Below are 44,243 nucleotides of genomic sequence, written 5' to 3' on the forward strand. Positions count from 1 at the left end.
ATGATCTAATTTCCTACCGTCTAATTCTCTCATCTTTTATCTTAACATTTTGCTTAATTTTATGTCTACTTACTTATACACTTATTAATAGCTCATGAATTAGAGCTGCCAGCTGCACTGCTTCGCCCAACTGATAGATTTAGTGAAGAATTAAAGCCTGATCCTTTCAATAATTTTGATGACGGCCTTGCTGTGCTGGCAATGGAACTGGATATTGTCATGCGTGGAAAAGGCTTGAAAAACCAGCTATTCGATATAAAAAACATAGATGATTATATTCGATGTATAATAGCCCTTGACCAGTTGGAATCTAAGTGCAAAAGTGCTGCAAATGTTAATAATACAATCGTTAAAACTAAAATCATTCTTCTTGCTGCCGTGCTTATCGATTGTTTAATTTTTTCGAAGTATATAGGTGAAAGAAACTTCGTTGCAGCATTATTTTTATTTATAATACTATTAGTATTGCTTGTAATGTTTTATCGCGTGGCTGGGAAATAATGATGCGTCGATTTAATCGATTAGTAGTTTTTGCATTGACGCTGTTGAGCCGGTAATTTTAGATATACTCCACTAATGCAATGAACTACTTCCTATAAGGCTGGATGATATTGAGAAAAGATATGGCATGATATGTTATAATTAGAGTTAAGATGATGTGGAAAAAAATAATAAATATCATAGATATGTCTATAACTGTATTGTTTTTGTCATTTTTCATATTATTCTTGTGTACTGCACTTTATATTATAGTTATATTAGACAGTTCGGAAAGAGAAGCATTTTATCCTATATTAAAGCAATCGATATATCTAAGAGTGATACCGAATGATCTTCCACCTGATGTTACTGATATATATGTAAAATGTGATATGAAGAGAATCTATCCGTATCTGTTACGTTTTAACTTTTCATATATTTCACCGGAATGTAGAGAAGTTAATGAAAAATATGTTTTGTATCCTTATTCCATATTTTCACCTAACTGGTGGCCTAAAGAGTTAACAAGTACTACATCCTCGAAAAATATGACAATATTTAAATTATCACAATATTATATATTTTTATCTGCTTTTTTATCTGAAGAATTAACAAGCAAAGTATTCCCGAAAAATCGTACAAAATATAAATTTTATCAGTGCGATAGCATATTGTATAAAGATGGGATAACTGTGTATTATGCCATTGATTATAATGCTAAGACAGGATATTTTTGGCAGTTATAATTGCAACCGATCAAGCACCTTGTATAACTCTTATAATGCCATAATAGTTATACAGTTATAGGAGTATTTACTTGACAACTAAGGTTATGGATGTCCTGAGATATTCAATACGGATCAGGGTTCGCAATATACTGGTCGACTTTTCCGAATGTTCTCAAAAGCAATGGAATTCGTATCAGCATGGACGGCAAAGGACGGGCAATGGATAATATAATGATAGAGCGTCTGTGGCGAACTGTAGAGTATGAAGAGGTTTATATAAAAGACTACGAAACAGTCAGGAATTGACTGCCGCCCTTCGGAGCTACTTTGATTATTATAACAACGAACGCCCACATGCTACGTTCGACGACAAAACTCCTGCCGAGGTGTGACGGCAATTATGAAGGCTGCTTAATGAATGGTTACAAAACCCTCATAGAGGGCTATATCTTAAATCCACTAAACAGTGGTATTGACATTTGGGGCCACCTTATGAAAACAGCTCTAAGGACTGTGGCATGAAGAATTTGGTGTCCACTATTGACATCACAGCTCAGAATATTATCATATCTGAGATACACGCATTGTTTACATAATTTCCACAACATGCGGCCAGCGGTTATGCGTTATATGTGATAAGATATACCCTGTGCAGGCCGCTGATGCCTTTTAGCTCGAACAGCCCTACGAGCCTGGAGTGAATCCCTTCCATTTTTGATGCCTCTTCGATAACGTGTTCCGTTACTAATACACGGTCAACCAACGGCAGTTCCTCTTTTGTTTTCATAGCGCCTTCCATTGGAATTAAATCTGCCCACTTAACACCCTCCACGCGAAACGTCATATTGGTTGCAACGCCAAGCCTGTCTCCTTTGGCGTCTATTCTCGTCTCACCCTGATTTATGGCAAAGCGCAGTTGAATCCTTGCGGCTTCGTCCTCTACGGTCTTGTTGTGCGCGGCTATTTCCTTCAAAACGGTAAAGGCAAAACGAACTGCATTAGGAACCTTTGGAAATGTTATTAAAAAACCATCGCCCGTACTTTTCATAAACCGGCTGCCCTCTTTTTTTACGATAGGCCGTACCTTGTCTGTCAGTGTCTTTGTAAGGTCAAGCGCAAACTGGTCGCCATACTTATTGGCTATGCCTGTGGAGTTGCATAAATCCAGGACAAGTATCGCCTCAGTTTGAATAGACCCCTCGGGAAGCGCAAATCCCACCATTGTCCTCATCGTCTGCTGCTGTTGCTGCTGCGGTTTCCCCTCACCTGCCTTGAAAACCCTGCCTGTGAGCGCTTTAAGGGCGTTGACTGCCTCCAGGCGGACCTCCTCTTCGTCGTCATCAAGCATCTCCTTTAGTTTAGGGATTGTGTCGGGGTCTTTCAACTTGACAAGCGCCTTTAAGGCGCCTACCCTGACGCGTTTCTCACTATCGTCAAGCAGGATATACAACGGTTCAATAACCTCATGTCCGCCAATTGAGGCAAGCGCAGACGGGATGACCCATTTTATCTCGCTGTCGTTAAGTACGGCGGAGAGGGCGGCGATTGCGCGTTTGTCCTTTAGCGTACCAAGCGCTGTTACTGCCTTTTCCCGTACCCACCAGTCGGCGTCGTTTAAGGTTGCAATCAGAGGCTCAAGGGCCGCAGGGTCGGCAGCTTTATTGAAGAACTCCACAGCACACCGTCTCATGTTTACATCATCGGAGTCCTTTAACATTTTAATGAAAAATTTGACGATATGCTCACCCTTTACCTCTGCAAGCGCATCTGTTGCAATTTGCCTTACCCACCAGTCTGAGTCTTTCATCGCCGCCACAAGGGACTCTGCCGTGCTTGGGTCTCTGATATTATTCAATACATCTACGGCACACCGTCTGACGTTTACGTCCTTGTCTCTCATAAGTTTGATGACATCAGGCACTATGCTTGCATCCGCAAGCTGGATGACGCATTCGGTGGACTTTTGTCTTATGACAAGGTCTACATCCTTCAACAAGTAAAGCACTGCAGAGGCCGCCCTCTTGTCGCCAATTGCTGCCAGGGCGTCAAGTACGGTACGCTTCAATAGTGTGTCTTCCACCTGAAGTAATTGTGTCAGAGGGATAACGCTCTCCGGGTCTTTTAACTGTGCCAGCGCCCGTACTGCCTGAATACGCAGAGACAGAGATGTGTCTGAAAGGGCGCCGATTAATAGTTTGGCTATGCCGGGGGCGTCTGTCTCCCCTAATATTCTTATTATTCCCTTTTTCTGCTCAGTGTCACTCTCCGCGTACATTGCCATAAGTCTGAGCACACAGGCCTGACTCTTTAACGTACACAATATATCGACAGCGGCCATTCTGTAACTGCTGTCAGGGCTTCTTAGATAGTCAACCAACGGCTGGGCTGCCGCTTCTGCATATTTCTTTAAGATGAGTTCCTTTGCCGTCCTGCGTATTTCTTCCTGAGGGTCACCTATGAGCTGCAATATGTCAGGCATATAGTGGGTGTCGCATAGCCTGAAAAGTACCGCCTTTGCCCTTGTCTGATGAAGGCGTCTGTTACGGAAGGCATCTATTATACGTGTGTAGGCCTTTCTGCCATAAACTACAAGGGCTTCTACTGCCTTTGACTGGTCAGTTTCTGTCTTGGCTTCATTAAGCTCCGCTATTAGCTTCTTTATCTTTGAGCCTTCAAACACGATTTAGCCCGATGCCGTTACGGTGCAGTTTATTACAGTGTAACAGCCGGCAGTGCCTGTGATATACAGACAATATTATACTAATAGCGCCGCCCGCCTTTGCTTTAGCAAGTTGTCCAACTCCCTCACCCCTTTCCAACACCCCTTTCCTATATCGCCGGCAGGCGTTTCATCTTATTAAATGGGCCGGCAAATGGGCCGGCAAATGGGCCGACAAATGGGCACAACATTTTACGACTGTTTCTTCAGCGCGTGATTCTCAGCAATCAGCTTCACTACCAGTGAGGATGTCGTTCGCAGCCGTTCTGCCAGGGTATAGAGTATATGGCGAAATTCCTCCGATGTCTTGTTTATTTCCTCTTCGAGAAAATCCTTGTCTATTAACCCAAGCTCTACATCCCCTACGGCAGTTGCCGAGGCAGAGCGCGGCTGCCTGTCCAGAAAGCTCATCTCACCAAAAAAATCACCTTTTTCCAATACTGCTATGTGGAGATTCTCCTTGTCCATCTTCTTAGTGATACGAACCTTGCCGGAGATTACCAAATATGTGCCCTCGCCGTAGCCGCCCTCTTTAATTATCACCTGTCCATCTTTATATGTTTCTTTTACGGCTATCCTTCTCATTTCTTTTGTTGACCCCTTATATTTATTAGCAATTTACATTAAAAGAGTATATCATATAGTAGTGGAAAATTAAAATACTAATTGATATAATACCACATATGAGAAACACAAACCCCAATACTGAAGAATAAGGCGTGAGACCCCGCGTTGTGATAGCCGGAGGAGGCTTTGGCGGGCTTTGGGCAGCCAGAACTCTTGCCAATCAGCCCGTTGATGTTATCCTTGTTGATAGGAATAACTATCACACTTTTTTACCACTGCTCTATCAGGTAGCAGCGGCTGAACTTGAGCCTGAAGATATTGCATACCCAATAAGAAGTATTTTGCGAAAATTCCCTAACGTCAGATTCGTCCTCGCCGACATCAAACGAATTGATTTAGGCAAGCGTGTCCTCTACAGCTCTGATTATGCCATAACCTATGATTATCTGATTCTTGCTACCGGAAGCACCACTCAGTTTTTCGGCATACCGGGTGCTGCTGAGTACTCATTTCAACTGAAGACCCTTGAGCAGGGCATAGCCCTGAGAAATCACATCCTGCGCTGTTTCGAGTATGCCTCAAGAAAAATAGACGACGCAAAAAGACAGCAGCTTCTCACATTTACCATTGTAGGAGGCGGCCCTACGGGGGTGGAATTTGCCGGTGCACTTGCTGAACTCATACACGGCCCGCTCAAAAAAGACTATCCATCGATTGACTTCGATTATGTAAAAGTCGTTGTCATCGAGGCTGCCAACAGTGTTCTGATCACATTCCCTAAGACGCTGCGCGACTATGCCCTCGATAGATTATACCGCATGAAGGTCAATGTCATGCTTGAGACATTGGTGGAGAAGGTCATGCCTCAGACCGTTCATCTCAAAGACAAGAATATTTTGCCCACAGAGACCGTTATCTGGACTGCCGGTATTTGTGCAGACCCGATTACTGAGGGCTGGGGGTTTTCAACAGCCCGAGGCGGCCTCCTCATGGTGCTGCCCACGCTTGAAATCGAAGGACACGAAGAGATATATGTCGTCGGAGACCTCTCTTCAATAGAAGACACCAGACGCCAGCTCCCTATGACCGCCCCTGCAGCGGTTCAACAAGGCATACATGCCGCTAATAACATACTAAATAAACTGACAGGCAGACCACAAAGCCCCTTTATATATAAGGACAAGGGGGCAATGGTTACAATCGGGCGCAACACTGCCGTAGCACAAATAGGCAAAAGGTCTTTTACCGGATTTTTCGCATGGATTCTATGGCTTATTGTCCAGTTGATTAACTTAATAGGGTTTCGCAACCGCCTGATGGTGTTAATCAACTGGTCAATCGATTATCTGTTATTTGAGCGGGCAATCCGGCTGATTCTGCCGTTAAGAAAGCAGCCTCAACCGCCGCGAAATCAGACTTGACAGTCCAAACACGACATAGTTTAATTGCTATTTACGCCATTGTCATTGTATTTGCTGCAGCCACGCTTTTTTCCAATCTTGGCAACAGGCTCCTCTGGGGAGATGAGGCAACCACCGCTCTATTAGCCGAAAGCATAACAAAACATGGACTGCCAAAGGTCTCTGACGGTAAAAACCTGATAACCTATATCGGGACAGAGCTGGACTCTAATAAAGCCCAGGTCTGGACTTGGGCTCCATGGACTGGAGAGTATCTTGCGGCTGCATCTTTTTTCCTGTTTGGCAAGTCAACTGCCACGGCACGACTGCCGTTTACTTTTGTTGGTCTTTTCTGTGTCATTATATTCGCCCGCTTAGTGTATAAAATATATGAAAGTCATGAGACGGCAATTATGGCAGCTCTGTGCCTTGTTACATCGGAGTTGTTTATCCTCCATGTGCGCCAATGCAGGTACTATTCAGTCGTGATATTTGCCGAGATTTGGCTCATCCTGGGGCTTTACCATCTTTTCACAGGGCGCGCCAGGCGCGGTACCATTCATATGTCAATGGCACTTGCCTTGATGTTTTACTGCAACTACATTATTATCATAGGAAATATCATTGCCATCGTATTTACCACAATCCTCGTACACGAACGCCGCAAATACCTATGGCGTTATATACTCTCAGGATTTGCGGCGTTTACGTTAATGGCAGCGCCTTGGATACTTTACGCAAAGCCGTGGACCCAAGCCGGACAGGTCAATAGCAGGCTCTATATTCCAAAACTCCATTACTACGCAGTTGAGATTAATTTTCACATGTTTCCATTTGTGTTGTTATTAATCCCTGTCGGGTACTTTATTTTCAAGGGCCGCTCCCTCCACATCTCATCAGGGAAAACGCCTGCTCAAAGAGACCTGGAACTTTTCTTGTGGATTTTAATACCATGTCAGCTTGTGATCATTTCGGTGGCGCCGGGGCTGTTTGTACGTTATTTTACACATCTTATCCCTGTGTTTTGTATCCTTCAGGCCATGTTGCTTACAAGATATATCAGGCCCATGCTCCCTCGTTATGCCCTTGTCGGGCTTCTCTGCTTTACCAATCTTTTATCTATGCTTGGATTGTATTTTTTTCAATATGGCCACAAACCAGCCTTCCCTGTAATTAATCTGATGCGTTCTATTGCCACACCATACACAAGCAGGCTGGATGATGTTGTTGCGTTTCTTAAAAAGGAGGCCGCCCCGGGCGAATCCATTTTGGTATATGACTCTGAGTTCCCCCTGATATTCTACACTGATATGCAGGTAATCGACGGCAGATTTACCTATGGTAAGACTGTGAGGCCGGACTGGTTTTTCCCGATTGGCCCGTCATGCGTATTTGATATGAAACCAGACAGCATCCCCGAGGATTTATCAAATGACTTCACCCCGGTTGAGATTGAAGTCCATAAAACTAAAAGGTCTGGCAGCATCGGCGACCCCGACAAATATGAATACTTCACCGCCACTGACAAAGAAAAATTCGTCATATATAAAAGAAAACCGGAGACCCGGAGACCCCGGAGACAAAGTGAAATCCTCAATAAACACTAGGCATATTGTCGTTTGCCTGGCTCTATTTGTATTTACTGCATACTTGCTCTTTTACAACATTGGCGGCAGACCGTTGTGGGGGGATGAGGCAGAGAGCGCCCTGCTTGCCGTTAATATCACAAAATATGGCCTGCCGGTAAACACTGACGGTAAAAACACGATTACCCTGTACGGCCAGAATGTCGATTCCAATGAAAACCACATATGGACATGGAGGCCGTGGCTTGGCGAGTACCTGATGGCGGCGTCCTTCTCTATTTTTGGCAAGTCAACCGCAGCCGCACGGCTTCCTTTTGCCATAGTTGGGTTTATCTCCGTTTTTGCCCTTATGTTTTTGGTCTTTCGCATCTCCGGTGATTTCAACAAGGCCGTGCTTTCAACTCTTCTTTTTGCCGCATCAGAACTCTTTATCCTTCACGCCAGACAGGGGCGCTACTATGCGCTGATTATTTTTGGTCAGATATGGCTTATCTACGGGATTTACCTTGTGTTAAAACAGCCCGGTAAATGGTCCGGCATATTGTACGGCGCCGCCGCACTGTCAGTTCAGTTCTACTGTAACTATCTCGTAGTGCCCGGCAATGTCATTGCCATAGGGATTTGGGCAGTCCTTATGCGCCGCCGCTACAGCGGGATTTTGCACCGGCTTGGACTAGTCTTTCTCCTGTTTGTATTGACCAGCCTGCCGTGGCTTTTATACGCGAGACCGTGGCGTCAGGGGTCTTACGCGGGGGGGGTGAATTTCTTACAGGGGGCGCTGGTTTATTCAAAGGAGATACACTTTCATGTCTTTCCGGTTACTTTACTGTTACTGCCAGCTTGTTTTTACATTTATCATCGGGTCAGAGGTGTTACTGCCGCTTCTGAAGAAACGCCCATTGAGGCCGACCCCATTGAGATAGATATAGTGAAGCTACTTTGGCTTATCGTACCGTTACAGGTGCTTATTCTGTCGTTTGGGCCGGGGCAGAATCTGCGTTATATAACCCCGTTATTACCAGTGTTTGCAATTATAGAAGCCGGTCTGTTAATGAGATACATAAAACCTGCCATATTACGCGCCGCTTTAACAATAGTGCTGCTGGCTTCCAACTTCGCGGCCTACCCGTTTGACCACATACACGAGGCGCGGCTGACCGTCGTAAATCTGATTCGCAGCATAGCAACTCCCTATACCAACCGGCTTGCAGACGTTGTGGCGTTCCTTAAAAATGATGGCTTACCCGGTCAGTCGGTCTTTGTCTTCGACCCTGAGTTTCCGCTTATTTTTTATACTGATATGAATATCATCGACGGGCGTATATCTAATAGTTTTTCTGCTGATAAGCTGCCTGACTGGGTATTTCCAGTAAGTGCATCGGGTATCTTAGGGGAGAGCGCCATTGCCACTTCTGAGGTCATACACAAATACTACGACGCCGTTACAATTTCTGTCCACAATTCAAGCAGGATGGGGAATGCACCCGAGCCGGACATTTACGAATACTTCACCAACCATGATATTGTCCCAATGACCGTATATAAACGCAAGGCTGTGGCGGGATAATATATGCCCCAGATTGATTATAAGGCTGTGGCGGGGTATGTGTTGGTTTTATGCCTGGCCTTTTTTTTGATGTTCTATCACATAGGAGAGCGTCCGATGTGGGGAGACGAACTGACCACTGCCCTGCTTGCTGTTAACATTGGCAAGTTCGGCCTGCCCAAGGTCTCTGACGGCACAAACACCATCACCTATATGGGTGAGGGAATTGACGCAGACAAGTACGGCAACTGGACATGGTCGCCGTGGCTTGCTGAGTATCTGGCCGCTGGGTCTATTAAAATATTCGGCAAGTCAACCGCCGCTGCGCGCCTGCCTTTTGCCATAACGGGATTTTTGTCTGTGGCGCTGTTAGGGTTTATTGTCTACCGGATATACGGCAGCCATGAGATATCGCTTATGTCTATGCTTTTCATGTCAACATCAGAGGTCTTTATTTTGCATGTGAGACAGTGCCGTTACTACCCGCTGATAGTATTTGCTGAGATTATGTTTATTGGCGGCGTTTACTTGTTGTTAAAGGGCCGGAGGACGGCGGCAGTCACCCTTATGGCAGCAGCCCTTACGATTCAGTTTTATAGTAATTACATAGTTGTTGCCGGAACTCTGATTGCGTTTGCATTTTTTACAGCATATATTTACAAGAGGTACGACAAGGTTATCAGCACCGGGGCAGCGGCAGTTATATTATTCGCTGTGGCGGCTGCGCCCTGGATAGTATATGCAAGGCCCTGGCGGCAGGCCGGATATGCCGGTAAAGAAAATATCATAGAAAAAATCGCCTATTATCTCTGGGAAATGAATTTTCATATCACTGCCCTGATAGTTTTCATAGTGCCGCTTATATATCTTGCCATTAAATCCATGAACGACAACCGTGAGAGGCAAGTGGCAGATGATATGGAGGCATTTTTCTGGATACTGATTCCATATGTTATTGCCACGGTTTCTTTGGCGCCCGGGGTGTTTCTGCGCTATCTCCTGCCGCTGCTTCCGGCTGTGTTTGTCTTACAGTCGGCCATATTGAAGCGGTACATTGGCAGCCAAGCTGTACGCCTTGCATGCGCAGCTCTCTTATGTCTTACAAACTATGCAGCCTACTATCCCCTGTATCCAATAAAATTACTCGACCCTATAAACATACCCTTTCAAATACATCAGCCACGCCTGCCCCTAACGACGCTTATCAGCGCTGCATACACCCCATATGCCGACAGGACAGGGGACATAATAAACTTTCTGAAGAAAGAGGGTGCAGACGGTCAATCGCTCTTCATTGCAGACTCAGGTATGTCCCTGATATTTTATAACGGGATGAGGATTATCAATACAAAAACAGATATTGCGGGAAATATTAAAGAACTCCCTGACTGGATATTTACAGAAACTGCTGCCGTCCTGCCCAAAAAGCCCCCTCCCATGTATCCATCTAAAGAAATTGCTGATTTATATACGCCGATAACCCTGAAGGTTCACGCATCGCGCAAGAGCGGAAGCATCCCTGAGCCAGATATGCACGAATTCTTTGCACCAGAAGAGATGGAGGATATTCTTGTCTTTAGGAGAAAGCCGGGTTAACGTCACCCTCTAATTTACTTACAGCCAACTCTATCATAAACTCAGCCCCGCCTTCCACATTTTTTACCGAAAGTCTGCCGCCCATGTTTGTCTCTATTATTGTTTTGGACATGTAAAGTCCAATCCCCGTGCCTTCCATCCCCTTTGTTGTGAAATAAGGCTCAAAAATATTTTCTATAACATTTTCTGGAATGCCGCCGCCGGTGTCTCTTATCAAAATTATTATTTTACCGCCATCATCGCTGTTACTGATTGTTATTTCTATCTGTCCCCATTTTGGGGTTACGCCGGGATATTTTATTGAAGTGATGGCATCTCGGGAGTTATTCAATATGTTAAGTATCACCTGGTTAAATTCATTGGGATATCCATCAGTAAACAGTTTTACATCGCATTCAGCTCTTAAAGTAATATCAATGGCGCTTTTTTTATACAATTGTGCGAACATCGAGATTAATTTATCTATCGTAGATTTAACATCAAAGCGTACTTTCAGCTTTGAGGGTTTTAGAAAATCCCTAAAATCGTCAATTGTTTTTGACATAAAGTTTACTTGACACATTGTCATATCAACCGCTTTTGCTACATACTTCCCATCAAATTCACCATAGTCATAAGCGTCTTTTATATCCTGAATAATTAACCCGATGGCATTTATTGGCTGCCTCCATTGGTGTGCTATTAAACCTATCATTTCCCCCATTGCAGCCATTTTTGATTGATAAATCATTAATTGTTCTTGCCTGCGATGTCTCTCTTCTGAGAGTTTTCGCTCTGTTATGTCACGAAATATACCCTGCGCAAGTATTTTACCATTAATTTTTATAATGTTGGCGGAAATTTCAACTGAAACCCTGGTGCCGTCTTTTCTTAATATGTGCGTTTCTAAGAAATGGTGGCAGCCCTCTGCAATTGCGCGTTGAAAAACATTAATAACCCTCCCACGGTCATCCTGTGGATGAATGTCTGTGTATTTCATGTGAAGAAGTTCTGATTTACTATATCCAAGTAACACAACAGCCTTTATATTAGCATCCAGCAGATTTCCCTCAGTATCGGCTATCAATATGGCGTCACTAGCGTTTTCCATCAGGGCATGTGATATTTTTTCCGACTCAAGAAGCGCATGTTCTATTCGTTTTTTCTCAGTTATATCCTTAATAATACCACCAGAGCCTAAGCAAAAATCTAGCTTACGGCTTATAACACCTAATGTGCCATCATGATCAGCGATATGTTTATCAGCGTTGAACTTATATATGCCATAGCTGGATACCTCTGAAATAATTGGCTTATTCGATAATTCTTCATCCTTTGTTTTTAGACGAACCTCAAGTCCGAAAGTCTTTCTGTCAACACTTCTTCTTTCATCAAACAGCTTGGGCGGTTTCAAATTACCAGATTTTTTACCAAGAAAATATGGTAGGACTTCCTCTCTGCTTATATTTTTTACGTCATCCTGATAGAATATTTTACTAAAATGCTCTCCTATTAGTTCCTCTGGTTCATATCCATAGTGGCGTATAGCGTCATTTATAAAAGTGAATTTGCCATCAGTATCAATTTTATAGACTACGTCCGGTAAAGTTTGAACAAAAAACTTAAACATCTCCTCAGATTCTTTAATCACGTGTGCCTGTTCAATAAGTTCGTTGTTAAGTCTTTGGAGAGTATCTTTGGACTCTAAGATTTCCTGATACTGATGAATGACATTTTCATAAGTAGAAAAAAGAAGATTAAATATTTTCCTGTAATTCGAGTAAATAACGTGTGTTGTCCCTTGGTAGGTTACTTCAAATTCACCACTGACTGTTGCATCAACTATTGGTATTGTATTATTAATATATGATTCAATTTTAGAAATAAGATATTTCTCATTATACGGCTTTGTTATATAGTCATCAGATTGTGATTTCAGACCTTCTATTATATCTGTAACTGATTTTAACTCGGTAAGCAATATTACCGGTATTTTATTAATATCCTTATTATTCTTAATCTCACGACAAAGTTCATATCCATTCATCTCAGGCATATTAATATCACTTATCACTATATCAGGCTTGGTAAATAAAGCTATATTCAGACCAAGTCTGCCATTTGATGCAGTAATAACGTCATATCCATTTTTTTGAAGAATGCGCCTCAGTATTTCTAACTGTATCTTTGAATCCTCAACGATTAAAATTGTCTTAGCCAATTAACACACCTATACATAAACGTATGATTAACACTCTGTGTCACACATTATAGCGAGATATTGCATTTGTTTCACACCAATCATGACTATAGCGGCACCATGTGATATACTAACACATTTGCGATTGGTTGTGTCAACAACAAGTCCATGTATCAGAACTTATTTCGTGTAGATTTTTACGTGATGCAACACGCTATTTCCCAGATTTCTTTCTTCGCCAACTGACAGTCTCTTTTCTCTCTGAGGAACTTAAACCCTCGGTGATTGCATCAACCCACTCAGGCTGTGAGAGAATCTCAAGTGTCTCCTTGTGCCGATCAATATAATCATCGATAAGTTCTGAAAGTATTTCATTGATATCGCGCTTTTCTATTGTCGCTATGACATTGAGCGTGTCCCGCTTGTCCTCTGGAATCATTACTGTTGATGACATATGCAGCCTCCTGCAAATAGTCTACTTGTTAGGCATTCTATAAGTCAACACTTCTTTCATGCCCAAGTTCCGATGTCCCTATTGACAAAAACTCTGTAATCCCGATAAGATATAAGTGTAAATACAATAGAATCTGCAACTATTCTTAAAAGGATTTATATGAAATTACAGTTACATATAGAGCAAGACGAGGCAGGCTATTTCGTGGTTGCAGTACCGGCGCTTCCTGGCTGCCTTTCCCAGGGCAAGACAAAGGAAGAAGCTATAAAAAACGTACACGAAGCAATAGAGGGCTGGCTTGAGGTTATGAGCTCTAAAAGCGAGTATTCCAGGGGAGAACTTATTGAGGTTACTGTTTGAGTGTACCGGTTAAGGCTTTGTTCAGGCATGGAGGCTGTCAATAAATTTAAAAGAGCAGGTTGGGGTATAGCAAGACAAAAAGGATCTCACGTAATGATGATAAAAGAAGGTTATGAATACACGTTGTCCATACCACTGCATCCTGAACTAGGCCCTGGTATTTTGAAAAAGCTGATACGACAAGCAAATATTTCCGTGGAGGAGTTTAATAACTTATAGGCTTCTACTAATAATCATGATAGCATTTTTTCAATGTCAATAAATCTCTCCCCATTACTGTAGACGGTTCAGTTACGTCTCCACAAATGGCTTTAGTGTTTCGTCAGCATTGCCCCTGCTATGGGGTCGATAGCAATCGTGAGTGTTTTTTTTCTGGTGGACAGACTTATCTCACCGCCTGTTGAACCGCCGACGGCATAAAACACTACCTGCCAGCGGCCTCTTCTGAACTCCTTGTCTTCAGCGTCTTTGATTACGATTTTTGTGTTTTCGGGGAAACTCCTCGTCTTGCCATTAAATGTATATGCCAGTGCGTTGAGGTCAACGGTGACTTTTACGTCCTTACCCTTAGAGGAGGCAAGGACTGAGGCATATCTCAAATCTGCAAGCAGCGTCCTTGCCGCCGACTTCAACAGCGTCTCAGGCATTCTCGATGTCAACTTTACCGCCACTACCGACAACGCGATGGCAAGGATAAGCATAGTCACCATCAGCTCTATGAGCGTAAAGCCCCCGCTGCTGTGATGCCGATTACGACAATGACGATGGCGATTACATGGGGATATCATTTAAACTAAATATGGCCATAAGCATCGAGATTACAATAAAGGCCACTACGACGGCCATTACAAGTATCATCGCAGGCTCAAGAATGCTTATCAGCCTTCGTACCATTGTCCTCAGTGTTTTTTCATATGTTGAGGCAGCCTTTAAGAGCATCTCGTCAAGCGCTCCGGTCTCCTCGCCTACTTTCATCATGGAAATCGCAAGCGGTGGGAATATATTAGCGGCTGCAAGCGGCCCGGCAAGCCCCTTTCCCTCCTTTGCCCCCTTTATGATTTCTTCGATGGTCTGTCTAATGATTAGATTATTTATAACGTCTTTTACGTTTCTGAGGGCGTCAAGGAGTGGTACGCCGCTCTTTAACAGTGTCCCCAGTGTCCTAGAAAACCTTGCCGTCTCTACCGTTACGACAATTCCCTTAAATAGCCTGAGCCTTAAGGCATCAAGGTTTTGCCTGCCAAGTTCTGTGAGCGCGTATCTTTTGTATGCAAAAAAGGCAATGCCAATCAGCCCCACAACCGCCCACCAGTAATCGCTGAAAAAGCCGCTTATCATCATCAATATCTGTGTGGGCAGGGGCAGGGTCTCACCCATCTCTTCAAATATTTTTGCAAATTGAGGTATCACATAGGTCAGCAATATTACTATTGAGACAAGGCCGGTTATACCCAGAAGCACCGGATATATCATTGCCGAGTATATGTGCTCTTTCAGCTCGCTTGATGTCTCCAGATAATCGGCAAGTTTCTCCATAACGGCCTCGATAACACCGCCGGACTCGGCTGCCTTTATCATGTTAATATAGAGGCGTGTGAATATCTTCGGGTGCTTGGACAGAGACTCTGAGAACGAGTTGCCCTCGCGTATGGTCTTTAAGAGAGACTGAATGATTGCGCGCATCGAGTCGTTGTCTGAGACCTCAACTAAGATGCTGAGGCTTCTGTCAAGGGGCAGCCCTGCGCCCAACAGTGCCGCCAACTCTGTTGTAAAGGTGAGGACTTCCTTTGAGCCGGATTTATTGAATATCTCAATCCTGCCCTTCGGTTCAGAGCGCGTAATGGAGAGCGGGATGAGGCGTGAATCCTTAAGAGTGCTTATGACGGTTTCCTCGTCAGCAGCGTTTATGACACCGCTGCGGTGTTCTCCCTCCCATGAGGCCGCCTTGTAGTAAAATAGGGGTATGTTATACCTCCTGTGTAACCCTCAGTACCTCGGCAATTGTAGTCTGCCCGGCCCTGACCTTCTCCGCCCCGCTTTCGATAAGTGTTTTCATTCCATGTCTCTTAGCAATGTGCCGGAGTTCGGTCGAGTCGGTACTTTTTAAGATGGCCTTTTTTAGAGAGTCATTGACAACAAGGAACTCAAATATCCCCTTTCTGCTATAAAACCCCGTCCCCGCGCACTGCTCACAGCCCGTGCCCTTATATAGTACAACATCGGGGCTGAGGCCGATTAGTGCAAGTTCGTCGGGTGAGGCCGCCTCATCATCAATGGCCTTGCAGTTATTGCACACTATGCGCACAAGGCGCTGCGCAAGTACCCCGCGAAGGGTTGACGTAAGCAGAAACGCCTCCACCCCCATGTCAATAAGACGGGTCACTGCAGAGGGGGCGTCATTCGTGTGCAGCGTGGAAAACACAAGATGACCGGTCAGGGCAGACTGTATGGCTATCTCTGCCGTCTCTACGTCTCTTATCTCCCCTATCATTATTATGTCGGGGTCTTGTCTGACTATGTGCCTTAGGGTGTTGGCAAAGTTAAGGCCGATTTGCTGCTTCACCTGTATCTGGTTTATGCCGTTGAGGTGATATTCTATCGGGTCTTCGACTGTAATTATCTTTTTCTCCGGCGTATTAATCTTATCAAGCGCCCCGTAGAGCGTGGTGGTCTTGCCGCTTCCGGTAGGGCCTGTGACAAGGACGATGCCATGGGGCTTGGTTATCAGGTTGTTAAACCCGCTTAGAATATCATCGGGGAAGCCTAGCTGCGTAAGGTCTATGACTATGGATTCCTTGTCGAGAATCCTCATCACGATGCTCTCGCCGTAGAGGGTTGGCACGGTGGAGACGCGCATATCTATTTCTTTTAAGGCAATCTTGAGTTTTATCCTGCCGTCTTGCGGGAGGCGTCGTTCGGCTATGTTTAACTTGGCCATTATCTTGATTCTTGATATAATGGCGGGCTGGAGCTTTTTTGGCGTGGATTCGACCTCTTTCAGCACACCGTCGATGCGGTATCTGACCTTTAGTTCATTCTCGAAGGGTTCAATGTGAATGTCGCTTGCCCTGGCCTGAACTGCCCTTGAGATCAGGAGGTTGACGAGTTTTATAATAGGGGCCTCAGAGGCAAGCCCCTTAAGGTGGTCAACATCTTCGTCGTAGTCGCTTATGGTGTCGAAACTTACATCGCCGATGTCCTCGATTATCTTGTTAATATTTGATTCCCTGCTGTAAAACTTATCAATGTAGTCTCTGACTTCTGCCTCGTCAGCCCCAAATGCCTCTATTTCATAACCGGTTGCCACTGTGAGGGCGTCAATAGTGCTTATGTCCCACGGCCTTGCCATGATGACCTTCAGACGGTTATCTTCTAAATAACTTGGAATAATCAGATTATTGCCAATAAAGCGCGAGGATATGCCGTCAAGGACGATGGGGACACGGGGGAAGTCCTCCGGCCCGGCCATCGCAATCTCTCTGTCTGGTGTCTCTTTGTCCACGCTCTCTTTATCAACTCTATTGGGCGAATTCTATGAGCTTCTCTGCAATTTGCACCGCGTTGAGGGCAGCGCCCTTTCTCAGATTGTCTGAGACAATCCACATGTTGAGCCCAGAGGGTATGGATTCGTCTTCACGTATGCGCCCTACGTATACCGCGTCCTTGCCCGCACAGTCAAGGGGCAGGGGATAGATGCCTTTTTCTGGGGCGTCAAATACTATAACGCCCGGGGCCTCAGACAAAATAGCCCGCACCTCGTTTGCCGTCAGTTTCTTTTCAATCTCGATGTTGACGCACTCAGAGTGCCCTCTGAATACAGGGACGCGCACTGTGGTTGCCGTTACCTGTATGGAGTTGTCACCCATTATCTTTCTGGTTTCGTTGAGCATTTTCATCTCTTCTTTTGTGTAGCCATTGTCTAAGAACACATCTATCTGGGGGAGGCAGTTAAAGGCAATCTGATGTGGATAGACATTGCATTTAACCTCCTGAAAGCTGAGCAGCGACTTTGTCTGCTCAAGGAGTTCGTCCATAGCCTTTGCGCCGGTGCCGGAGACTGCCTGATATGTGGACACCACGATTCTCTTTATCTTTGCCCTGTCATGGATGGGCTTTAGGGCTACGACCATCTGGATAGTCGAGCAATTTGGATTAGCGATGATTCCCGTGTGTTTTTTGAGGTCACCGGGGTTTACCTCAGGGACAACGAGGGGGATTGCCGGGTCCATCCTCCACGCGCTTGAGTTGTCTATGACGACACAGCCGTCTTTGGCTGCAAACGGGGCAAAGTCCTTGCTCCTCTGCGCTCCGGCAGAAAACAGGGCTATATCAATCCCCTTAAATACGTCTTCACGCAGGACTTCGACCTTTATTTCATCGTCTCTGAACTCTAGTTTCTTACCTTCCGACCTTTCAGAGGCGAAGAGCCTGAGCTTATCAATGGGGAAATTCCTTTCCTGCAAGATAGATATCATCTCACCGCCAACAGCACCGGTTGCCCCAACCACTGCCGTCACATACTTATCTTTTTTCTTTAACATTTATTAACCGCTCCTTCTTTGCTCCTTACGGGATTATACTGCATGGCACTATTATAACTTTATTATCCCTGATAATAAAAGCCTTTTCAGAGGGCTACACCTCTTGCGGATGCTTGCAAAGTATATCACTTAGTGATATAATTAAATATATGAGAGTTTTCAAAAACAAATGGTTCAACCATTGGGCACATCGGGAAGGTATCTCTGATGCTGTTTTATGCCAAGCGGCGGAGGAAATCTCCACAGGTAAGGTTGAGGCCAACCTTGGTGGTTATTTGTTCAAAAAACGATTGACAAGGGCAGGAGCGGGAAAAAGCGGAGGGTATCGTGTAATTGTAGGTTATAGAAGACCAAATACTGAGCGGATTGTTTTTCTGTACGCTTTCGCCAAGAGCGATAGAGCCAATATTTCCGATAGGGAAAGAACTGCTTTGAGCTTTGTCGCAGAAGCTTTTGTTTCATCAGTTGATGAACATATTCAGGAACTCTTAGCGATTAACTCGATATGGGAGGTAAAATGTCATGACTGAAATTCTGGATATTGCCCATGACATGGCGAAAGACCTTTTCAAGGTAGGAGCCATGGACGAAATTACCATGCGGACAGTGGAGGCGCTTTGCTTACCACCTAAGCGTCCTTTCAGACCCGAAGATATCCGGCGTATCCGCACGGCCAATCATGTAAGCCAAGCTGTTTTTGCGGCAATACTTGGTATTGGCAAGACTACAGTACAGCAGTGGGAACGCGGGCAAAAGAAACCAAGTGGTGCAGCACAACGCCTTCTTGACCTGATAGACCGTAAGGGACTTGCTGCACTTAGCTAAAGCATGAATGAACAAAAACATCTAACCGTATCTTGGTTCAGCATGAATTGGATAAATCCGATTCACAAATTTGCGCTCCGAATATCTACACCCTGAGACTGTTGCACCTCTTGCGAATTTGACCACATTCAGGTATCATTAGAACATGGCAAAATCAAACGCTGATACCTTGATGAGTAATATAGCACGTTACTCAATCAGCCATTTTATAACTAAGATACTGGGGGCGGTTTATGGATTCATAAAACCCAGAATGCTCTCTCCTGAGCTTTACGGGCTATGGAATCTCCTGAACCTTATCCCAACTTATACGACGTATATTCACCTCGGTTCGCGCTCCGCAATGCAGTACATCATTCCATACAACAACGGCAGGGACGAGGCATTTAAAAACGATGAGATAAAGAGCACTGTCATGCTCAGTACATTTGTGCTTAACATGGCTGTTGCCCTGATAATCGTTATAACAGCACTCACAGGGAAATTTGACATCACTGTTACAGCAGGACTTCTGGTTATGGTTGCAGCGCTGATGATGAAATGGTATCAGGAGTTCATTCTCAGCCTTCTTAAGGCATATCAGAATTTCAGGTTATTGACCTCGCTGAACTATCTGATGACATTATTGACAGTGTCGTTTGGCATAGCTTTACTTTTTATCTGGGGCATATATGGCTTATACATGAGCCTGCTCCTGACATGTGTTATTGTGGTTTTATATATCAGAAAGACCTATCCAACAAATATTTCATGGCAATATAAGTCATCAGTCTTTGTTGACCTTGTCAGGAAGGGTTTTCCAATAATGATATTTAATTTCAGCAGCATTTTACTTAATACATTTGACAGGATATTGATTTCACATTTTCTTGATATGAAACAAGTCGGCTATTACAGTTTCTCTGTTACGGTGTTCACATTTATGATTCAGATCCCGGGGGCTGCGCGCGAGGTCATGGAGCCGGAGTTGATGCACGAGGTCAGCAGCCAGTCAAAAGAACAGATACTTGATGATTTCCTGTTCAAGCCCCTTGTGACAACTGCATGGTATCTTCCATTTATGATTGGTACACTGCTTATTATGATTCCAGTTGCAACACCGTTTCTTTTCCCAAAATATATAAATGGCATAGTACCTGCTCAGATTGTTATACTGGGCAGCTATTTCTTTTCTCTGTCTGTATTTACGCGTGGTATAATTATTTCAAACAACTGGCAGGTTCAGGCTGTAATACTAATGGTGGCTGTGTTAGTTGTTAGTATAATATTAAACATCGTCGGAATAAAGGCCGGATATGGCATAAGCGGAGTTGCCTGTGTAAGCAGTGTTTCTTGTTTTTTACTTTTTAGCGCCCTGTCCACTTTGATAGCAATAAAATATGATATTCCCTGTCGAATATGGCTAAAAAGAATGCTGCCGCTGTTGATTCCTTTTAGCGTCATGTGCGCAGCGGTTTTTTCGCTAAGATATGTATTCACCCGCGCAGTAACGAATCCTTATATTGGCGTGGCATTGAGCTTGTTTGTTTATCTGGCGCTGATGACGGTATTGATAGCAGCCGCTGAGAAAAAATACCCGCACTTAAAGGCATTAAGCATAATGCGAGTATTGCATAAGGTATTGCCTAAATGACATTTTCACTTAATATACACTCTCTGGTTACAGTGCAGTTATGCGAGCTTAATAGTCATATAACAGAGCGGCTCAAAGATTATTTCAGCTTATTCGCAGCCGACCCCGCTGAAATCTCTGGAAATTACGATATAACAGTTATGCCATTTAAGACAGATAAAAAATCTCTTGAACTCTTTTCAAGGGATATTCTGCCGTTTTGGATAAAGGAACTCAGCGATGATTCATACGTGGTGGTTGGACACAGAGGTAAACCGGATATGGCATTTAATGTGTCTGGTCCAATTACTATTGAATATTGTGAAGAGACCCAGGAGTTTGGCAGACTACTGTTTAATCTTACCTATTGTATCCAGTTTAGCCTGATAAGAAAAGGCGGGTTGTTATTTCACGGTGCTGTCTTATCGCGGGACAATAACTGTGTTATTATAGTAGGTCCGTCCGGTATAGGGAAAACCGCCCTGACACTTACTATGCTTAATGATGGCTGGGATTATGTAGGCGATGATAAATTTATTCTTTACAAAGGAAAGGCCCACATCTTCAGGCCCTATATACCGATGGAGCGCTTCCACTTTGAGTTCCTGACAAGGAACAACCGTATGGTTACAGGGCACAAACGTTTTAAATATCCGGTTGTGATTAGCAAGCTCGCTAAGGTTTTTGTGGAAAAGTATTCCCCTGATTTTATAATACCCATGTTCAGCCGGTTACGCTCTCCTGTGGTGTTTGTAAACGTGAAGGATATGTTTCCTCAGTGCAGGGAACATACTACGGCAATCCCGTCAAAATGTGTTGTTATAACGCACGGCAGCTCATTCAGAGCTAAGGAATGCAGCCATGACAAAATCATCAGGGATATAATCAACCTCCAATGGCTCCATTTCCCGGATTTTGAGAAGATGACACGCATTCTTAGCCTGTCAGATTATTCATATTACAGGGATTTCGAGGCGGTAATAGCAGAAAATCTTTCAAACATGCAGTTTTTAAAACTAAACTTTCCTTATGAATGGAATCAGCAGAAGCGGTATGAGTCTCTTCTTAGCGGGATAAATTCATAATATTTGTGGCTTTAAAACAGAATCTCGGCTTCCATATCGGAACTACTTGTCAAGATGGTGGCAAGGCGTGTACAATATCACATATTAAAGTCAGGCCTATAACAGACCATAAGAGGAGACAATATGGAGCAGGCTAAAGGGCACAGGCGGCCAACGATTCTTATCGTAGATGACGAAAAAACCAATATTGACGTACTTGTTAACCTTTTAAACGGGGAATTCCGGGCCATAATAGCAAAAAACGCGGAGCAGGCCCTAAAGCGGCTGGAATCAAAAGACGAGAAGATCGATTTAATCCTTCTGGATATATTAATGCCTGAGATGGACGGCTACGAACTTTCCAGGAGGGTGAAAAACAATATATTAACCAGGAATATTCCTATTATGTTCATCACTGCGTTAAGCATGGTGGAGGATGAGGTCAAAGGATTCGAGATGGGGGCAGTTGACTACATTACAAAACCCTTTGTAGCGCCCATTGTGTTGGCAAGGGTGCGTACGCATGTCGAGTTAAAATTAAAAAGGGACCTATGTGAGATACTGGCTATGGAGGACAGTCTTACGGGAATCCCAAACCGCAGAAAATTCGATGAGTTTTTAGAATTTCAATGGAGTGCTATTCAAAGGAGAAAAAGCCCCTTATCTCTTATGTTAATTGATGTTGATTATTTCAAGAAATATAATGATAACTACGGTCACGCTGCAGGAGATGATTGCCTGAGGAAAGTGGCACGTATGCTTAAAAGTTCAATGCCCAGGGCGATGGACTTTGTTGCCAGATATGGCGGAGAGGAATTTGCCTGCATACTTCCAGACACCGGGCAGGCTGGCGCTGTTGAGGTTGCAAAACGGCTTCTGAATGCCGTAAGCAGCCTTCAAATACCACACGAATTCTCTGATTCGGCAAATCACATCACCGTGAGCATAGGTGTTTCCACAGTAACGCCTCCTGAGGCAGGCGCTGCTTCCGATTTAATTGAAACAGCAGATTTAGCCCTTTATGAATCAAAGGCCTCAGGCAGGAATCAGATCAGCTTTATAGCGTATCAGTAGCCGCATTATCGTAAGGCACAATATTTTGCCGCGTACAGCATGTGGTCTGCCGATTTCAGCGCTGTTAATAGCCCACCAGTTATGCTGTATCCAGTATATCACTGCTGGCTCTAAGCGTATCAACCCAGCGGGATGCGCTCTTAATTATTGGTCGTATCCCCGCTGCCTCTTCCACCCCAAGCCAGGGCTTCGGCCTGATACTGTTTAGACTGTCCCATACTATCTCAAACTGCCCGCTGCCGTGATTGCCTATTAGTCCAACATAGGCCTTCTTACTTATGTGATTATTCGGCTCTACCCGTATATATCCACCCGGGCTGAGGAAACGTTGTCCGTGCAGAAGTGCGCGTACTTCCGGTGTATCAAAAGACACAGCATCTTCAACAGCCTGCTTCCATAGATATATCTGTGAATAGGCTGAAACGATGGAATCGGATATAACCCTTTTCTTACCATACTTAGTCCTGAATTTATCAATAAATGTATGGTTTTCATTAATGTTCAGGCTTTGGAAATAACTCCGGCAGGCATAGTGCCCACAAGCATAGTCGGCCATTGCCTGTGCTTGCGCCTCAGAGATACACGCTGCTAAAACAGGAATAGAAATACCTGCCTTGTGGTACTGTTTAAAGAAGGCAAGGTTGCTCTGCCCGTCTAAGGTGTTTAATACGATCTCAGGTTTGGTTTCCCAAATTCTATCTACCTCTGACATAAAGTCAGTATTGCCGAGGGCTGTGTATTGCTCTTCGGTAATCTCACCACCTCTGTCTTCCACCAAAGTTCTGGCTAACAGATTGGCTGTGTGCGGGAAGACAGTATCAGTGCCAATCAAAAAAAAACTTGAACAGTTATTAATAAACGCCCAATCAACCGCTGGTTCTATCAGCTGATTCAGACAGCCGCCGCTATAGACAATGTTTTCAGATTCCTCCAGACCTTCATATTGAACAGGATACCACAATAACCCATTATTCGCTTCTATTATGGGCTTTACAGTTTTGCGGGCGGAGGATGTCCAACACCCAAATATATTGGTTATATTATAACTGTCAAAGAGCATTTGTACTTTATCTTTAAAAACAGCCGTCGATGACGCTCCATCTTCAATCATCGGCTCAATTGTATATCCCATCAAACCGCCTGAGTCATTTATTTCATCGACGGCCATCAATATAGCATCAACCAGCGGCCTCTCTCTTTCTGCCGTCTCACCGGTTAGGGAGTGAACTACCCCGATTCGAACTGTCTTAATAGCTTTCATAATTACTTACCTCGCTCTTTACCGTTAGTAAAAACACTTTTAGAACAGCCTCATAAACTTTTGTAACTTATATTACTCTAAGCAAATTAATGCGTCAATGTATTATATCTGACAAAAGCTGACAAATCCTGACAGTGAATTTATATGCTGAGTTCGGTACAACTCATTGATATATTGCATAAAGTTCTGCTATCATTATCTATTGCCTTCATTACTGGGGCCGATTGATATTAAACCATGAAATTTGAAATTGATAAAAAACAAGCGCCTGTTCCACCGAAAGTGACTCGATGCGCGTCATTGTCGTAGAGGATGACGCGCAGCTGCGCGATATTCTGGTCACTGGGCTGACCTACTTCGGCTTCGACGTCAGGGGCGTTTGGGACGGCAGCACCCTTGATGCTGCGATAGCTGAGAAAGCAGCCGACGTGGTAGTGCTTGATTTGGGCCTGCCTGGTGAGGACGGAATTGAGATTATTAACCGCCTGAGAAAGACCTCTGAGTGCGGAGTTGTGGTGGTAACGGCGCGCGGGCGTCTCGATGACCGCTTGAAGGGGCTGAAGCAGGGGGCTGACCACTACTTTGTAAAACCAGTTGATCTGAGGGAGCTGGCCGCTGTGATTACTAATCTTGGACAGCGGCTTACCCCTGTGTCTCACGCCAAATGGATATTCATCGAGAAGAAATCCCTGCTCATGACGCCAAACGGCGTAGAGGTACCCCTGACCGGCAACGAATGCATCGTTGTGTCCTTGTTCGCAGCAAACCCAGGTATAAATATCCAGCGTACGCGCTTCTTTGAAAAATTAGACTATTTGGACGACCATTCCTCCAACTTGCGCTTAGAGGCCCTTATCAGCCGTCTGCGTTTCAAAGTACACGAAGCCGACCCCGCAAGCCGCCTTCCTGTTCATGCCCGGCACAGCCAGGGTTACGCCTTCCTTGACGAGCTTGGCCGATGACGGCAGCCTGCGGCACGAAACTGACACCATGTAAAGTTGTGCTGGTCGCCTTATTCATGGCCTGTTTCCCTATTTCTCTTGCCGCCTCTCCTCTTTTATTAACACAGGAACAGGGGAGTTTCCCGCTATCGGGCCACATGCAGATGCTGAGAGACGACAACGGCTCACTCACCATCGAGAATGTCACATCGCCCGCCTATGCGTCGCGCTTTGCTGCAATTAAAGGAGAGCTGGCCGCAGGATATATGCCCCATGGCGCCATATGGCTCAGGTTTACAGTTATGCGCCCCGCCGCCGCCCCCTCTTCGTGGATACTTGATGTGGACCCTCCCTCCCGTGATTATATTTATCTCTTTGAACGGCGGGGGCCACATGGATTTGTTGTGAAGAAAGAAGGTGTACTCGTACCGCCAATAGAGCGTGATAATTCAGATAGGGCGGCCTACTTTCATCTGCAAATCCCCTCTGACACCCCTCAGACCTACTACGTCAGGATTGCATGCAGGAAGACCATTATCGCATCTCTCGTGATATGGCCGCCTGAACTCTATTTCAAAAAAGCCTCATCCCGTTCCTTCATTCACGGGATATATCTGGGGATATTTTTTATGCTTATTATCATCAACGTCATCTGCTGGATACGCATCAGGGAAATCATCAGCGGCTATTACTTAGGGTATGTTATTTCTCTCGGAATAATTTCTTTTGAAATGAACGGTTATTTAGATCAATTTTTTAGCCACACTGACCCAGGGCTTGCAGTTGCCGTCATGAGAGCCTCTTTTGCTGTCTTTCTTGTACTATTTGCGGGAATCCTCTCCGTCCTGACTGACCTTGGCCGCCATATGCCACATCTGGACACTATCTACCGGCGTACTTTCCTGGTTACCGGTGCTGCTGGCATTGCCGCGGTATTGCTTGGTGTACATACTCAGTTCGCTCCTGTCATGATGGTGATGACCCTTATTTGTACGCTGTCGTCCATTGTCATAGCCTTGAGATTGTTAACTCTGCGGATACCTGGCAGCGGTCTCTATCTGCTTGCCTTCAGTCCATTTCTGGCCGTTTTTACAATGACTGCATTGGTAAGTTTTGGTCTTATTAGCGGAAATGCCGCGCACTTTTCACCCTCTCCATTTGCCTCTTTACCGCATATAATACTCTTGAATATTGCTGTGGCAACCAAACTGACAAATATAAAAGAACAAAAAGACAAGGCAGAGGCAACTCTGATTACAGAGCGCAAGACCATTGCGGAGCAGCGGCAGTTTATGGACCTTATCGCGCACGAACTTCGTACCCCACTATCAATAATCGACGGCTCTGCGCAGCTCATGGTATTGTCAGGGAGATTAGGAGCCGAGGACAACTTTCAGGTGAAGCGAATTCTCTCCGGCATGAAAATGGTCAGCGACCTTCTCAATAATTTTCTTACAGACGAGCGTATCGTCTCAGGGGCTAACGCACTAAACCCAGCGCCTGAAAATATGAGGGAACTGATAGACGAATGTATCGCAGATGCACACTTGTATGTCGGCAGCCGCAATGTCCAATGTGATATAGCCGCATTGCCGGAAGAGTTTGTCTGCGACAGGGTACTAATGAAAGTGCTGCTAAACAACCTCCTTGACAATGCCCTGAAGTATTCGCCGCCCCAGTCCGATGTGCGTCTCAGAGGATGGACGGCAGACAAAGGCGCGGTTTGTCTGGAGGTCAGCGACTCTGGCGCTGGAATAGAACCGCATCATATTGAGCAAATTTTCGACAGATTTTATCGCGCCTCATCACTTGTTAAAAAAGGGGGAGCGGGGCTTGGCCTCTACCTCGTAAAACATATTGTACAATTACACGGAGGCACCGTAGGCTTAACAAGCGAACAGGGACATGGCTCCACATTTACCGTAACCCTGCCTGTGCAGCCTCAAAAGGAGATAATATGAACAAAAATCACGTCTTAATCATTGTTGTCAGTCTGATATTGTTGATTTTGGCAGGAGATTGTTGGGCAGTTGGGCCGTTCGAAAACATTCCCGCCGAGCAGGGTTGGTACTTCGCTCCTACCTTCGTCTATTACACTTCTTCAAGTCTCATGGATAAAAATGGACATAAGCTCTCGTCAAAATTTGGCCTCACCACCTACGAAAATGTATTGCGGTTCATGTATTACGACAATACCACCTTACCGCAAAGCGCTACAGTGCAGCTTATGCTGCCTGTTGGCCGCACTGAGACGCCGGGCGAACATGACACTGGACTTGGCGATACAACTATAGTTGCCGGTTATTGGTTGATTGACGACCCGGTTTCTTGTACATGGCTTGCAGTCGGCTCTTACGTCGATATCCCAACCGGCAGTTACGACAAGTACGCAACGGCCAACAGGGGGGGCAAAGTATGGAAAATCAGGCCCACAATAGTTTTTTCACAGCGGTTCGGTCGTTTCGACCTTGAGCTGACAGCAAAATACAACATTTACTCAAAGAATGTTGATACCGGCGTCAGGAAAGGAAATGAACTGATATTAGAAGAATTCATTGGCTATATAGTGAACCGCAATTTCCTGATAGGGGTACATTTAAATGAGATATACGGCAGCGCAGAAGTCACAAATGGTCTAACAAAGCACAGCTCCGATGTGATGAAATACCAGTCAGGCCCGTCTGTCAGGGTGGCATTGGGCCCTAAAACCACTGTGTTCATTGATTATTTAAGGGATATTGCTGTCAAGAACAGCACAAAGGGTTCTCTCATTACGCTTCAGTTACGCTTAAAATTGTAGTGCATGGTTCTGGCATTGAACGGAGACGCCTGTCGGCTATATACTCTAATGTTTATTGCAGTCAAATGAATAAACTTGTAGGCTCATTGGGTCAGCATGAAAACGCGCCATTAAACATCATCGGCGGCACCGGCAGTCAATAATTGTTGTTTCAATAAGCCTGTCGAATATGTTAGTATATGTGATGTTGAGAAAGGCCATACTGCCTGCTGCTGGAATGGGGACAAGATTTTTGCCGGTCACTAAGGCCTCGCCGAAGGAGATGATCCCTATTGTCGATAAACCGCTGATACAGTACTCCGTCGAGGAATGTGAACGCTGCGGCATAGATGAGTTTATCATCATAACAGGCAAAAACAAGCGGGCAATCGAAGACCATTTCGACCAGTTTTCGGAACTTGATGAGATATTAAAACAGAAGGGCCTCAACAATCTCATCGAAGAAATCCACAGGCACGACGAATCCAACTTTGCCTACATCAGGCAGAGTAAACCACTAGGCCTCGGTCATGCCATATTGTGCGCGAAGGCATTTGTGAAAGACGAGCCGTTTGCCGTCCTGCTCAGTGATGACATTATCGACCCCGATGACACGCTTCTTATGGAAATGATTGAGATATATAAGAAGTTCCGCTCCCCTGTGATAGCCCTTCAGGAAGTCCCCGATGATGAGGTCTCAAAGTACGGTATTATCAACGGCGAGACAGTTATGGATTTCGGCGCAAATAACATCCCAAAACAGTTGTATAAAATAAACGGGCTTGTGGAAAAACCAAAGAAAGAGGACGCACCGTCAAATCTTGCCGTTATAGGCAGATATATTTTAACAGCGGACATCTTTGACGCCCTTGAAAGCATAAAACCCGGCAGAGGCGGTGAATACCAGCTTACAGATGCCCTTAATCTGCTGCTAGCAAATCGCGTCGTCTACGGATACTTATTTAAGGGCAGCCGGTACGATGCCGGTGATAAATTCGGCTTTCTTAAGGCAACCATTGAGCTGTCTTTAAAGCGTCCGGAGTTTTCCAAGGATTTGCAAATGTATATTAAATCGCTGGCCGCGAGGCTTTGAACTCGTATTGTACGTGCACAAGTCTCATCAAATTATATATCTGATTATCATCACTATATGTTTCCTGCTCATGCAATCCCCGCTAGCCTATTCCTCTGATGGCTCTGAACACGTTATGAACATCAGAGTCGATGACGTTATTAGAATTACAATAGAAAAGAATACCGACATCGAGGCCGAAAGCTATAATCCAGGAATCTCAGAGGCAGATATTCTGGTCAATAAAGGGGAATTCGACCCTTCCCTAAACTTGGGTTTGGATGAAACCTATGACAGGCAAAAAACCTCCCTCGAAATAGACAGCACGACACAGGGGCAAATCAACTACAACCTATCATTATCCGGCAAAGCCGTAACAGGCACATCGTATGAACTTAAGTGGCAAAATTACCGGTACAACGGTAACTCTCCATTTCTGAACCTGTATTCATACTATTCGTCCGGGCTTTCTCTGACACTAACGCAGCCGCTTTTAAAGGGATTCGGCATCGACATGCAGCTAACTTCCCTCAACGCAGCCAAAAACACAGTTCAGGCAAAAAAATATGCCTTTGACTCAGCGGTTGTTGCAAAGGTCTCTGAGGCGGTCAAAGACTACTGGAACCTTGTAACGGCAAGAAAGGGTATAGAGGCGGCGGCAGTTGCCCTGACCCTTGCCCAAAAGACATCCGACGAGGTCAACGCCCGTATTGCCGCGGGAATGACTGCCCCTGTGGACATTTATGCAGCCGAGGCCGAGACTGCCGTAAGGGAAGAGGCACTTTTAGCTGCTGAAAATAATGCCAGAAACGCTGAGAACACACTTAAAGCTATTATGAATGTCAGACTTTTTGGCACTCGTCTTGAGCTGCTGTCAAGCCCGCCAGAGCCAACAACGCCCCCGACACTGGATTCCATCATAGAGCAGGCACATAAACTCCGCCAGGACTATCAAAAGGCGCTCATAGACAAGAAAAACAAGGAGCTATTTGCCCGTTACTATAAAAATCAGATGCTGCCTGACCTCAGCGCCATAGCAAGTTATGGTCAAACCGGACTCGACGGTCAGTATCACAGCACAATAGATGAGCTTGCGTCTGGTAAATATTATTCATGGAAAATAGGCCTCGTGCTAAACATCCCCATCTTCAACTGGAAAAACCGCGGCAATTACACAAAGGCCGACCTCGAACTAAAACAAACCGGCGCCGCTATAAGAGAAATCGAGAAGAACATCACAGTTGAAGCAGCCGAGGCATACAACAACCTCAACTACGCGATAAAAAAGATAAAGGCATCGGGGAAATCCCTCTTAGCGGCAGAAAAAACCCTCGCAGCAGAAGATGGAAAATTCAGGGCAGGACTATCAACCCTGAATGACTTACTAAAATTCCAGCGCGACTACGCCGCAGCCATTTATGATGAGGCAAAGTCCAGGGCCGATTATGCAAAGTCCCTCGTCGAACTCAACCGCATTCAGGGGCTTTTGCCCTGACCTTTGTCATCAAAATTATACGTCTCTCTGATTATAAACACAGGCCGGTGCTTGACCTCCATATATATCTTGCCGACATACTCGCTTAATATCCCTATGAACATCAGTTGAATCCCGCCAAAAAGATAAATCGGCAGCACAATTGACGCCCAGCCCGGTACAGCACTTCCCTTTAGTTTACTTACTATTGTCCATATGCCCAGAATGATAGCTGCAACAAAGTTGACAAATCCCAGCACGAAGGCAAGCCTTAGAGGGAAATTCGTAAACGATGTTATCCCCTCAACTGCAAACGAAACCATCTTCTTAAGGGGATACTTAGTTGTGCCGGCAAAGCGTCTCTCTCTCTTATAGTTTACAATAGAGTGCTTAAAACCCATCGAGGGAAACATACCCCTGAGAAACCGGTTAACCTCACCATATCTCTGAAACGCATCGAGGGCTGCCCTTGATAACAGCCTGAAGTCAGCATGGTTATGTATGAGATTCACCCCCATGAGTGTCATAAACTTGTAAAACGCCTGAGCCGTGACGCGCTTAAACCAGGTGTCCTCCTGCCTGTCATCCCTGACACCGTAGACAATGTCTGCCCCGTCAGCACAGCGCTTTATCATCTCCCCAATAACTTCAGGCGGGTCCTGAAGGTCGGCATCCAGAGACACTGCCATATCTCCACTGGCATGATACAGGCCCGCCGTCAGCGCAGGCTGATGTCCAAAGTTACCGCTAAAGGAGATAGCCCTAACACGTTTGTCTGCTGCGGCAAGCCGCTTGAGCGCTGAGAGTGTACCGTCTGATGAACCATCGTCAACATAGATTACCTCATAGTCATCGATGAGGGCATTAGCCATATATGAATTCAGAAGGGTATTTAAACGCCTGTATACCTCATCTATTACCTGTTCCTCGTTAAAGCACGGGATTACTACACTCAGCTTCACAGACCTTTACCTCCTTGGTTTACCTCCCAGAGTTTTGTGTATTTGACGAATGTGTAGTACCCGTATAAGACAGCCAGAATAAATCCATGCACCCCGTCAAGAAACCCGAGTCTCAGGAAATACATCTTTATGAATGTCGCAATTGGGCGCACGGTAAGCGAGGCTATGCCAATGCGTCTTGCCCCTTTGTCCTTTGCCGATAGTGTTGAGTAGTTATCCAGCTTTGCGAGGAACTCAGCAACACTTCTGTATGTGTAGTGTTCAACAGGGTTTTTTAAATAACCTGTCCTGCCGTTTACGACGACCTTTTCATGGACTTCGCGCGGCTCAAGCCGCCCGCATTCCTTTTTAAACAAGCGTAGTGTATAGTCCGGTCTCCAGCCGCCGTATTTTATCCAACGGCCTAAGAAAAAATTCTTTCTGGGGACATAAAAGCCGTCAAGGGCGGTGTCTTTGAGTGTGGAGGAGATTTCCTCTGCCAACTCCGGCGTGAATCTCTCGTCAGAGTCAAGTATAAATATCCATGGGCCTGCTGCCAGGTCAGAGGCGGTCTGCTTTTGCGCGGCAAACCCCTGCCACTGTCTTATGTACACCTTGTCCGTATATGCCTTACATATCTCCACTGTACGGTCTTCGCTCATGGCGTCAACGACGACTATCTCTGACGCCGCTGCCGCACTCTGAAGCGCCGCCTCAATCCTGTCTTCCTCGTTTTTTGTTACTATCACTACGGAAACTCCTTTCATTGACTATCAGGTCTCCTCTATAATTCAGTCAGGCATTATAGAACGTATTACCAATAAAATCAATTATTCGTTCAGCCCTTTTTTCATACGTCAAGCCTTTTGCAAGGACCTGCCCTGCCACAGCTAATCCCTTTGCCAAATCAGGGTTGTCTGTAAGGGATTTTATGGCCGCAGCCAGGGATTGAACATCACCGGGCGTGAAAAACACCGCGTCTATGCCGTCTGTTAAAATCTCCGCTATGCCGGGTATATTCGCAGCGGCGATGGGGCAGTTTAATGCCATGTACTCAAACATCTTAAGCGGGGATGAGTATATTGACACGGACTCGGTGAGATTTGGGATTACGGCAGCCTTTGCATGTCTCATAAAGTTTATGACATCTGAGTGGCTGAGCTGCCCTGTAAAGTTAATCCGTGCAGCCACCCCCATTCTGGCAGCCAGCTCACGAAGCTCATCGAGCCTCTGACCGCCTCCGGCTATTACAAGTGTCTCATCAGGCAGGTATCGCATCGCCTCAATAAGTAAATCGACGCCCTTCCAGCGGTAAAGCCCTCCGGCGTAAAAGATATATCTGCGCTGTTCATATGGCAGTGCGCTCTCAAACATATCGCCCCTGACGGCGTCTGGAATGGTTATTGCCGGAATGGTTATTGAATGAGCCGTCTGCAATGAAAACATATCAACGAGGTCAGTCCTCAGCCTCTCTGTGATGGTGATAAGCGCTGAGGCGGCAGTGTACACATGTCTCTCCTGCCTGCTCAGGCGCCTCTGCTTTGTTATTTTCTCAGTGGTCAGATGAAATATCTCATGTGCCTCAAACACTATTGGTATCTGGTGCAGCCGTTTTAAGCGTATTAGATGCTGTGCCGTCTTTAAATGCCTTACGAAGATTACACTATTTTCTTGCTTTCTGCCAATAAGATACACAATGAGGGCGACACTAAAGACCATCCCTATGGAAAACGGTGTCCCTCTGCCCTTGTCTTTTCTTATCATTGGCAGGAACACAAACTCAAGATTCGGGTGGCGGCTAAGGCCGTAATGGTTTAGCAGGGTATCTTCATCTGTCCCGTGTGTGCGGCCTGTGATGAGCTTAACATTGGCGCCCGCGCTGGCAAGGGCATGGGCAGTGTTTATGATTTGAATAAACCGCGCCTGCGGGTTTAGCATCGACTCGGGGACGGGATAGAAAATCGTCATCCGTCTATCTTGCATCAGTAGTGCCTCTAACGGGTTCAGCAGACGGGAGCCCTGCCATAAAGCCGGTTAAAATGGCAAACAGCATACCTGTTTCATGGTGGAGTGTTGTGTCAAAAATCCCTCCAACAAATATGACGAGGGCAGCGCCGAGGGCGGCATATCTTATCTCCTCTTCAAATGCCCCGCCGGTTATGCTGAACCACCTGCGAACAAATCCAATGCCGATTGCAAAGACCGAACAAAGCCCCGCCACACCGCTTTGTACTGCCGTGTTGAGATACAGGCTGTGGGCGTCGTATATGGTCCTGCCGCCTTCTATCGCTGCCGGGAATGTATATTTAAAATTATTAAGACCAGCGCCCAGCGCCCGTGTCTCTGTAATTATCTTAAGCGCGTACTTCCATATATAAAGTCTGCGAATGAGGGATTCCCCCGAAGAGAGTTTTGTCCACATGGGTTTAAATACATAGGCGGCGGCAAGGGCAAAGGCGGCAAATCCTGCCGCTATCGCCTTTGAAACCAGAGACTTTCGTTTAGTGAACACGACAATGGCAGAAAATATAAACAGTGTTACAAAGGCTGCCCTCATTGTGGTCATCACGGTGGCCGTTATTGTAATAAAAAGTAACATCACTGCTGCGGCCTTCATCGCCTTTGTCCTGATTTCTGAAAATACGATTGTCCCGATAAGGGCATTTGAGATTATTCCCAGATACATTGCAGTGTAGTTATAGTGTCCAAGCATGTGCAAATCCAGGGGCTTATGAAACTTCACGGCCTCATACACTCCAAAAACGGCCATTGCCGCCGTAGCCGCATACAGGCACCATAGTACCGTAGTGATACGCCTTTGACCGCTAAACGCAGCAGAGATAAAAAACAGTACCGCGATGCGCGTAACATCTTTCATGCCTTTGATATACTCAGGGATGTTTGACGCAAAAAGACCGCTTAATACAGAAGTAAGGACAAAGGCTATAAATCCATATTCCAGCAGCCCCAGGCGAATGCCGATGTCCCGCCTGTAGAGCTGAATAAAAAAGACCGGTATCATAACCCCATACAGGATTATCAGCTTGATACTCTCAGAAAATATCAGCGACACGACGAACACGATAAACGCGCCGTACTGTATATCGTTCAGAATTTCTTTAGGCGGCACACGCATTTGGCTCTATTATAATATATTTCATGGTTTAATTTTATATAATTGTCTCACCCCGCGACACTACGAAAGCAAGGACTACGCCATCTTTTGTCATTGAATAACTGATAGCCGGTTTGATATAATATCTACTATGAGCTGAACTTACTATCTAATAAATAAAAACGGGGGGAATATGAATAGAAGAGAGTTTATATCAGGGGTAGCAGCGGCAGGAGTAGTTTTAGCAGCAAGTAAACTGTCAACTGCTGATGATAAGACTGAACCGTTGCGGCTTAAAAGCGAGGGGAATCCCACTGAACTTGAACAAAAACATGTACCACTTATTATGGCACCTGAAAAGGCTAAGGCAGGACAATGGATAGATGTAAATGTAAAAGTTGGCTTTATGAAAGAGCATCCGTCAACCCCAGAACACTGGATTACCTATATCAAACTGCTTGCTGATGACAAGGAAATAGCGAAAGCCGAATATCCAACCGGAGGCATTGCTGCTGGTTCAGTATCTTTTAAAATAAAATTGGATAAGGCTGTAAAACTTGAGGCGGTCGAACGTTGTAATTTGCACGGTACATGGATAAGTACGCCAGTAAAAATTGATGTGTCATAAGCCTGTATAAACTTGCTTATCTCACAAAAGGAAATGTCAACCACATGTTTACGCCGCTCTTTGGAAGCTATGGAAGCGCGGCATATTACAGCCGGTAATAAATGACATCAAAATAATATTGTTTGACTGAATAAAGCGTTTTATGATATATTCAGTGATGAGAAAAATAATGAGTGTCTTCTTAGTCTTAGCTGCTGCCACGATAATTCTTGCAGCCAATGCCGCTGCTATGAACGGCTGTGATAGTAACTGCATTTCCTGCCATAAACTCGATAAGCATGAGGCAGCCGAAATAATCAGAGAGCTTAACCCCGGTCTCACCGTTGAGAGCGTTCAAATATCCCCGTCAAGGGGTCTCTGGGAGATTGCCGTCAAATCTAAGGCCGAACCAAAGGGTGAAAAGGCTATCTGGTATCTGGATTTCTCCAAAGGTAATATCATCATCGGAAAATTAATCGGGCTGAAGACTAAAGAAAACCTTACCGAGAAACGCAACATAGAGCTAAATAAGGTAGACTATTCGTCCATACCCATCAAAGACGCCCTCCTCCTGGGTGAAAAAAGCGCTAAACACAAGGTTATCATCTTCACTGACCCCGACTGTCCTTATTGCAAAAGACTCCACGATGAGTTAAAAAAGATAGTTGCCAAAAGAACTGACACTGCCTTTTACATACTCTTGTATCCAATAACAAAACTCCACCCTGAAGCGCTGAAAAAGTCAAAGTCAGTGATGTGCGCTAAATCACTTCAGCTTCTTGATGACGCGTTTGATAAAAAACCGCTGCCTGAGCCAACTTGCAACGCTAAGTCTGTCGATGATAACATTAAAATTGCAGAGGGACTTGGCCTCTCCGGTACTCCGGCATTAGTCTTCCCCGATGGTGTGCTTATAAGAGGCGCTATGCCAGCTGAAGAAATCCTCCGCCTGCTAGATAAATAATAATAGATAAATAGCTAATCAGATTGAAAGACGAACTACACACGCGGTTGATTTGTAAGCCATTCTGTGAGTTTTACTCAGCGGGCAAGGACTCAATGCTCTGCCAGACCTATAAGTTCGTCAGAGACGCCGTGCCGGTTGGAAAACTTTCTGAGATATTAGAACACGCACAAAAGACGCCGCCGTCATTCGCGTTCGACGCATTTATTAAGGCGCATATCTGTGCAGCGTGCAGCTTTCGCGTGGATGGGTGCGACTACGCAGACGGCCTCAACAGCCCCCCGTGCGGTGGATACAGGGTGGTGGAATTTTTAAAAGAACAGGGAATTATTTGAAGATTGCCTTGTGTAAGGAACGAAAGAGGACGACGCCGTCGGAATCAGTAATATTTCGTTATTTATCGAAAATTCATGATAAGGAACAAGAGAAACAGAGGACAGGCAGGACAGCATTCATACCGAAGGCCACAGAGAATCCGAAGGCGCTGATGACACAGGTTTGATAGGATTTGAAGCAGTAAGGCTATGTGAAGAGGCAGCCACATTAGACATGGACGCTATATTACCAGAGACATCAAAGAAAGAAGCCCTTTACAGTTATGAAGGTGAGAAGGTATACCAGCCGTTAAATACATATTAGTATGAAAGAGAAGTGCTGTTGCACACGGAATTTCGGGATGGCAATGTTCCTGTGGGATATGAACAGCGGAGTGTGAAGCATTAAAGTGTTTGCCGAAAGGGGTGAGGAAAGTACACTCAGAACATTGGCATACGGACATCATGTACATTAAAGTATTAGAAACGTGGTGCTAGCTGTATTGGACGGCTACAGCAGTAGATTGGAAGGTGTCTCTTGCTCGATATGACATCACTGAGCGTCAGCCTGTTTATGCAAGAGGTTATTGATCGAAACTCTTCCGAGCGGTGTGAAGTTAATAAACGACAACGGTTCCCAGTTGATCTCATATGATTTAAAAAAGTTCTGATGGCTGGTAATATCCAACAAATCCGCATAATCATCCTCAGAGCAATCGAAAGATTCAACGGCCTTGTCAGACAAGGGTGTCTTCGTCCCAACAGCCCCGCCAGTATTCCTGAAGTTGAAAAAACTATATGCTGCTAAAAAAAGGAGGGTAACAGAAAATTTAATCACTCGTTAAAGCTTGCATCCACTGCTTATTTAAATGCTGTTCATTGTTCCTTTTGAACTAGGCAAGACAATTTTTAGTAACCGATTATATCCACTATTTTCTGGCTATGCCAAGCACGCTTGCCGGAAAGACACGATTAGCTGGGCAATCAATTTTTTGCTTTACGGCAGTTTTTTACTTTATAGCAGTAACACAAAACGCAGGCCCGTGAGGGTGGGAAGTGTGATCGAAACCAATTTGAAAACTTCCATATCCGAAGTGCTTTAAACACAAGAGTACATCCTCTCTGGTCATCCAATAGCTGTACGGGGCGCTTCCACCGCAGAAGGAAATACAATCGAGGGCGGTATGATAGTAGTACTTATAGAGGACGTGTGAAAACCCCATGTATTCGCTCTCCATTGAACCAGCTCCGTTGAAATGCTCGAAGGCCGTCGGGTTTTCCTCGATAAACGCCTTATCGTAGTAGTGTGTCCATAGCATCACCTTGTTCGATACCCTGGAGATCAGATAAATTAATTCGGCGGGATTTATCATGTGATATAGGACACCGCTTGCTATGCAGATGTCGAACTTGTCTGAGGTATTCTTTAAATAGTCGATAAAATTACCCAGCATGAAGTGAGAATTTCTCATGTCGTATATCTCTTTCACAATGAGACATTTTAGAAACGAACGGGTATTCATCTCTATAGCAAGTATGTAGTCGGCGTCCCTTTTATCCATCATATAGGTATGTGCCGCTTCGTAAGGGCCAAGTTCAAGGATTCGTAATCCCTTAAAACTCCCGAGCTGCTTCTCCGTCCAAGGGATACGGGCATCGTCGAAGAGTGGTTTGTCTCCTGCTGTAATTCCCTCGCCTGGCAGCTTTGACAACCATTCACCCTTAAATATATCGATGGCTGTTTGATGGGTTGGGGCAGCGTTAATGTATTCGTCAAGGATGTTCATCGGGGTGGGCTATCCGATATGAATGGCATGTACGGGGCAGTTTTCCTCTGCCGCCTCGCAGCAACCGGCGTAGTCGCAGGCGTCAGGGTCTATGATTTGCGATTTGCCGATGGCCTCGTCAACAAAAAAGACCGCCGGACATATCTCCTCGCACCTGCCGCACCCTATACAGGTATCTTCGTCAACTTCTACGTGCATTAACTTCAGTATAACATAAAGTCTGCACACATAGCACAAGATTTTTTGCCTGATAATTCATGACAAAAATGATAAATTGACGGCTTTACTTTTATGAATAAATATTTTTATACTTAGAGCACGTCCGTTTCGATTTGGTTCATTCGAATAAACATGTGTCAAGGGAGATATACAGATGAACTACGAATTCATTAATCCGTTTATTGAGACAACAGTAAATGTCATTCAGACAATGGCGCAGACTGTGGCAACACCGGGGCAGCCTGTTGTTAAGACCGACCGCATGGCCAGGGGTGAAGTAAGCGGCATCATAGGCATGGCAGGGGAACAGGCCAAAGGTTCTATGTCCATTACGTTTTCAGAACCGGCAATCCTTGATATCGCCAGTAAAATGCTTGGAGAGAATGTTGAAGTATTAGATGAGACCGCGGCAGACGCAGTTGGTGAAATTACGAATATTATCACAGGCGGGACAAAAAAACTTCTTATTGAAAAGGGATATAAGTTTGAACTGGCAAGCCCGTCAGTAATTATAGGGAAAAATCATATGATCATGCATCAGACGAAGGCCCCTGTAGTGTTACTACCGTTTAGCACAAGCGCCGGGGATTTTTTCGTAGAAATATGTTTTAACAATCTGTCTTTCGACTAAAATTGAATAATTCAGCGGCTAACCAAACGCCGGGGAAAAAGCCACCCTGGAGGTGCAGGTTCCCGGAGAGCGAACAGACGCTGCCGTGGCTGTCAATGCTCCTTGATGCCTATGCGATTATTGACAAGGGGGTTGCTCATGCTATAAAAAAAGAGATTAAAAAACATAAAACTTCCCTTGCATGTAAAAATAACTGTGCCAGCTGTTGCCGTACCCATACAGACATCCCCGTATATCCTCACGAGATGACCGGTATCTACTGGTTCGCTGCCGAGCAGATGCCCCAGACAGCGCGCACAGCGTTACGAGGGCGTATACTTAGCCCGCCAACTGACGCCTCATGTCCTTTTCTTATAGATGCCTCATGTTCCATCCATCCTCTTCGCCCCACCGCTTGCAGGCAGTTCAATGTCTTTAACAAGCCGTGTGCCGAGGGTGAAGACCCGTTTTTCACCAGGAGAAAAGACGTGCTGACCCCAATTCAGGAATTTACTGACAAGGCATTTTACACCGTACTGCCTTTTTACGGCATAACCGCTGAGTCAGAGAAAAATAAAGCAATAAAAAGCAAAATCATCCATACACAGGCAAAAAATCTGAAAGCATTTAAGTGGTTTGCCCTACTTAAGGCTATGGACGATTTCGACAACCGGCAGTAGAGTGACCCTAACGCTCCTGTCCTTTGGCCTTATTATATTTACCGGCGTTGTCTTCAGGCGTTTATATGCCGAATCTGCTGCCTCGGTACGGAGTTCTATAAATCTCTGCGTCTTTAATGTCTTTCTACCTGCGATGTGTCTTACAATATTTTATACGGCTAAGATTGATGCCGAAGCGCTGCTTGTGCCGCTTACTGCCGCCATCACTATCGGCATCTCTTTGGCCGCTGCCTTTATTGTTTATATCCCGCTGTCCAGGCGTATGGGGCTGCCTAGCGGTGAGACGGGCATTCTTATTATTGCATCGGCCTTTGGCAATGTTACATATCTTGGCCTTCCAATTATTATAGAACTCTATGGGGCGGGTGCAGCGAAGTATCCTATTTATTATGACCTAATTGCCACAACGCCAATATTGTGGATTGCCGGGGCGCAGATAGCGGGCAGGTTTTCCTCATGCCCCAACTCTGCACCCACGTTGGGCGGGTCACTTAAGATAATTGCCCAACTGCCGCCTCTGTGGGGATGTATTGCCGGGGCGGCGCTGCAAGCGGTTCATGTTCCAGTGCCGGATTTCGCACTAAAGGCCCTTACGATGCTTGGTGGTCTTGTCACACCTCTCATGCTTTTCAGTGTTGGCCTTGCAATCAGTGTCCCTAATGTTAAACATGCTGCGGTCTCAGCCCCTGCGGCAGTGATTAAATTAGTCATCTCGCCTCTTGTGGGGTTTACAGCCGCGAGGCTCCTTGGGGTTCATGGTGTCGCATTAAAGGCGTGTGTCATTGAGGGGGCTATGCCTACAATGGTATTGTCTTTACTTATCGCAGACAGGTTTAATCTCAGTGCCCCACTTGCCGCCTTTATGATTGTTATCACAACGACGCTGTCTTTCACCGTGCTTCCGGCAGCCGCACTTTTTATTTCGGGCATATAAATTCATGGATATAAATTATTGAATTAGTTTCTCAGCTATGCTAAAATACTATGCCTGTATGACTAACCCTATGTTAAATCTGAAGGGATTAGTTTGTTGTAAGTACATTAGGAGGGCAGCAGTCTTGATCAAAAGAGTTCAGGTAACTCAGCTTGAGCTGGGGATGTTTATATGTGACCTTAACTGTAATTGGATAGAGCATAATTTCTTATTCAGTAAGTTCAAGATAGACAACCCTAAAGATATACAGAAGATTCAAAGCATGGGGATAAAAGAAGTCTCCATAGATACATCTAAGGGGCTGGATGTGCTGTCTGCCCCGTCTGCTGCACAAGTCAAAAAAGACATGGATGCTAAGTTTCTGAAACATATCGAGGAATTATCAGAACCCTTGCGTGAAGTTCCGTTACTAGATGAAATAAAAACAGCTAAACTTATTCGGGCAGAGGCAAAAGAGACCATAAAAAATGTCCTCACAGACGTAAGGCTTGGCAATCAAATATCAATCGAGAGTGTGCAGAAAATAGTCCCAAGGATGACCGACTCCATATTCAGGAACAAGGATGCGCTCCTCGGCCTAAGCAGAATAAAAAGCATGGACGAGTATCTCTTTTTCCATTCCGTCAGCGCCTGTGTGCTGATGGTATCCCTAAGCCACTCCCTCGGCCTAACAAGGCAGGAAATGGATGACATAGGCATGGGTGCCCTCTTGCATGACATCGGCAAGGTGAAGGTACCTCCTGAAATACTCAACAAACCAGGGAAACTGACGGACGATGAGTTTGGTAAGATGAAAGACCATGTCACTTATGGCTATGAAATCCTTAGAAAGATTCCCAATATACCAGAGACCGCTATCCTGGTTACCCATCAGCACCACGAGCGCTTCGACGGCACAGGTTACCCGAATAAACTAAAGGGAGATGAGCTTTCAATCTATGGGCAAATGGCTGCCATTGTCGATGTTTACGACGCCCTTACGTCAGACAGGTGTTATCACAAGGGGATGCAGTCTACCGATGCGTTGAGAAAAATATTTGAATGGAGCCAATTTCATTTCAATCCAATAGTTGTGCAGCACTTCATAAGATGTGTAGGTGTCTACCCGATAGGCACGTTAGTCAGGCTTGATGACCAGCGGCTTGCCGTAGTTATTGGTTCAGGGAAAAGAAGTCTTTTGCATCCTACGGTGCGGGTTATTTTAAACATTAAAAACAGGGCCTTTTTGAGACCACTTGACATAGACCTGTCCGACACTAAGACCATCTGCAAGATAATCTCCTGGGAGTCCCCGGCAGATTATGACATAAACCCGTTCGAATATACAGACTTATTGAGAAAATAGCCAGGGCAAACGCATTTGAAAATTTCAATAGCCATTTCCTCCTATAGATTCCAGCTTTCGTATAGATTTCGTCGTGAGGCAACGACTCTATAGATTTATACATGAAGCAACACGCACCTGCCCATTTGGTTTTACTAATCTAAAATTGACTAGTAAAAGGTGTTAATGCTAACTGCAAATTGATCACCCTGTGTATAACTTCTCATGATAGGAACGGTTGCTTCCTCCCAATTCTATTGGCTGAGAGTTATTATCGTTACAGTTTTTTCGTGAGGCAGTGCGAGGCCAATTCGGGGCCTTGAGTATTTAGAGAAAGGTGTGATACAATCATGCAGCTCATTTACTTGGGGGGTGTGTAATGATAAAAGTATGTTTCTGGGGTACAAGGGGGTCGCTTCCCGTCTCAATCACTGCCGATACAATAAGGGCAAAGATACACAGGGCATTGAAAACCGCAAGGAATTTTGACACCAACACAGACGAATCCATCGAGGCCTTTATAAACGGGCAGCTATCCTTTTCTGAATGGGGCAGCTACGGAGGCAACACCTCGTGTGTAGAGCTGCGCGACGGCGGCGAATACATTCTGTGTGACGCTGGAAGCGGGCTGAGGGATTTCGGAAACTTTATAATGAAAAGCGGCAGAGGTAAAACCCCTGCGGTTTATAATATCTTCTTGTCTCACCTGCACTGGGACCACATACACGGCTTTCCATTTTTCACACCAGCCTTTATCCCCGGCAACAAGATAAACATCTATGGATTTCATACAGAACTAAAGGAAACCTTTATCAGGCAGCAGGAATACCCAAACTTCCCTGTCCCGCTAAAGGTAATGAGGGCAGCCATAGATTTTCACGTCCTTGAGCCGGGAAAAGAATACGAGATAGCCGGTTACAAGGTTATGGGAATTCAGCAAACCCATCCGGGGTTTTCCTATGGCTGTAGTTTCGTGAAAAACGGCAAAAAGATAGTCTACTCTACTGACTCTGAACACAAGGATGACACTGAGAGGCTGGTAAAATTCTTCGAAGGCGCAGACTTGCTTATATTCGACGCCCAGTACTCGTTGTTTGACGCTGTTGAAACGAAAGAGAGTTGGGGACACTCAAGCAATGTACTAGGTGTTGAGCTATCTGTAAGTGCAAGGGTGAGGCGTCTCTGTCTGTTCCACCATGAACCTGCCTACAGCGATGAGACCATCGAACAGCTGTACAAGGACACGGTGCAGTTCAGCCAATTGACATCGCCGGAGAATCCGGTAAAAGTGGACATTGCGTATGACGGTCTTGAAATAGACATTTAAAGAGCCGTGCTTACCGAACATTGCCGTCAATCCATTGAGATATGCACGCAGCCCAGTAATCGTGCAAGATGTGGTTTGGATGACCGACACCGCCAACACTAAGTCCGCTGCCTTTCCCATAGGATGGATGGGCGCAGTTTATGTATTCAATCCCCTGTTTTTTCATAAACTGGCTCATACGCGCGTCATCGACAAGTATTGCCACGAGGAGTCTCGATTTCTCAACGACAAGGTCCCTCATCTGTGTGAGGATGTATTGAGTGACGAGGTGTTTTTGCTCGGGGCGTTTTCTGAGTTTAATGCGGAGCCATCCCTTATGTAAGATTGCCATTAACACGGAGTGACGCTCAAACGGCCACGCCTCAATGACACTAAGCGGTTGAAACTCCACCTTGCCGTCTGTTACTACGGCATGAGGAGAGAAGATGTTCTTTCCCGTTGAGTCCCTCAGGGCCGTGGCCCATGAGGCCGAGGCAACGTTTCTGTCTTCATGGTTGGGGATATAGCCGTAGATCACCAGATTTGCAGCGGGTGTTTCGCTAAACATGAGTTTTGTTATAAGCAAAGACTGCACTGTGCCATAGCCGCCCGTACCATAATTGTCGAAAACAATATCCGGGTATTTTTTATCGAGCAGATAGCTAAACGTCTCGTTATCTCCTACGCCATAGCCTTGTGTGAAGCTGCAGCCAACGAGCAGGACTCTGGTTTTTGCCTTTTTTGTCTCAACTGAGCGGTTAGCCCTCCTGCCGTCATCCCAAAATGTCATAGGGACGTAACCGGGTTCTGTGGAGTTATATACGCCGCCCCTGTTTTTCCAGCCCAGGGTTGGGTGGGGCGCTGCCCAGGGTTTGTTGAACATAGAGATATTATTATATCTGACACCGATGACCCGTGCGCCGCCCTCTACGATTAACACCCCTGCCGCTATCGATATTAAAAGGAGGAGAATATTTTTCTTCATATATAAAAATACCATGCCGCGCGCACACTCTGCAACCCTGCTCGTGTCCATCCCAGGGCAAACGCATTTGAAAAATTAAGCTGAGATTGCCTATACTTTTAGCTCTGATCGATGGTTTCCTGGATTCCCGCTTTCCAGACTGTGTCATAATAAAACCAGTCAGCCCCCCCCATTCTTTGAGGGGGGCATGAGTCTGCTG

Annotated in this window: 44 protein-coding genes and 1 pseudogene; 29 read left to right on the plus strand and 16 right to left on the minus strand. The window is 45.3% G+C overall.

The genetic code is table 11. The features are described 5' to 3' along the window. The first annotated feature begins 192 nt into the window (after positions 1-192). The 3 genes and pseudogenes from ASN18_RS09065 to ASN18_RS17535 all read left to right on the plus strand — a co-directional run. Entirely contained in the window at positions 193-501 is a 309-nt protein-coding gene (locus ASN18_RS09065; protein WP_157072906.1) for a hypothetical protein, read from the plus strand. Between the two features lie 152 nt (positions 502-653). Continuing rightward, the gene (locus tag ASN18_RS09070) at positions 654-1,226 is read left to right on the plus strand and encodes a hypothetical protein (protein WP_085052429.1); all 573 of its coding nucleotides are present in this window, start codon (positions 654-656) and stop codon (positions 1,224-1,226) included. A gap of 85 nt (positions 1,227-1,311) precedes the next feature. Continuing rightward, positions 1,312-1,600: pseudogene (locus ASN18_RS17535) on the plus strand (transposase); the annotation flags it as partial. Positions 1,601-1,827: 227 nt separating this feature from the next. On the opposite strand, the gene ASN18_RS09080 reads toward ASN18_RS17535, so the two are convergent. Both ASN18_RS09080 and ASN18_RS09085 read right to left on the minus strand, forming a co-directional pair. Then, a complete protein-coding gene (locus ASN18_RS09080; protein WP_085052430.1) occupies positions 1,828-3,888 on the minus strand; it encodes a HEAT repeat domain-containing protein in 2,061 nt (686 codons plus the stop codon). Between the two features lie 231 nt (positions 3,889-4,119). After that, complete coding sequence (locus tag ASN18_RS09085) at positions 4,120-4,512, minus strand: Crp/Fnr family transcriptional regulator (protein ID WP_085052431.1); 393 nt, start codon at positions 4,510-4,512, stop codon at positions 4,120-4,122. Positions 4,513-4,646: 134 nt separating this feature from the next. Here ASN18_RS09085 and ASN18_RS09090 point away from each other — a divergent pair, with 134 nt between their 5' ends. Genes ASN18_RS09090 through ASN18_RS09100 form a run of 4 tightly spaced genes read left to right on the plus strand, consistent with a single transcriptional unit; the run spans position 4,647 to position 10,622 of the window. Next, on the plus strand, positions 4,647-5,915 hold the full coding sequence (locus tag ASN18_RS09090; RefSeq protein ID WP_085052432.1) for an NAD(P)/FAD-dependent oxidoreductase: 1,269 nt from the start codon (positions 4,647-4,649) through the stop codon (positions 5,913-5,915). Then, positions 5,912-7,501 carry a glycosyltransferase family protein gene (locus tag ASN18_RS17170; RefSeq protein WP_157072907.1) on the plus strand — a complete coding sequence of 530 codons (1,590 nt, stop codon included), beginning with the start codon at positions 5,912-5,914 and terminating at the stop codon, positions 7,499-7,501. The genes ASN18_RS09090 and ASN18_RS17170 overlap by 4 nt, the downstream gene beginning before the upstream one ends. Next, on the plus strand, positions 7,479-9,047 hold the full coding sequence (locus ASN18_RS09095) for an ArnT family glycosyltransferase (RefSeq protein ID WP_236861631.1): 1,569 nt from the start codon (positions 7,479-7,481) through the stop codon (positions 9,045-9,047). Before ASN18_RS17170 ends, ASN18_RS09095 begins: the two co-directional genes overlap by 23 nt. Before the next feature lie 3 nt (positions 9,048-9,050). Continuing rightward, positions 9,051-10,622 (plus strand): ArnT family glycosyltransferase, encoded by a 1,572-nt coding sequence (locus ASN18_RS09100; RefSeq protein ID WP_085052434.1) that lies wholly within the window; start codon positions 9,051-9,053, stop codon positions 10,620-10,622. Here the strand turns inward: ASN18_RS09100 and ASN18_RS09105 are convergent. Both ASN18_RS09105 and ASN18_RS09110 read right to left on the minus strand, forming a co-directional pair. Beyond that, the gene (locus ASN18_RS09105; RefSeq protein WP_085052435.1) at positions 10,603-12,822 is read right to left on the minus strand and encodes a PAS domain S-box protein; all 2,220 of its coding nucleotides are present in this window, start codon (positions 12,820-12,822) and stop codon (positions 10,603-10,605) included. The two genes, ASN18_RS09100 and ASN18_RS09105, sit on opposite strands and share 20 nt — an antisense overlap. A gap of 193 nt (positions 12,823-13,015) precedes the next feature. Beyond that, positions 13,016-13,255, minus strand: coding sequence for a hypothetical protein (locus ASN18_RS09110; RefSeq protein WP_085052436.1), 240 nt, complete (start codon positions 13,253-13,255; stop codon positions 13,016-13,018). Between the two features lie 159 nt (positions 13,256-13,414). Between ASN18_RS09110 and ASN18_RS09115 the strand changes: the two genes are divergently transcribed. After that, positions 13,415-13,615, plus strand: coding sequence for a type II toxin-antitoxin system HicB family antitoxin (locus ASN18_RS09115; protein ID WP_085052437.1), 201 nt, complete (start codon positions 13,415-13,417; stop codon positions 13,613-13,615). 27 nt (positions 13,616-13,642) lie between these two features. Continuing rightward, positions 13,643-13,834 carry a type II toxin-antitoxin system HicA family toxin gene (locus ASN18_RS09120; protein ID WP_085052465.1) on the plus strand — a complete coding sequence of 64 codons (192 nt, stop codon included), beginning with the start codon at positions 13,643-13,645 and terminating at the stop codon, positions 13,832-13,834. 92 nt (positions 13,835-13,926) lie between these two features. On the opposite strand, the gene ASN18_RS09125 is transcribed toward ASN18_RS09120, so the two are convergent. The 4 genes from ASN18_RS09125 to ASN18_RS09140 are packed head-to-tail and all read right to left on the minus strand — an operon-like array spanning position 13,927 to position 18,156. Then, positions 13,927-14,403: a prepilin-type N-terminal cleavage/methylation domain-containing protein gene (locus ASN18_RS09125; RefSeq protein ID WP_085052438.1), complete on the minus strand. Its 477-nt coding sequence runs from the start codon at positions 14,401-14,403 to the stop codon at positions 13,927-13,929. Further along, positions 14,387-15,580: a type II secretion system F family protein gene (locus ASN18_RS09130; protein ID WP_492208002.1), complete on the minus strand. Its 1,194-nt coding sequence runs from the start codon at positions 15,578-15,580 to the stop codon at positions 14,387-14,389. Before ASN18_RS09130 ends, ASN18_RS09125 begins: the two co-directional genes overlap by 17 nt. A 1-nt stretch (position 15,581) precedes the next feature. Then, the gene (gene gspE / locus ASN18_RS09135) at positions 15,582-17,117 is read right to left on the minus strand and encodes a type II secretion system ATPase GspE (RefSeq protein WP_236861634.1); all 1,536 of its coding nucleotides are present in this window, start codon (positions 17,115-17,117) and stop codon (positions 15,582-15,584) included. Positions 17,118-17,133: 16 nt separating this feature from the next. Then, complete coding sequence (locus ASN18_RS09140) at positions 17,134-18,156, minus strand: aspartate-semialdehyde dehydrogenase (RefSeq protein WP_085052440.1); 1,023 nt, start codon at positions 18,154-18,156, stop codon at positions 17,134-17,136. A gap of 149 nt (positions 18,157-18,305) precedes the next feature. On the opposite strand from ASN18_RS09140, the gene ASN18_RS09145 reads away from it, so the two are divergent. From ASN18_RS09145 to ASN18_RS09165, 5 genes are all read left to right on the plus strand, one after another. Then, complete coding sequence (locus ASN18_RS09145; RefSeq protein WP_085052467.1) at positions 18,306-18,686, plus strand: type II toxin-antitoxin system RelE/ParE family toxin; 381 nt, start codon at positions 18,306-18,308, stop codon at positions 18,684-18,686. After that, entirely contained in the window at positions 18,679-18,981 is a 303-nt protein-coding gene (locus ASN18_RS09150) for a helix-turn-helix domain-containing protein (RefSeq protein WP_085052441.1), read from the plus strand. Before ASN18_RS09145 ends, ASN18_RS09150 begins: the two co-directional genes overlap by 8 nt. 145 nt (positions 18,982-19,126) lie before the next feature. Then, on the plus strand, positions 19,127-20,614 hold the full coding sequence (locus tag ASN18_RS09155; protein WP_085052442.1) for a lipopolysaccharide biosynthesis protein: 1,488 nt from the start codon (positions 19,127-19,129) through the stop codon (positions 20,612-20,614). After that, on the plus strand, positions 20,611-21,678 hold the full coding sequence (locus tag ASN18_RS09160) for a phosphoenolpyruvate carboxykinase (ATP) (RefSeq protein WP_085052443.1): 1,068 nt from the start codon (positions 20,611-20,613) through the stop codon (positions 21,676-21,678). Before ASN18_RS09155 ends, ASN18_RS09160 begins: the two co-directional genes overlap by 4 nt. Before the next feature lie 123 nt (positions 21,679-21,801). Beyond that, entirely contained in the window at positions 21,802-22,731 is a 930-nt protein-coding gene (locus ASN18_RS09165) for a GGDEF domain-containing response regulator (protein WP_085052444.1), read from the plus strand. A gap of 79 nt (positions 22,732-22,810) precedes the next feature. On the opposite strand, the gene ASN18_RS09170 is transcribed toward ASN18_RS09165, so the two are convergent. Continuing rightward, positions 22,811-23,992 carry an urea ABC transporter substrate-binding protein gene (locus ASN18_RS09170; RefSeq protein WP_085052445.1) on the minus strand — a complete coding sequence of 394 codons (1,182 nt, stop codon included), beginning with the start codon at positions 23,990-23,992 and terminating at the stop codon, positions 22,811-22,813. A 290-nt stretch (positions 23,993-24,282) separates the two neighbouring features. Here ASN18_RS09170 and ASN18_RS09175 point away from each other — a divergent pair, with 290 nt between their 5' ends. From ASN18_RS09175 to ASN18_RS09195, 5 genes are all read left to right on the plus strand, one after another. After that, a complete protein-coding gene (locus ASN18_RS09175; protein ID WP_085052446.1) occupies positions 24,283-24,954 on the plus strand; it encodes a response regulator transcription factor in 672 nt (223 codons plus the stop codon). Further along, positions 24,951-26,894, plus strand: coding sequence for a sensor histidine kinase (locus ASN18_RS09180; protein ID WP_085052447.1), 1,944 nt, complete (start codon positions 24,951-24,953; stop codon positions 26,892-26,894). Before ASN18_RS09175 ends, ASN18_RS09180 begins: the two co-directional genes overlap by 4 nt. Further along, entirely contained in the window at positions 26,891-27,733 is an 843-nt protein-coding gene (locus ASN18_RS09185) for a transporter (RefSeq protein ID WP_085052448.1), read from the plus strand. The genes ASN18_RS09180 and ASN18_RS09185 overlap by 4 nt, the downstream gene beginning before the upstream one ends. Before the next feature lie 169 nt (positions 27,734-27,902). Beyond that, entirely contained in the window at positions 27,903-28,805 is a 903-nt protein-coding gene (galU, locus tag ASN18_RS09190) for a UTP--glucose-1-phosphate uridylyltransferase GalU (protein ID WP_236861635.1), read from the plus strand. A gap of 70 nt (positions 28,806-28,875) precedes the next feature. Further along, complete coding sequence (locus ASN18_RS09195) at positions 28,876-30,279, plus strand: TolC family protein (protein WP_157072910.1); 1,404 nt, start codon at positions 28,876-28,878, stop codon at positions 30,277-30,279. Here ASN18_RS09195 and ASN18_RS09200 read toward each other — a convergent pair. From ASN18_RS09200 to ASN18_RS09215, 4 genes are read right to left on the minus strand one after another with little or no spacing between them, the layout of a single operon-like run. Next, positions 30,261-31,220 carry a glycosyltransferase family 2 protein gene (locus ASN18_RS09200; protein WP_085052450.1) on the minus strand — a complete coding sequence of 320 codons (960 nt, stop codon included), beginning with the start codon at positions 31,218-31,220 and terminating at the stop codon, positions 30,261-30,263. The two genes, ASN18_RS09195 and ASN18_RS09200, sit on opposite strands and share 19 nt — an antisense overlap. Then, positions 31,217-31,966, minus strand: a complete 750-nt coding sequence (locus ASN18_RS09205) for a glycosyltransferase family 2 protein (protein ID WP_085052451.1) — start codon at positions 31,964-31,966, stop codon at positions 31,217-31,219. The genes ASN18_RS09200 and ASN18_RS09205 overlap by 4 nt, the downstream gene beginning before the upstream one ends. Positions 31,967-31,994: 28 nt before the next feature. Beyond that, positions 31,995-33,182, minus strand: coding sequence for a glycosyltransferase family 4 protein (locus tag ASN18_RS09210; RefSeq protein ID WP_085052452.1), 1,188 nt, complete (start codon positions 33,180-33,182; stop codon positions 31,995-31,997). Further along, positions 33,172-34,329 (minus strand): O-antigen ligase family protein, encoded by a 1,158-nt coding sequence (locus ASN18_RS09215; RefSeq protein ID WP_236861636.1) that lies wholly within the window; start codon positions 34,327-34,329, stop codon positions 33,172-33,174. Before ASN18_RS09215 ends, ASN18_RS09210 begins: the two co-directional genes overlap by 11 nt. A gap of 178 nt (positions 34,330-34,507) precedes the next feature. On the opposite strand from ASN18_RS09215, the gene ASN18_RS09220 reads away from it, so the two are divergent. The 5 genes from ASN18_RS09220 (at position 34,508) to ASN18_RS17185 (ending at position 36,524) form a co-directional block, all read left to right on the plus strand. Beyond that, on the plus strand, positions 34,508-34,942 hold the full coding sequence (locus ASN18_RS09220) for a desulfoferrodoxin family protein (protein ID WP_085052454.1): 435 nt from the start codon (positions 34,508-34,510) through the stop codon (positions 34,940-34,942). Between the two features lie 157 nt (positions 34,943-35,099). After that, positions 35,100-35,885, plus strand: a complete 786-nt coding sequence (locus tag ASN18_RS09225; protein ID WP_236861637.1) for a DsbC family protein — start codon at positions 35,100-35,102, stop codon at positions 35,883-35,885. A gap of 23 nt (positions 35,886-35,908) precedes the next feature. Further along, complete coding sequence (locus ASN18_RS09230; protein WP_157072911.1) at positions 35,909-36,220, plus strand: hypothetical protein; 312 nt, start codon at positions 35,909-35,911, stop codon at positions 36,218-36,220. Next, positions 36,217-36,387, plus strand: a complete 171-nt coding sequence (locus tag ASN18_RS17180) for a hypothetical protein (RefSeq protein ID WP_157072912.1) — start codon at positions 36,217-36,219, stop codon at positions 36,385-36,387. The genes ASN18_RS09230 and ASN18_RS17180 overlap by 4 nt, the downstream gene beginning before the upstream one ends. After that, positions 36,384-36,524 carry a hypothetical protein gene (locus ASN18_RS17185; protein ID WP_157072913.1) on the plus strand — a complete coding sequence of 47 codons (141 nt, stop codon included), beginning with the start codon at positions 36,384-36,386 and terminating at the stop codon, positions 36,522-36,524. Before ASN18_RS17180 ends, ASN18_RS17185 begins: the two co-directional genes overlap by 4 nt. 685 nt (positions 36,525-37,209) lie before the next feature. Here ASN18_RS17185 and ASN18_RS09240 read toward each other — a convergent pair. Both ASN18_RS09240 and ASN18_RS09245 read right to left on the minus strand, forming a co-directional pair. Beyond that, on the minus strand, positions 37,210-37,986 hold the full coding sequence (locus tag ASN18_RS09240; RefSeq protein WP_085052458.1) for a DUF1698 domain-containing protein: 777 nt from the start codon (positions 37,984-37,986) through the stop codon (positions 37,210-37,212). 9 nt (positions 37,987-37,995) lie between these two features. Then, positions 37,996-38,184, minus strand: coding sequence for a ferredoxin (locus tag ASN18_RS09245; RefSeq protein ID WP_085052469.1), 189 nt, complete (start codon positions 38,182-38,184; stop codon positions 37,996-37,998). Positions 38,185-38,359: 175 nt separating this feature from the next. Here ASN18_RS09245 and ASN18_RS09250 point away from each other — a divergent pair, with 175 nt between their 5' ends. The 5 genes from ASN18_RS09250 to ASN18_RS09270 all read left to right on the plus strand — a co-directional run bounded on the left by ASN18_RS09250 (position 38,360) and on the right by ASN18_RS09270 (position 43,080). Continuing rightward, positions 38,360-38,836, plus strand: coding sequence for a chemotaxis protein CheX (locus ASN18_RS09250; RefSeq protein ID WP_085052459.1), 477 nt, complete (start codon positions 38,360-38,362; stop codon positions 38,834-38,836). A gap of 2 nt (positions 38,837-38,838) precedes the next feature. After that, positions 38,839-39,495 (plus strand): YkgJ family cysteine cluster protein, encoded by a 657-nt coding sequence (locus tag ASN18_RS09255; protein WP_236861638.1) that lies wholly within the window; start codon positions 38,839-38,841, stop codon positions 39,493-39,495. Next, the gene (locus ASN18_RS09260; protein ID WP_157072914.1) at positions 39,452-40,429 is read left to right on the plus strand and encodes an AEC family transporter; all 978 of its coding nucleotides are present in this window, start codon (positions 39,452-39,454) and stop codon (positions 40,427-40,429) included. The genes ASN18_RS09255 and ASN18_RS09260 overlap by 44 nt, the downstream gene beginning before the upstream one ends. A gap of 124 nt (positions 40,430-40,553) precedes the next feature. Next, positions 40,554-41,774 carry a cyclic di-GMP phosphodiesterase gene (locus tag ASN18_RS09265; RefSeq protein WP_236861639.1) on the plus strand — a complete coding sequence of 407 codons (1,221 nt, stop codon included), beginning with the start codon at positions 40,554-40,556 and terminating at the stop codon, positions 41,772-41,774. Between the two features lie 358 nt (positions 41,775-42,132). Continuing rightward, a complete protein-coding gene (locus tag ASN18_RS09270) occupies positions 42,133-43,080 on the plus strand; it encodes an MBL fold metallo-hydrolase (protein WP_085052463.1) in 948 nt (315 codons plus the stop codon). 10 nt (positions 43,081-43,090) lie between these two features. Here the strand turns inward: ASN18_RS09270 and ASN18_RS09275 are convergent, their stop codons facing one another. Next, complete coding sequence (locus ASN18_RS09275) at positions 43,091-44,095, minus strand: SGNH/GDSL hydrolase family protein (protein WP_085052464.1); 1,005 nt, start codon at positions 44,093-44,095, stop codon at positions 43,091-43,093. Positions 44,096-44,243: the final 148 nt, after the last annotated feature.

The sequence above is a fragment of the Candidatus Magnetominusculus xianensis genome, assembly GCA_001541255.1.
Lineage (GTDB): Bacteria > Nitrospirota > Thermodesulfovibrionia > Thermodesulfovibrionales > Magnetobacteriaceae > Magnetominusculus > Magnetominusculus xianensis.

Bases quoted from the DNA above. Each gene is read 5' to 3' on its own strand.
- ASN18_RS09070 (WP_085052429.1), top strand. From the start codon at position 654: ATGATGTGGAAAAAAATAATAAATATCATAGATATGTCTATAACTGTA.
- ASN18_RS09085 (WP_085052431.1), bottom strand. From the start codon at position 4,512: ATGAGAAGGATAGCCGTAAAAGAAACATATAAAGATGGACAGGTGATA.
- ASN18_RS09100 (WP_085052434.1), top strand. From the start codon at position 9,051: ATGCCCCAGATTGATTATAAGGCTGTGGCGGGGTATGTGTTGGTTTTA.
- ASN18_RS09110 (WP_085052436.1), bottom strand. From the start codon at position 13,255: ATGTCATCAACAGTAATGATTCCAGAGGACAAGCGGGACACGCTCAAT.
- ASN18_RS09115 (WP_085052437.1), top strand. From the start codon at position 13,415: ATGAAATTACAGTTACATATAGAGCAAGACGAGGCAGGCTATTTCGTG.
- ASN18_RS09120 (WP_085052465.1), top strand. From the start codon at position 13,643: ATGGAGGCTGTCAATAAATTTAAAAGAGCAGGTTGGGGTATAGCAAGA.
- ASN18_RS09125 (WP_085052438.1), bottom strand. From the start codon at position 14,403: ATGATATCCCCATGTAATCGCCATCGTCATTGTCGTAATCGGCATCAC.
- ASN18_RS09140 (WP_085052440.1), bottom strand. From the start codon at position 18,156: ATGTTAAAGAAAAAAGATAAGTATGTGACGGCAGTGGTTGGGGCAACC.
- ASN18_RS09145 (WP_085052467.1), top strand. From the start codon at position 18,306: ATGAGAGTTTTCAAAAACAAATGGTTCAACCATTGGGCACATCGGGAA.
- ASN18_RS09150 (WP_085052441.1), top strand. From the start codon at position 18,679: ATGACTGAAATTCTGGATATTGCCCATGACATGGCGAAAGACCTTTTC.
- ASN18_RS09155 (WP_085052442.1), top strand. From the start codon at position 19,127: ATGGCAAAATCAAACGCTGATACCTTGATGAGTAATATAGCACGTTAC.
- ASN18_RS09160 (WP_085052443.1), top strand. From the start codon at position 20,611: ATGACATTTTCACTTAATATACACTCTCTGGTTACAGTGCAGTTATGC.
- ASN18_RS09165 (WP_085052444.1), top strand. From the start codon at position 21,802: ATGGAGCAGGCTAAAGGGCACAGGCGGCCAACGATTCTTATCGTAGAT.
- ASN18_RS09170 (WP_085052445.1), bottom strand. From the start codon at position 23,992: ATGAAAGCTATTAAGACAGTTCGAATCGGGGTAGTTCACTCCCTAACC.
- ASN18_RS09175 (WP_085052446.1), top strand. From the start codon at position 24,283: ATGCGCGTCATTGTCGTAGAGGATGACGCGCAGCTGCGCGATATTCTG.
- ASN18_RS09180 (WP_085052447.1), top strand. From the start codon at position 24,951: ATGACGGCAGCCTGCGGCACGAAACTGACACCATGTAAAGTTGTGCTG.
- ASN18_RS09185 (WP_085052448.1), top strand. From the start codon at position 26,891: ATGAACAAAAATCACGTCTTAATCATTGTTGTCAGTCTGATATTGTTG.
- galU (WP_236861635.1), top strand. From the start codon at position 27,903: ATGTTAGTATATGTGATGTTGAGAAAGGCCATACTGCCTGCTGCTGGA.
- ASN18_RS09195 (WP_157072910.1), top strand. From the start codon at position 28,876: ATGCAATCCCCGCTAGCCTATTCCTCTGATGGCTCTGAACACGTTATG.
- ASN18_RS09205 (WP_085052451.1), bottom strand. From the start codon at position 31,966: ATGAAAGGAGTTTCCGTAGTGATAGTAACAAAAAACGAGGAAGACAGG.
- ASN18_RS09210 (WP_085052452.1), bottom strand. From the start codon at position 33,182: ATGCAAGATAGACGGATGACGATTTTCTATCCCGTCCCCGAGTCGATG.
- ASN18_RS09220 (WP_085052454.1), top strand. From the start codon at position 34,508: ATGAATAGAAGAGAGTTTATATCAGGGGTAGCAGCGGCAGGAGTAGTT.
- ASN18_RS09225 (WP_236861637.1), top strand. From the start codon at position 35,100: ATGAGAAAAATAATGAGTGTCTTCTTAGTCTTAGCTGCTGCCACGATA.
- ASN18_RS09240 (WP_085052458.1), bottom strand. From the start codon at position 37,986: ATGAACATCCTTGACGAATACATTAACGCTGCCCCAACCCATCAAACA.
- ASN18_RS09245 (WP_085052469.1), bottom strand. From the start codon at position 38,184: ATGCACGTAGAAGTTGACGAAGATACCTGTATAGGGTGCGGCAGGTGC.
- ASN18_RS09250 (WP_085052459.1), top strand. From the start codon at position 38,360: ATGAACTACGAATTCATTAATCCGTTTATTGAGACAACAGTAAATGTC.
- ASN18_RS09270 (WP_085052463.1), top strand. From the start codon at position 42,133: ATGATAAAAGTATGTTTCTGGGGTACAAGGGGGTCGCTTCCCGTCTCA.
- ASN18_RS09275 (WP_085052464.1), bottom strand. From the start codon at position 44,095: ATGGACACGAGCAGGGTTGCAGAGTGTGCGCGCGGCATGGTATTTTTA.